Below are 51707 nucleotides of genomic sequence, written 5' to 3'. Positions count from 1 at the left end.
ATAAGAAGTGTGATAACCATTTTTGTACTTTTTGAACGAATGTTTTCTCGCCTTATCAAAATCTTTTGAAGCCTGTTTAGGAACTTGTGCGTTGATGTCATTTAACCACTCATATCTCTTTCGCTTCTTGATCTTTGTAAATCGTTTCTGTAAAGCTAACTGTGAAACAGATTTTCCAAATAGCTTATAATATCTATCACTCATTCTTTTACAATAGTTATAAGCGAATCTTGCAGCACCGGCATGGTTTCTAAGCACTTGTTCTTGTTCAGGCGTTGGAATCAGTCTGACTTTCTTCGCTAATATCATCAGAATTTAACTCCTTTACTGTGCAATTATTCTGGCACTCACCCTTCAGATAATGAAAGGTTTGTTCTTCTGAATCGTAGCGTGTTCCACCAGCATTCTCTTAAGACTACTAGGATACAAACCTGTTAATTCCGATACTTGACTAACTCGTGAAAATTTCATTATTATTCCTACCTTATTGAATCCACCATAGCACATACGTTCGATAGATTCAATGAGGTTTGATAGATTTAATTAACTTTAGTTATAATTGATTAAATAAATCGTAACAGTTAGTTACCCTTCCCCCAGGTAAAGACCAATTGAGATTAGCAACTTTTTGCTTTACTAGCAATACTTTTTCATCTTCAATTAAAATTCCCGTAACACGAACTTGCATTACATTTTCCATATGTAATCCCCTCTTCCCATTATATTTACAAATTAATCCTTCCACAAAAAGAACATATGTTTTATAATTAAAGAAAATTATGGAAGAAAGAAGTTGTTACATCTATGCGTCCACCCTTAACAAAATCTATATCACTTGAAGATTTCCAAAACTATTATTGGTTAAAAGCAGAACTCCAAACATTTTGTCGTGAGCATGGTTTGCCAGCTAGTGGCTCTAAGATTGAAATAACCGAGCGTATCTCACATTATTTACATACTGGTAAAATATTAAAAAACAGCTCTCGTCAAAAGGCGAGTAAAGCTTCCCTCTCTTATAAAGACCTTTCTCTTCAAACGATTATTACTAACAATCACCGCTGCAGCGAAGATGTTCGTGCTTTTTTCAAAGAAAAAATCGGAGCAAACTTTCGCTTTACAGTAGCACTTCAAAAGTTTTTTAAAGAGAATGTCGGAAAAACATATGAAGACGCGATAACGTTTTGGTATGAAGAAAACGAACAAAAAAAAGACCCTACTTATAAAACAACTATTAGCGCGCAGTTTGAATACAATCGTTTTACTCGCGATTTTTTCGAAGATCCAAATAATAAAGGAAAATCAAAAGCTGATGCTATCGCTGCTTGGAATGAAATCAAAGCAAAGCCTGGTAGTAATGCTTATGTTCCTCAAAAAGTAGAAAACTAGTTCCTTGCTAGTCTTCTACTTTCTCAAATATTAGCGCAAGCCCTATTCCACCACCAATTCCTAACGTCGCAATTCCATATTTCATATGCTCTCTTTGTGCTTGATAAAACAAACGTGTCACAAGCATAGCTCCAGATGCACCGTACGGATGACCGAGCGCAATTGCACCACCATTTACATTTAATTTTTCGAAAGGAATTTGTAACTCCTTTGCACAAGCAACAACCTTTGAAGCAAATGCTTCATTTATTTCAAAATAATCGATGTCCTCTACTTTCATATTCATTTCGTTTAATAATTTATTCACCGCAAATATCGGACCCGTCCCGGGAAGATTTGGATCCACTCCAACTACAGCACTACGAACGAAACGAAGAACAGGCTTGTATCCTAATTTTCGGGCTTGCCCCTCTTCCATTACAAGAACAGCACATGCTCCGTCATTTACACCGCACGAATTACCTGCCGTTACTGTACCATTTTGTAAAAATGCGGGCTTAGTTCTTTTAATCATTCTTTCATATTTCATTTCTCGTTTTATAGCCTCATCTAAAGATCCATTAAAAGAAAGTATTTCATCTTGTAAATATCCATTTTCTAATGCTTGCAGTGTCCGTTTATAACTAAGGCAAGCATACTCGTCTTGCATTTCTCGCGTTATATTATAACGCTCTGCAACATATTCAGCCGCCACTCCCATATTAGGATCACCAATTGTTTCTGGTGAAAATCGCGCTCTATTTTGAAAAGGTGATGTACTTGCACTCTCTACTCCTCCTGCAATATAACAATTACCTGCGCCGCCTTGAATGAAATGACATGCGGTGCGAATCGCTTCCAATCCGGCACCACATTGCCGATCAATCGTTACACCAGGAATATGATAACCAAGTCCTGCCGCTAAAGCAGATAATCTTGCAACATTCCCTCCTGGCCCCACAATATTCCCTAATATGACATCGTCTATTTCTCTCTCAATTCCTTTACTTAAAAACGTAAGAAGCGGCGTTACTAATCGCTGAACTTCATAATCTTTCAACATCCCATTTTTCTTACCAATAGGTGTCCTTTTTGCTTCTACAATAACCGCTCTATTCATATATCTTCTCCTGGTTTTCAATCATATTTTTTGCTGCAATACGAGCGATTTTTCCGCTATCTGTATACGGTATTTCATCTACAAAATGCCATTCTTTCGGTATTTTAAACGAGGACAATCGTTGTAAGCAAAAACTTTTTAATTGTTGCCTCGTAGCACTTCCTTTTACGATGGCGACAGGTTTTTCACCCCAGTAACTATCTTTCACACCAATTACAACTATTTCATCAACAGCTGGGTGTTCATGTAATACACTTTCTATTTCTTCTGGAAAAATATTAATTCCTCCAAATAAAATCATGTTCTTCTCTCTACCCACTATGTATATAAAGCCTTCTTCATCTTCATAACCTACATCTCGCACTGTCATCCAGCCATCCGTAGTCAACTCTGGAACTAAAACCTTATCCAATATGTAGCCCATAAAAAACTGATCACTTTTCACATAAACAGTTCCTATCTCGCCTTTCTGTACTCCTTCTCCTGCTTCGTTACATATTCGAACTTGAACATTGTGACAAGGTTTTCCTACTGAATTTGGCCTTCTATCGCTCTCTTCATCAACAAGTGCTGTTACAAAACTTAGTTCCGATGCACCGTAAAATTCATATTTTTGCGCATAAGGAAATACACTCTTTATTTTTTCTTTCGCTTCAGCTTCCCATTTCGCTCCTGACGAAATAATTTTCATTTTATTTTCTATCACTCTATTTTCTTTATATAAAGATTCTAGCATTGTCGGAACTGTATACATGACCGAAATATGTTCCGTTTCTAACTTATCCAGTACTTGATCTGGAATAAACTTTTTCATTATATGCACCGTTTGCCCTACATATAATGCACTTATTGCACCGTATAAAAAAAGAGAATGAACGAGCGTCCCAGCTATTAAAATAGAATCTTCTTTTTTCATATGAAAGTCGTGTATATTGCAATCAAAACTATGAACCCACGATTGTTGTGCACGTAAAAATGCTTTTGCCTTCCCAGTCGATCCTGATGTAAATCCCATATAAAACGGAGCATGTTGTACATCTTTTACAGGGGCATATGCAGGCAGAGAGTTCTCTATTATTCTTTTCCACTCATCAATTTCAATTACGCTTCCTTCTTCATCCGGTAGATCCTTTACCTTATATCGCTCTGTCACAATCATAGCCGGGTTACTGATCGCAATTCTTTCTTTGAGCTCATCCTGTTTCCACTTTATATCTAACGGCACACAAACCCATCCGGCCATAGCAGCACCAGCAAATAGTTGTAAAAACTCCATACTATTTTCTAATACAATTGCTATTGTTTTATTCTGCGATTCTTTTTCATTCAACCAGTTTGCTACTTTACATACTGACTCAAACCATTCTTTAAATGTTAATACTCGATCATTTTCCTTTATTGCTATTTTATTTGTTTGTAAAGAGGCATACTTTTTATATTCTTTTGTAATCCCCATTTGAGACGTCCTTTCTTTACAAAATAATAAAAAGAAACACGCAATGAACGTGTTTCTTCTCTTTCTTATCCCGCATTTGTATATTTCCCACTCTTGAGAGCAGGCGTAATAATATGTTTCAATGAACGATGTAATTTCGTTACAAGAATTGCCGCTATAATCGCTTTTATGCAATCACCTGGTAAAAATACGGCACTTACTTTCATCGTCTGCCATATAGAAACATCCATAAAGAAAGCTTGTACAATAATACCAAATACATAAACTACGAAAATACCACCAATTATATTAATACATAATACCTTTATTATAGAAACTTCACGTAAACGCTCAATTAAATAACCAATGACAAACGCTCCAACGATATAACCAAGTAAATATCCTGCACTTGGCCCAACAAATACGCCTGGACCACCGCGTCCACCAGCAAGTAATGGTGCTCCAACTCCAACTATAAGTAAGAAAATAAGCTGACTTAACGCACCAAGACGTGATCCTAACAATCCACCAGCAAGCATAACACCGAGTGATTGTAATGTAATTGGAACTGGTGTAATAGCAAGAGCAATTGGAGGTATTAACCCTAACACTCCCATAATAGAACTAAATAAAGCGACGAAAACTAAGTTTTTTGTATTCATATTTGCTTCTCCTATTTGTAAACTTAAAATGATTTTTAGATAACATATTATAGGAGTTATATTATCTTTCTATTTAGTCTTTGTCAACTTATTTTAAATGTAGGTTTACAAATATTTTTTCAATTATTTCTCTTTATGCAAATGCTCAAGTTCTTTCCGAAGCGCCTGTTTTAAAAACTTCCCAACAGATGTTTTCGGTATTTCTTCCATAAATATAATATCGTCTGGTAACCACCACTTCGCAAACTGTGGTTTTAAAAACTCATATATTTCTTCTTTTGTTACTGTACTATTTTTCTTTTGAACGACGCAGGCAATTGGTCGCTCTTGCCACTGCGGATGAGGAACGGCAACGACAGCTGCTTCAAATATAGCATCATGTGCCATTAATGCATTTTCAAGGTCAACTGAAGAAATCCACTCACCTCCGCTTTTAATAACATCTTTCGTACGGTCAACAATTTTCACGCAGCCTTCCTCGTCAACCGTAACGACATCTCCTGTATATAACCAACCGTCTCGGAATCCTTCGACAGTACGGTCATCGTTATAATAGCTTTCAGCGATCCAAGGTGCTCGTAAACATAACTCTCCCATCTCAGTACCATCCCACTTCACTTCACCGTTTGTACCGACTACTTTCATCTCTACACCAGGGACAAGATATCCTTGTTTTGAGCGGATTTCTAATTGCTCTTCATATGATAATTCTGTTTCATAACTTTTTAAACGTGCAAGTGTTACGAGTGGGCTTGTTTCAGTCATACCATATGCATGTACGAAAGGAACATTATATTTTTGCTCAAATGCTTTAATAACGCTTTTCGGTGCAGCAGCACCACCGCATAATATTCTCGTTATACTAGATAAATCGTAACTATTATTTTCTAATTCTTGTAATACACCGAGCCAAATTGTCGGCACACCTGCTGCTATCGTTACTTTTTCAGCTTGAATCATCTCTAATAAAATTTTTGGAGTAAACATTGGTCCTGGCAGAACTTGTTTAGTTCCAAACCAAGTAGCTGCAAAAGGAAGCCCCCAAGCGTTCACATGGAACATTGGTACAATTGCCATCGCCGCATCACTTTCCGATAAAGCAGCTGTATCCGCTAAACCGAGTGCCATACAATGCAATACAGTACTACGATGCGTATATACAACACCTTTTGGGTTTCCTGTAGTCGCTGACGTATAACACATACCAGCAGGTGTATTTTCATCAATATCTTTTACAAATTGGAAAGTTGGATCGCCTTCTTCTAATAGCTTTTCATAATGATATACAGGTTCTAGCGTAGTATTGGGAAGTTCATCTTTATCAGTCATAATAATGTAGGCTTGTACAGTTGATAATTGCGATTGAATATTTTCAACGAGTGGTACGAGATCTTCATCTATAAGTAGAATGCGATCTTCTGCGTGCTGAATAATGTATGAAATATGTTGAGGAGATAAACGAATATTAATTGTGTGCAAAACAGAAGCAATACCAGGAATAGCAAAATATGCTTCCACATGTCGATGATGATTCCACGCTAACGTTCCTATACGCTCGCCTTCTTTAATTCCTAATTTTTTTAACGCACTAGAAAGCCTTCTCGTCCTTTCACCTAACTGCTTATACGTTAACGTCGTAACTGTGTCATGTGTCCGTGAAACAATTTCTTTCTTTGAAAACAGTTTTTCTGCTCTTTCCATCATAGAACTAATTGTTAGCGGTACATTCATCATCATATTGGTTATATCCCCCTTTAAAGCGTTTTCATTTTTTGTTTATTATAACAGACTTCTACAAATAATCACGACATTTTTCTGTATTTTCTGAATTATTTCTTTGGAAATAATTCAGAAAATACTAAGAGAAGATATACTAAAATTCTTTCTTACGATATATAAATAACGAAATAAAAAAAGAAAAGATATATATGGTAACGCCAAATATCGTATATAGAATGGAAACGTATAAAGATGAATTTAAATTTGATATTGGAAATTGTTCTATTAGATAGCCAATTACACTTTGTAATCCAAAATAAGTAACAAGTCCCCCGCATGCGCCTCCAATTGTAATGGCATCAGATTTTTCTGCTCCAAAAACATAGAGGAGTGGATATGCTATTGCTCCGGCATTAAGAATGATGAAAGTCCCTAAAGAAACACTCTTAAATATACTACCATCAATTGGTGTATCTGAAACTAAACCATGTACATAAAATATGCCATATGATAATAAAGTACCTATAATTACAACTAAAAAATAGAAAAGATAGTGACTTTGTACAATATTATTTCTAGTAACCGGTAAAGTAAGTACATACTTTTCATAACCTGATTTACTCTCATATTTAATAACTTCAAGTGCAGGAATCGCAGCAAATAAGATAATGAACGTAGCAATTAAACGGTACATTGAAGCATTACCAAAATAAAAAACAAATCCCGCTCCTAATATCGCTATTCCCATGAACATAAAGAAAGTTCGATACACTAGATAATAGTTTGTCAATAATAAACCTTTCATTTATTTTTCACTCCTCGTTAATAAAACACTTATTTCTTCTATTGAAATGGTTCTATGAGCAATCCCATTTGGTAGTTTATGCACATCTGATACAAGTACATTGAAATAAGAACCATTATTCCTTTTCACCACAACTATATCTTTGTTGATTAAAGTTAGTTGTTCCTCATTAACATCTACAATGGCATAATTGTCCAAAACCTTATCCTTTTCTTCATTCAATAATATTTCTCCATCTTTTATAACGATAAGGTGGCTAGCGATTTTTTCTACATCACTCATAATATGAGAAGAAAGTAATATACCACCATTACTTTTACTCACAAAACTTTTTAATTCCTCTAACACCTCCTCCCTAGATGAAGGATCAAGACCTCCTGTCGCTTCATCTAGAATTAATAATTTTGCATTATGCGACAATGCAACAGCTATAGATAGTTTCATCGACATTCCACGGGAAAATCTACCTACTTTTTCATTAGTAGGTAAAGAGAAAGAATGAACTAATCGGTAAAAATTTTCTCTATCCCAAGATTCAAACATCTTTTCAAAAACCTTATTTAGTTGTTTTATTGTAAGATGAGCCGGTAGATTCATAGCATCAAATACGACTCCAATCTTCCTCTTATTCTTGGCATTTTTATTTATATTTTCTTCACCAAATATTTTTACTGTACCGCTATCTTTAGAAATTAATTCTAGTACTGTTTTAAATGTTGTTGATTTACCTGCCCCATTGTTACCAATGAATCCCACAATTGACCCTGATGGCACATTGAATGTAATATTTTTTAAAACAACTTTGTTTCCAAATGATTTACTTAAATTTCTAATTTCTAGAACGTTTGACATCATTTCACTCCTATCTTAGCTTTTAATAAAAATAGGTTTTCTACTATTTAAAAATTATCCACTTTGTCTCTCACTTTCTTTTTTAGTTTAAAAATAATACCATTGCTATATTCTTTATTCTCTACTAAAATTCGATATATCTCCCACACTCCTACAACACGAACAAAAAGATAGACTCCAATCGCAATAAGTACAACACAGTACGGATAGTACTGCACTAATTCTCCTGAAGTGATATGCTTTTTCTCAAACAAAAACGGGATTGCGCCTGCTGCTATAAAACAAAATCCAACAATCATCACTGCAGCATACTTCTTCTTAATAATCGCATATCTTTTTGTCAATTTTTTTAGAAAGTTTTGATCAAATAGTAGTTCTTCCTTTTTCAATACATTGTATCGACTCTCTTCTATCGTTACAGGTACCATCATTGCTCCAATTCCAAGGACAGCAATGATAATGACAAGGAATGTCGACATTGTTGCATTTTCTTTAAATAATAAATACGGTATTGTCGATAAAATGAGCAAACTAAATCCTAACGCAATATATTTAGAAATTTTTTGCCCATACACTATATACCCTTCTGCCATTTCCTGACTTACATAATAGCCCTCCATATTTTCATTACTTTGCTCAGCAGTTTCTTTTAATAAATAGTCGAGTGATACTTCAAATACATTTCCAATCATTATTAACTTTTCAGTTTCAGGAAATCCTTGACCGTTTTCCCATTTACTAACTGCTTGCCTTGTTGTGTTTAATTTTTCAGCTAACGCTTCTTGAGAAAGACCCTTTTCCTTTCTTAATTTAAAAAGCTTTTCACCAAATCCCATATGTGTGTCCCCCTTTGTTTTCTTACCTAAATTGTATGTAAACATTGCCCTTATCTCTATCTTCCTGTGGTTGCACTTTGTCAACTTACAGTTGCGATTGTGTTATATAGCGGTTTTCTATACGATTTAGCTAGTTTTCTTCTATGATTATGGCGTTAATAAAATACCCTCTCCCAATAACCAATTATAACAATTAAAGGTAATTACTGTTACAAAAAAACAAAAACTCCCTTATTCATTTAAAGGAGTTTTCGATATGAAGTATTCCAATAAGGGTTAATTTGTCTTCCCCATATTGATTCACAATTTCTTCTATACATTTTTGTATGTCGTGCAACGATTAATAAGCATCCCACACAGTATATGTTGCCATCTCTTTATATAAGGACATACCCATATATATATATGTAAAATATTACTCCTCTAACTTCCCTAATAAAAACACTTTTCCATAATCATAACGGCTTCTGCTTAAACTTTTCATAATGTCGTACTTTTAATAAAAGGACATTCCCGCAATCTGTACAAATATAAGCATCTACTGGTGAAGATGTAAACATCGTCTCCTTTTTCCGTATTTGTGCATATCCGACAAACTCACCTTCTCCTATATTTTGAGAACCACAATTAGAGCATGTCTGCACGTCTTTCTGTTTCATGAGAGCACCACCTTTAATCTGTTTCCACTCCCTTCGACAGTTCACTTCCATTTCCCTTCCAAAAAACCTCTTATTCTCTTACATTTCAACAGGAATCTCATAACATACATCGTATATATACTATGAAATATATTTATTAACGGAGGAATTTTATGAGTACTATTATGACGCTCAATACAGCACAAGAAATTGAAAGCGCAGAAATACATATGCTTTCTTCTAGATTAAAGGCACTACAAGCAATAAACGGAAATCCAATGCAAGTACAAATGAAAAAGTTCGGGAGTGCCACTGCCTTTTCATCAAAAATAATTGTTGGTCCTGCTTTTAACACAGTAAAAGGCGTTACCTTTACAAATACAGATGAGATAGATGAAATTATCTCTTATTATCAATCGCTACAAATCCCTTGTCGTTTTGAAATTACACCCGTTCAAGGTACAGCTGAATTATTTCAATACTTGTCTGAAAAAGGATTTTACCAATCCAGCTTCCATACCGCTTTATATAGTATACCGAGAGAAGATCCATCCCTACTTCCTTCTAACATTTCAGTACGCCAACTAAAAGAAAATGAATTTCATATTTTTGCAGACATATATGTACGTGGATTTAACATGCCGTCCTTTACAAAAGATGGCGTGCGCCAAAATAACGAAATTCTCTACAATAAACCTGGCTGGCATTTTTTCATAGCCGAAGTTCAAAATACTCCTGCAGGCATTGGTGTCCTGTATATAAATAATGGGATTGCTTCATTAGCTGCTTCTGCTACTTTGCCAGAGTTTCAGCGTAAAGGCTGTCATACTGCATTAATTCAAAAACGAATAGAAAAAGCTATAGCGACAAACTGTCATTTAATAGTTGGACAAGCTCGCTTTGGTAGTGGCAGTCAAAATAATATGGAACGTGCCCATATGAAAATTGCTTATACAAAATCAATATGGACTGCAAAAGACATGTAATTTACATGCTTTCTCTTCTCATTACAATTTTATACATTTCATGACAATTCCTTTTTTATCCTATTAATCATTTGAATATTCAAACTAGATTTGTTACGCTATTACTAGATACATCGTTCAACTTGCAATATGAAAAGAGAATTCTAATCAAACTACAAGGAGGAGAAATGTATGACTAAACATGATCATGGTTTAAAAGAAAAAGTAGAAGGTGCTATTGATAAGGTAAAGGGTGAAGTAAAAGAAGTTGTCGGGAAAGTAACTGACAATAAGAAATTACAAGCTGAAGGAAAATGGGATAAGGTAAAAGGCACTGCTAAAGATACGGTTGGTAATGTGAAAGAAAAAGTACATGAATATAAAGAGCATAAAGAGAATAAATAAAAAAGAACTAGGATGTATGGTTGTGCCAGTAGTAAGTTACTAGATTTGAGAAAAGAGAATTTGTATTTTATATTTACCTATAAAATCATTTTAAAACGACAAAAGATGCCTCAAGGCATCTTTTTGTCTATAAACAACTATTTTACATCCTACTTTGTGAAATTTAGTTTTAGGTCACCTGTATACGGTTCATGCTCAACAAAGATTTTTATATCTTTTCCATTCTCATCCCCCTTAAAAACACCCATTTCTGTTAAAGATAAAATTTCCTTTATATAGCTTGTTGAATCTTCACTTACGTCACCGTATGGGTTTTGATAATTTTTGTTTTCTTCCATATTAAAATAACGATACATTAAAGCTGCAACTTGTTCGCGTGTTACGTTATCTCCAAAACCAAACCTTCCATCATCATAGCCAAAAATGATTTTCTCACCTGTTAATTGCTGAATCGCCTCATATGCCCAGTGCCCCTTTGGAACATCTTTGAATACACCAGTATGATTCGTTTTTGGTGTAACCTCTTCTGCTTTCACCTCTCCATTCGTTTCACTTAATAGACTTCCACCTAAAACTGCTGATATGATACATGTTTTTAAAATTGTTTTATTCATAGCTTCCCAATCCCTTCCTTCATTTAACAAAGAATTACACCACTTATCTTCCAAAAGAAGATTCTATGTGAGCAATTCATGTTTTAAATTTTGATTACAGCTAATTGGATACAAATTTTCAATTCCCCAACTTTGATATACAGTGTTACACCCCCAAAGTTCTTTTTCGTAGTATCCATATCTGCTATATATATGAACTATAAATTGCCCATAAATAAATTATTAAAAAAAAGATAAAATTAAGATAATATATTTTTGATCTCAATCTTTTTATAAAAAAAAGTTATTCTAGCATTCCTTTTGGCAAAAAGATGGTTTGAAATTATATGTTCATTCCATTTTTTTGTTTATGTTATTATGATAAAAGAAAGAATATTTCGAAATAAAAAACCGGAATTTGGGCAGAAATGAGGAAAAGAAATTGAATATTGAGCAACAATTATATGATGTGGTGAAACATTTAATTGAACAAAGATATCCAAATGATTGGGGTGGAGCCGCAGCGATTCGTGTAGAAGATGGAACAATTTATACAAGTGTTGCTCCGGGCGTAATAAATGCTTCAACAGAACTTTGTATGGAAACAGGTGCAATTTTAGAAGCTCATAAATTTCAAAAGAAAGTTACACACTCTATTTGTCTTGCTAGAGAAAATGAGCATTCTGAATTAAAGGTACTCTCGCCTTGCGGTGTATGCCAAGAACGTTTATTTTATTGGGGACCAGAAGTACAGTGTGCGATTACAAATGCTAAACAAGATATTATTTTTAAACCTTTAAAAGAGTTGCAACCATATCATTGGACAGAAGCATATCATGATGAAATGGCAAAAGAATGGAGTACGAGATAGGGGGCTAAGTTTAATTATTTGCCTGCTGAAAACGAAACAACTTCACGGCCTTTTCCAAACAGAACATCGGAAAAAGCCGTGACATAATACTTATTTTATAATTGACGGAATACGGCCAAAATGGCTCTTTTTACTTCCCTTCACTCTTCTCTAACACATACAAATCTTCTTCAATATTAGATAGTTTCTCTGTTACAAGCTTTCTAGCATCTCCAATTGCTTGATTGTATGCAAATGGTCCTACTAATTTAATCATTTCTTCTATTAATCGCTCTGCTTGGAAACGTCCAATTTCATCTAAATCTTCTTCAACGAAAAATTGCTGAATTTGTGCTACAAGCTCTTCTTTTTTATCATTTGGTATTTTTATATTCATCATCATTTGTTACTCCTCTATATTTAAGTTAGTCCGTTTCTTAACTCTACCATAGAAAAACGCTTTCCAGGACAACTTTTTGTAACGCCTTCTAGCTCCCTATGACCGAGTATATTTTCTTTCTTTATAGCAAACTGCTTCATAAACATTTTACATAAAGAATACAATGCATTCATTTGTGCAGAAGTTGGATCATATTTATCAAAATTACCCGTCATACATATTCCAATTGTATCTCTATTATTATCTTTCGCATGTGCTCCAATATGTAAACCTCGCCCTTCGACTACAGTTCCATCTTCTTCAATAAAATAATTGTAACCGATCCCGCTCCACCCTCTTACTTTTTGATGAAATTCATGTGTTTTATACACATCCCATCCATCTTCGGATGTATGGTGGATAATCAGTTTATTAACTTTCTCTAAAGGAACTAATTCATCTTGAAATGTTAATTTAATACATTTAATTTCCATTCGAACGTCCTCCCCTTACAAATCAATGATCATAATTGTTTTATCATCTGGTCTTATTCTCTTTTCCCCTTCTAGCTCTTCAATAATTGCTACATATTCACTTATACTATTCTTTCTTATATATGCAACAGTTTGTTCAAGTGGCCAATCTGGGTGGAATACTCCGTCTGAACAAATAAAAATCCCGCTCACTTCATCTATATGTAGTTCACCATGTTGTAAATAATGTATCGCTTCTTTCATTCCATTTGCAACGGAATATCCGCCCTGCATATTTGCAAGATAACGATTGTATTTTAACTGTTCTTGCACATCTTGAAAAACATGTTCTTCTGGTACAGATAACCCTTTTTTACGATCTTCTTCTCTCTTCTTTTTTGCTCGTTTACTAATTCCTTCAACCGTGTCTTGCGTTAATACTTGCATCGTTCCATTTTGAAGTATTGCAACAATCATACAGTCTCCTAACTGTGCGTATTCAATTTTCTCACCATTTATTTGAACTGCCGCAATACATGTACACCACAAATGCTCTTTCTTTCTCGTGTCTACTTCATATTCTAACATTTTGCTTTGCAATGCTTCATTTGCTTCTGCAACGGCAACTTTTAAACTATGAGTTTCTCGTAATGAGGTAAAATAACTTGCAAATAAATGCGAAGCGATGTATGCTCCATTATGTCCCTTTTCATCACGAAACGGGACGAGCGGTGTTGCACCATCACATACACCATACATCTTTTTTTCTTCATTACAAAAATAAGAATCCTCACATTCTTGCTTCAACGGGCTTTTCTGTTGATACGTTTTTATCCTCATATCTGTATCCCCTTTCAAATGAAAAAATACTCGAATTCTTTTGATTAATCTAATTTTCCGAAATAAACTGTTTTTACCCAAAACTTTCAATATCATATATAATCTTGAAATAATATGAATTTTTTAGTGAAGGACGGGAAAGAGATGGTCAGATTTCTTGGTGTTATTATCGGTTCTATTATTATTGCGATTGCATTTAATCTTTTCCTTATCCCCCACAAAATTTTAAGTAGTGGAATTGGCGGAATTGCTATTATTTTAGGGATTGTAACTCCTGTAAACACAGGTATTATTAACTTTGTATTAAACTTACCTATCCTTATTTTAGGATACATAGGTCTTGGAAAAAAAGTGATTTTTAACACTGTTATCTCTGTTATTGTATTATCTGTTGCATTATACTACGTTCCAGTAAAAGTCGTAGCAACAGACCCACTTTTATCATCTATCTTTGGTGGTGTCATTGCCGGATCTGGTATCGGCCTTGTTTTTAACTGTAATGGATCAACTGGTGGATTTGATATTATCGGTATGCTATTGTCTCGAAAAAGAGACATTAAACTTGGTGGATTCCTTATTATTTTAAATGCAGTCGTTGTAATAATTGCAGGATTCTTCTTCACTTGGGATGTTGCTCTTACAAGCTTACTTTCAATTTATGTAACTGGTAAAGTGATCGATGCTATTCATACGAAACATCGAAAGGTTACACTTATGATTGTAACAAATGAAGCAGAAAAAATGAAAAAACAACTCCTTTCAACTGTTGTACGTGGAATTACATTACTTGATGGCGAAGGTGCTTATTCCAGCGAAAAAAAACGTGTACTTATGACCGTCGTTTCTCGTGAAGAATTAGCAAGTATGAAATTAACAATTTCAGAAATTGACCCTCATGCATTCGTTAACATTACCGAAACTGTGGAAGTATTAGGTTTGTTTAGAAAAGGTTAAAAAACTAGGTGGATTTCCACCTAGTTTTTATTTTCCATAAATTCAATTCGATTTCCGAACGGATCTGACACATAAAATCTAATTACATCTGGCCGTGCATGATCATCTATTACTTCAATACCTTGTTTTATTAATTCTTGTTTAAATTCATCAATTTTTAAAACATAAAAAGCTGGATGCGCCTTTTTAGCTGGGTTGAAGTTTTGCTCAACTCCGATATGAATCTCTTGATTTCCACACTTAAACCAGCACCCACCACGCTTCTTTAATTCCTCTGGCTTCGGTATTTCCTCCATACCAATTTTATTACCGTAAAACTCTCGTGCTTCTTCTTCACACCCTACAGGCGCAGCTACTTGTATATGATCGATCCCTTGAATATAATTTTTCATTTTCTCTCCCCCTCCTCTATCCTAATATTATAAGAAAAACCTACTCCTGTAACTTACAAAAGATTTATAAAGCAATATAAGATCCCCTTATTAACACCTTACACTCACTTTTCCAAAATAAAGAAAACAAAATTTATTATATAACTTCCATTTTTTATAGAAATACACATTACATCTATATTATAGTTATGGATAGACAAATCTTTTTAGATGCTATTTGTACGGAGGAACTATTATGAGTCGTAAAAAATATTCATCAACTCAAAGAAAACGTCATCCGAACATTTCTAGACGTTTGCGAAACCATATACAAGATCGTTCATTAACAGAAATGTACGCATCTCTGTTCAAACACAATCCTGATAGTATTATTTCATTAAATTTAGAGGGAGTTATTCTACATATAAATCCTTCTGCCGAAAAAATATTAGGTTACAATTCTTTAGAATTAGAACAGAAAAATATTACCTCTATTTTAGAAGCTCATATTTCTGAGCAAGTATTACAAAATATAAAGAATACTGGAGCGGATAATCAACAAGAGTATATCTTATCAATTTATCATAAAAATGGATTCTTATTAGACGTCGTGACAAAACTAGTTCCTATTTTTGTCCAAAATCGTCTAACTGGCGTATATGCCATTATGAAGCCTCTTGAAAAATCAGAAAGAATTGAGAATGTGCTAAAAGAAAGTGAGAAGAGGTTACGTACATTAGTGAACTCCATGCCTGCGTTTGTTATATTTAAGGATCATGAAGGACGCTGGCTTGAAGCAAATGACTACGCACTTTCTTGTTTCAATTTCCACCATGTACCTTATCATGGAAAAAAAGATAGTGAACTCATTCAATATAACGAAGCGTACCGAGAAGCTTTTTTACATTGTGAAGAAGTCGACGAACTAGCATGGCAACAAAGACAAATTCTTCATGGCGAGGAATTTATTATTCATAGAGATGATTTCGATCTAATCTTAAGTATATCGAAAGTTCCACTTTATCATTCTGACGGCTCCCGTAAAGGTCTTATCGTAATGGGAAGAGATGTTACCGAGCTAAAAGAAACGGAAAAGTTATTACGAAAATCAGAAAAACTCGCAGTAGTCGGACAACTGACAGCTGGAATTGCCCATGAAATTCGAAATCCACTCACTTCTCTAAAAGGTTTTCTAACATTGCTACTCCCTGAAATAAATGAGGAGCAGAAATGGTATATCGATGTTATGTTAAGTGAGATTTCACAGATGGAATCTATCACAAGTCAATTTATGGCGATGTCTAAACCACAAGTACTATCTATCCAAACTTGTAACATACACACTTTAATTGAAGAAGTAGTTACATTTATTTTACCAACTGCTATTATGCATAGTGTTCATATCATTATGGATCATTTTGATTACAAACATGATATTCAATGTGATGGTAACCAATTAAAACAAGTTTTTATAAATATATTAAAAAATGCGATAGAAGCGATGCCAAATGGCGGAAATATTTACATCCAAACAAAACCATTAGATGATACCTTCATTTTAATACGGATTATCGATGAAGGTTGCGGTATCCCAGAAGATCGTATCTCTCGTCTAGGTGAACCATTTTATAGTTTAAAAGAAAAGGGAACAGGACTAGGATTAATGATGTGTTACAAAATAATTGAAGAACATCATGGTAAATTACACATTTCAAGCGAATTAAATAAAGGTACGATCGTTGATATTCAGCTACCACTTTCTTCGTCTCATCTTGCAATTCAGTCGTAAATAATAAAAGAAGCATCTGCTAATTGTTAGCAGATGCTTCTTTTTTTACTTTTATAATACTGTATTGACATACCATTCTTTTGCTTTTTCTACTTCACCCATCGTTAATTGATGTCCTCTATTTTCCCAATGCATTGTAACAGTAGCGTTTGCATTCTCTAATAGTACCTTCAATTCCTCTGACTCCGCTGATGAACAAATCGGGTCATTTGTCCCAGCAGCGATAAATACTAATTTCCCTGCTAAATTAGGCAATTGTGTTTCTCTTCTAGGTACCATTGGGTGATGAAGGACAGCACCTTTTAATGCATTTTCATAATGGAATAATAAGCTTGCAGCAATGTTTGCTCCATTTGAATAACCGATAGCTACAATGTTATTTCTATCAAATTCATATGTTTTTGCAGCTTCATCTAAAAATTCATTTAATTCCTTCGTACGGAAAATTAAATCCTCTTCATCAAAAATGCCTTCTGCCAATCTACGGAAGAAACGTGGCATGCCATTTTCTAATACATTTCCCCTAACACTTAATACAGATGCTTCCGGATCAATTATTTCTGCAAGTGGTAATAAATCTAATTCATTACCACCTGTACCATGAAGTAATAACAACACTGGTTTTGACGTATCTTTTCCTTTTTGAAAAATATGTTTCATCATAATCCTTTTCCCCTTTCAATCACTTTTCGTCTAAATTTCTCACTTCAAATGGTAAAAGTCTTTGTTCAATTTGTTTTCTATGTGGTTCATATTGCTCCGGTAACTTTAATTCCTCACCCATCGTCTCTAACGATTCGTCATGAGCGAAACCAGGAGGGTCTGTTGCAATTTCAAATAAAATTTCCCCGTGTTCTCTAAAATAAATTGCGTTAAAATAATTTCGATCTTGTACAGGAGTTACGTGATATCCAAAACGAGACACATGCTCTTTCCAGTCTAGTTGATCATCATCGTTAGTCGCTCTCCAAGCAATATGGTGGACTGTACCAACACCCATTTGGCCACGCCCGATTGTCGATAGCCTCAAGTCGATAATATTCCCAATATCAGCAGAAGAACGGAATCGAACGAATTCACCTTCTTCTCCAATTTTCTCAAGACCCATAACATGCTCTAACAATTCAGCTGTTTTTTGAGGTTGTGAAGATAAAAGAACAGCACCGCCAAATCCTTTAATTGCTACTTTTGGCGTAACTTCTCCAAAAGTCCAATTATTTAATTCGCCTTCTTCTCTTTCTACTAATTCTATATGCAAACCATGCGGATCATCAAATTCTAAATACTGCTCTCCAAATCGAGTCATTTTTGTATACGAAATATCGAATTTTTCTAATCTATTTTCCCAAAACTCCATTGCACCCTTTGGTACGACATAAGACGTAATGCCTACTTGGCCGTCACCAATAATTCCTTGACGAGCACCTGCCCATGGGAAAAACGTAATAATTGTTCCAGGCTTTCCTCCTTCATTACCAAAATAAAGGTGGTACGTGCCTGGATCATCAAAATTCACTGTTTGTTTCACTAAACGTAAACCTAACACACCAGCATAAAAATCTACATTTTCTTGTGGGTGTCCTACGATTGCTGTAATATGATGAATTCCCATCGTTTTCTTTTTCATTTTCTCCGCCCCTTTTTATTTCATTTTAAAAACTTTTATACATTAAAATTCATTATTCATTTTGTCCATACTGCAAAGTAAAATCCATCGTTATGATTTTATCTTTACTTCGAGATATAAGCTGTAAAATTACGCATTATCTTCTATATCACTAAATTCATCTCGAATTCGAGATAATTTCCAAAAAAATATTTACTCCATCTGAAATCTTTATTCGGCACATAAATTATCTCGAACTCAATATTTATTATAAGTTACTTACTTTTAGTTGTCAACAAGTACTTATTTTCAATTTAAATCAAAAGAGAGTAAATGCTAGTTAGCATTTACTCTCTTCGCTAATTATTTCATTTCCTCTTCCAGCACTGCTTCCATCTCATTAAATTCACGATGAATTGCTTTAACTGGTTCTTTCGTTAATAAACTTACAACAATGACAGCTAATAAGCTACAGAAGAATCCAGGTACCATTTCATACATTGTCGCTTTTAGACTTGGAATTTGTACCCAAGTAATTACTACTACTGCACCTACAATCATCCCAGCAAGAACGCCCCATTTGTTCGTTCTCTTCCAATATAAACTTAATAAAATAGCGGGTCCGAATGCTGAACCAAATCCTGCCCAAGCGTAACCGACAAGTGTTAAAATTGTATCACTGGGATGATATGCTAAAACAACTGCAATCATAGCTACTACTAATACTGACAGTCTACCGATAAATACAAGTTCTTTATCACTTGCGTCCCGACGGAAAAATGTTTTGTAGAAATCTTCCGTTACTGCACTTGAAATAACAAGTAATTGCGAGGAAATACTACTCATAATCGAAGCCAAAATAGCTGATAATAAAAACCCAGTAATGTATGGGTGGAATAAAATATTTGAGAATGTTACAAAGACCATTTCCGGGTCTTGCAATGTCGCATTATTTTTAGCGTAATAAGCAATACCAATTAGACCAGTAAGCATTGCACCTATAATTGAAATCGTCATCCAACCGATACCGATTCTACGAGAAGTTTTTAAATCTTTAATAGAGGTAATTGCCATAAAGCGGACAATAATATGTGGTTGACCAAAATACCCAAGACCCCATGCTAAAAATGAAATAATCCCAAGAATTGTAGTCCCTTTAAACATATCTAAATGCGATGCATCAACTTGCTTAATCGTATTAAATGTTTCTGTTACACCGCCTACATCTGTAAAAGCAATAATTGGCACTAATACAAGGGCAATAAACATAATACAACCTTGCACAAAGTCGGTCCAACTTACTGCTAAAAAGCCACCGAATAGTGTATAAGCAACAACGACACCGACAGTTACAAACAAACCAATTTTATAATCAAGGTTGAAAGAATTTTCAAACAAACGTCCACCTGAAACTAAACCAGCTGACGCATAAAATGTGAAAAATACTAAAATGACGATAGCGGAGACAAAACGAAGTATTTTCGTACGATCTTTAAACCGATTTTCTAAAAAATCTGGAATCGTAATTGAATCATTTGCCACTTCTGTATACGTTCGCAAACGCGGAGCAAGAATTAAATAGTTTGCATAAGCGCCTATTAATAACCCTATCGCAATCCATACACTAGATAATCCTGTTGCATACATCGCACCAGGTAATCCCATTAGCATCCAACCACTCATGTCAGAAGCACCAGCTGATAAAGCTGTAACTGCTGGACCGAGTCCCCTTCCGCCTAACATATAATCTGATAAATCGGATGTCTTCTTATAAGACCAATAACCGATATACAACATGCCTGCCATATAAATAGCAAGCGAAACCATAATCTCAATCTTCACCAAATCTCTCCCTTAGTTACATAAGCCATTCAAAATTTCGAAAAATGACTTTTTCTATTTTCTTGTTTTCGCTTATGGTTCCCTACCTTAACAAACATTTTTTGTTCTTTCAAGTGAACAAGCCCTTTTCACTACATGTGAAAACCTTTATAAACGCCTTTATCCCAGTGGATTACCCCGGTTTTAAAATAAATTAAAGTAAAAATATTCAAAAAAAATAAAATACCGTTTTTTCACACCTTATTTTCATTCACTTATTAGACAAATTTCAAAAGAAAAAAGCCATACGAATGTATGACTTTTAACTTATTGGCACTGCAATTTTCTCTTTCTCTACATATACTTTACGAAATTTCATATAGCAACCAATGCGCCAAGGTACTATATAACAAACTGCAAGAGTGTAAAAAAGAATGCCGATTGACTTTGGATCTAAACCTTGCAAATGTCTTCTAAAATAAGCACGTAAAAGAACGATAACTAAAAATGTAGCAATAAAAGCGATACTTTTTTTTGCATAAATATGACCATCTTCTCTGATTTCATATCCACTTAAAATAATAAGTGGAATTGATAATAACAGTCCAATCCCAGCAGCTATACCAATTTGCCAAACAGCAAGTTGTATCGGTGTAGCATATAAAGAAAAACCTGGTAATAAAAAGAATAATGGCAATAGTAGTCGTCTTCCTTTATTTTTAATTGGTCGATTCATAGAACGCATGCGCCTAAATATAACGAGCCCTATGAGGAGTAAAAAAATTGTAATACTGTACGAACCTTGCTGCAAGTGAATCTCTCCCTAAAAATAGTCATTTTTAAAAATACTCCCCTATTATACTCCTAATTTTTCCAAACGATATGATTATTCCTCTGAAAAATCTTACATATTAAATATACTTTTAGGTTTGATTTACTATAGGAAACAATTCCGAAAGAGGAACTACCCGCCCCACCTCATCTTTAAACACAATATGCTCTCGCGTTAAATGGCGCGGACTCTTTACTCCCGCTGCTGCCGCAAGTGAGAACAAACTATATCTCATGCTAACAACGTAATTCATTATGCGCCATTTCTTCTCATACGGATCTAACGCTTTTTGATAATGAGGATTCGTCGTCGCCACACCAGACGGACATTGCCCCGAATTACATTGAAGTGCCATTATACAGCCACTTGCCATCATAAATCCGCGTGCTGAATTTACAGCATCCGCCCCAATCGCTAAAGCAATTGCCACTTTATCTGGTGTGATTAATTTACCCGATGCAAATACTTTAAACTTGTTACGGACACCATAATGATTTGCTGTATCGATAAATGTAAGTAATGCTGGAATAAGCGGTATTCCCATACTATCTGCCATTGATTTATACGTAGCACCTGATCCACCTTCTGAACCATCAATTGTAATGAAATCTGGATAGATGTTTAACTCTTTCATCGTTTTGAATAAATCTTCCAACGGTTCCTGCTGTCCAATTACAATTTTCATACCGACTGGTTTACCGCCGTTTTCTTGCAAACGTTGAATAAAATAAAGTGTATCTGCTGCATTCTTTAAAAATGGAAATCGATTCGGTGAATTAATCGTTTCTCCTTCTCGCACATTGCGAACAGAAGCAATTTTCTCATTTACTTTTTGTCCTTCTAGATGGCCACCACGTATTTTCGCACCTTGCCCAAATTTCAATTCGAATGCTTTAATATTGCCTTCTTTTGCTTTCTCCATAAATTTCTCCATTGAAAAATTACCATCCTCATCACGGTACCCAAATAAACCCGGACCAATTTGCGCAACGATATTCGCACCTGTATGTAAATGTTCTGGAATAACGCCACCTTCGCCAGTATTAATCCACGATCCACCAGCCATCTTCGCACCAAACCCGCTCGCTAAAATATAATTTTCGCCAATCGCACCGTAAGAAGTTGCAGATGCCCCAAACATGCCATGTAGTTTCCACGGATATTTGCGGTTTTCACCGACTATAATTGCATCGTCTTCTTCATATAACCAAAGATTCGTTGTATCCGCTGTCAATTTTTCTCTTCGTGAAAATAACCCTTCTTTATGAATCACATACTTTTTCCCTTCACGTTCTTGCGTTACATTCACACTTAATTCATCTGTTAATATCGGAAATAATGTATTAGCAATATAATATCCAGATGCATCAAAATCTCGTTTTGATCCAAAACCGAGTATTTCTGAACGGTATTTCGCTAGAAACATTACACTTTGAAAATCATAACGTGAAAAGGGCTTTCCATCCGTATCATGATCAAACCAATATTGCCTAAATTCCGGTCCTATCTTTTCAAGTAAATAACGCATCCTTCCTAAGTATGGATGTAACTTTAATATAGAATGATGCGTCCGTTTTTTAATAAAAAATGTAATAATAAAAAAAATGATTAATAGTAACATCAATAAGAGCAATATACTAATAATAACGAGTAGCGTTTCACTCATCCCGCTTCCTCCTATGAAAATCCATAATAAAAGGAGAACACCTGATGTGTTCTCCTTTTATCTTTATTCAAATTAACGTAGCAAGATGCTCTTTCGCATCATATTCAACTAAACTTTCAGCATTTTTAATTCGATGAACAAAATCCGGATTAGCAATTAAAGGTCTTCCGAATGCCACTACATCAATTGTTCCTTCTTGCAACGCTTCTTCAGCCTCTTTCGGATTTAAATTCCCTACTCCTACAATCGTACCCTCCCAATATTTTCTTACTAATTGATGAAAATTCTTTCCGTCAGCAATAACTGCCGTATAATTCATCGTTGAAGGGTGAATCATCGTTAATCCAACTTCGTTGAACATATTTACAAACATTTCAATTGCAAGCTCAGGGTTTTCCCACATATAAGTTGGATTATCACCTTTGAAAGCAGAAAAGCGAAGAAGTGTTTTATCAGCCCCAACAGCTTCTATTACAGCCTCCGTTACTTCTTTCATAAACGTTAGCCTTTGCTTTAAATCTCCGCCGTATTTATCAGTACGCTTATTTGCGAACTCATAAGTAAATTGATCGATTAAATATCCGTGTGCACCGTGTATTTCTACTCCATCAAATCCAGCTTCGATCGCGTTTTTCGCAGCTTGTGCGTATTGACCAATCACCTCTTGTATTTCTTCTAACGTCATTGCTTCTGGCGTGTCGAACGGTTTACGAAAACGCGGAACATTTCCCTCTGCAGCGATAGCAGACGGTGCTTGCGGCATTTGCCCACCAATTATCTCGTGATGACTCATACGGCCAACATGCCATATTTGAGCAATAATCGTTCCACCTTCTTTATGTACTGCCTCTGTAACAGGCTTCCACGAATCGATTTGTTCTTGTGTATAAATCCCCGGTACTCCTGGATTTCCTTTTGCTCTTGGGCTAATGACGATTCCCTCTGTAATAATTAAGCCAACTCCATCAGCTGCACGTTTTCTATAGTACTCGACTACATCAGTACCAACGATTCCTGTTTCATGATTCGCGAAACATCTCGTCATCGGTGCCATTGCTATGCGATTACGAAGAGACCAAGATCCAATTTGAATCGAGTCAAATAACTTCGTTTCTTCAATCTTTTCAAAAGAACCCCAATCATTTAGATTTGTTCCTTCATAAATACTTGCTGCTTTATTATTTGAACTTGTCATTTTTCTTCCCCCTAAAAAATTCTTACTATAATCGCATCATACTTACTTTTAGATAGTAACGTCAATTTATACGCTCTTATGTAGAAATATTCGCATAATAAAACTAACTGTTTTTTAACTTTAAGGGTTCTGGTATTCAAGACTCTACTGTCTATTTTTATGTTCAGTAAGTGGATGAGGAAAATACTTGTTAAGTGGATGTTTTCATTTCTTCTAGTTTTATTAATATAGAATATATTGGTAATTATTTTTCGAACTATTTACTAAAAAAACGATTTCCACTGTACTATATTCAAACTTACAGTAACGAGGCTTCAATCATTCATTTCGATTAAGCCGATTATCGTAATGGAGTAACATTTGTTTGCTTTCTCTTCATAACTAACATAAAAAAAGCCGTGCAAAAGCACGTTTTTTTTCCATATACGCACATCCGTCTCACCATTTATATCCTTTCGTGATCGATTTCTTAGTCCACATCGCCTAGTCTCCATCTCTGTCATTGCTCTAAAGAAGATAGGGAACAAATTCGTTTCCAATATGCAAACAACAAGCATTACGATAATAATTGCATATCTAACACGTTGTTTTTTCTATTTATCCGTTCCTAATCCCCATGAAAAAAGGAGCTGTCACATAGTCGCATTATCGACTATATGACACTCCTTTTTAGTTGACCGTATATGGCTAAAAATTCATTTATCTCTTTAATATAAAGAATTTAAACAATTATTATCTCTTCACATATAAAAAATTCCTTAGCAGTAGAAGTGAGAGTGGTTCAGTATTCTTCTAAAAATAATAACTTATAAACCTAAAACAATGAAAGCCCTACCTCTCTTTCATCCTTACGGCTCCTCGTCCGTGCCAGTGTGAATCAGGATTGCAAAAATCAAGTAACTATTCTATCGAAGTGTTTAATTAAACTTCGAATATTCGTAAAGAATTTAAAAAATAAAAATGGATTTGATTGTAGTAATAACAAAAGAGGTTAATGCTCTAAAAGTGGTTTGAAAGAATTGAATGTCTTTGAAATGATTAATTCTCTATAATTATGTTCCCAAAAAATTCAAAACCTTTTTTGGGATCTAATACATTATTTGTAATGAATCTTAACAAAAGCTTTTTATTTGACTTTCTGTGATACCTTCAATTAATCCCAGTTCACTAATCAAAAATTCGTGTGCGTTATCTAACATTTTCTTTTCGCTTGCATTAAGTGCTTTTTCTTTCTGCATACGTAATAAATCACGTACAACTTCAGCACCTTCTTGTATTTTACCCGTCTTTATTTTATCAGTGTTCAATTTATACCTTTGTTTCCACGTAAGTAATCTATCAGATTCTCCATGTTGAAAAATATCCAATATGTGTGCTATTGCCGTTATATCCGTGACTGGTCGTATATTTGAGCTCAATATTCTCCCTGCCGGAATCATTACTTCCATATTACTACCCGACATTTTTATAACATAATATTGTTGTTTTTCTCCTGTGATTTCCTTCTCTTCTATGGCTTTAATTATACCTGCTCCCTGCATTGGATAAACTATGTTATCGCCAATTTGAAACAAATAATCCACCTCCATATATGGTAACCTTCTCAATCTTAACACACAATCAATTTTTTAGCAAAATTTTTATTTTATCATAAAATTATTTTTAATGTCAATCCTTTCGAACTAAGAAAATAATTTCGTAAAATATCATTAAAAACCCGCAATCTTATTAACTTTTCCACACATATATATTCTAATTTCACCTTCTCTTTTTACATAAAAACACATTACTACATATAAGTAGTAATGTGTTTTTTATACGGAATCGTTAAACATTCCCTATTAATTTCACGCCTATATACTAACCTGCTTACGGACTGTCTCTCTCGCTAAAAGAAAACTCATAATCACTTGCGCAGCTACTCGACTCGTCATATCTCTGAAATCAAGGGTTGGATCAATTTCTACTATATCCATCGCTTGAACGAGCGGTTCTTTACCAAGAAATTCAATCGCATCAAGTAAAGTCGTACTATCCATACCGCCAGGACCAATTGCTGGACAACCTGGTGCAAATGCTTGATCTAGTACATCCATATCAAGAGAAATGTAAATAGAAGTCACGCCTTGCTTTCTTAATACTTCAATACTTTCCGTGATAATATCTTTGATTTGTCGCTCTCGTACATCTTTCATTGTATACACTGTCACACCATGTTCTTTTGCATATTCATGGTACGCTCGTGCATTTGAAAAATTACGAATTCCGATTTGAACGAGTTGTTTTCCTGTAATGACATCATTTTCTAGTAAACTACGGAACGGTGTACCATTTGATGGGCCACCATCATCTAAATTACGTAAATCATGGTGGGCATCAAATTGAATAACACCGACCTTCCCTTTACTATTTGCAAACCCTGTTATACTCGGAAAACTAATCGAATGGTCACCACCAAGAACGATTGGTATCATGTTCGGATTTACTTTCGTTACATGACCAACTGTTTTCGCAATGCGCTTATGACTTTCTTTTATATCCGTCACATGTATCGTAATATCGCCACAATCATATAAGACACTTTCTTTCATATCATGTTCTTCTGTAATTGCGTACGTGCTATACGCATCTAACATTGTACGAATTGTTTTTGGCGCAAAACTTGCTCCTGAATGACTAATAGATGGTTTAGAAAGGGGTGCTCCAATTAAGGCAGCACCGAATATTTCCAAGCCTTCCTCCCAATCTTTAATCATCTCACTCCATTTCGTCACTTCACGATCGATAAACTTTGCATTTTTCTTTAAATAGTGGCCGTGCTCCACGATTGTTCACCTCTTGTATATGCGATATTACCATTCTTCCATACTGTATTTACATGACTTACGCCGTAATGGTACGGCACGTAAGCATAATTGTAAGCATCCCATAAAACTAAATCTGCCTTGCGACCAACTCTAATTTTCCCAGCTACATCGCCTCGATTAATGGCATAAGATGAGTTAACCGTTACGGCATTCCAAACTTCTTCTGGTGTCATTTTCAGTTTCAGCATCGCAATACTCATAATAAGCTGAATATTTTCAGTTGGACAGCTACCTGGATTAAAGTCTGTAGCTAAAGCAACCGCAACACCTTCATCAATCATTTTTCGGCCGCGTGCAAAACTTTCTTTATTTAAATAGAAAGTTGTTCCTGGTAGTAAAGTCGCTACTGTATTAGAATTTGCAAGCATTTCAATTCCTTTATCAGAAGCACCAACTAAATGGTCCGCTGATGCTGCACCAATTTCAGCCGCTGCTTCCGCACCACCAAGAGGGTCGATTTCATCTGCATGAATTTTCACATCAAAGCCAAGCTCTTTCGCTTTTAATAAAAACTCTTTCGATTCTTCGACGGAGAAAACACCTGTTTCGCAGAAAATATCAACGAACTCAGCTAATTGCTTCTCTTTCATTTCTGGTAATAGATCTAACATCCATTGTAAAAATTCTTTTGATCTTCCTTTATACTCTTCCGGAACTGCATGAGCACCTAAAAATGTTGAAACTAAATCAATCGAGTGCTCTTTTTGTAATTGTGCAGTTGCCTCTAATTGTTTCCATTCCGTCTCATCATCTAATCCGTAACCACTCTTCGCTTCTACAGTTGTAACTCCAAAAGATAGCATACGGTCTAAATGGAATTTCGCTTTTTGAACAAGTTCTTCTTTCGACGCCTGTTTCGTTGCATTTACAGTTGAAAGAATACCTCCGCCTTGTTCTAAAATTTCTAAGTACGGAACTCCTTGTAATTTTAGTGCAATTTCATTTTCACGAGATCCACCAAATACAAGGTGAGTATGCGGATCGACAAGACCAGGAGAAACCATTTTCCCGCCGCAATCAATAACTTCTTTCGCTTGTAATCCTTTAGCTTCTTCCACTGTTCCAACGAAAGTAATTACGCCGTTTTCAATTCCAACCACACCGTTTTCGATAACAGGAAGCGTGTTCATCGCTTCCCGTCTTAACAAGCCATCTTCTTGATCCATTGTTAGTAATTGACCGATATTTATTAGTAAAGTGTCCAGCATGTTTTCTCCTCCTTATTTCATCATTGGAATGTTAACGCCTTTTTCTTTCGCAGTTTCCACAGCTAAGTCATATCCTGCATCCACGTGACGAACAACACCCATACCAGGATCAGAAGTTAATACGCGCTCAATACGTTTTGCTGCTGCTTCTGTTCCATCTGCAACGATAACCATTCCAGCATGAAGTGAATAACCCATACCAACGCCACCACCGTGGTGAACAGATACCCAGCTCGCACCGTTTACACTATTAATTAATGCATTTAAAATTGGCCAGTCAGCTACTGCATCACTACCGTCTTTCATCGATTCAGTTTCACGGTTTGGAGATGCTACTGATCCGCAATCTAAATGGTCACGACCGATAACGATCGGTGCTGATAATTCACCATTTGCAACCATTTCATTAATGATGCGACCAAATTTCGCGCGCTCACCGTAACCTAACCAACAAATACGTGATGGAAGACCTTGGAATTCAACTTGCTGACGAGCCATACGAATCCAGTTACATAAATGCTCATTATCAGCAAACTCACGTAAAATTACTTCATCAGTTTTATAAATATCTTCTGGATCACCCGAAAGTGCTACCCAACGGAATGGCCCTTTTCCTTCGCAGAATAATGGACGGATAAATGCAGGTACGAATCCTGGGAAGTCGAATGCATTTTTCAAACCTTCATCGAAAGCAACTTGGCGAATGTTATTTCCATAATCAAATGTAATGGCGCCTTTTTCTTGCATAGCAAGCATTGCTTCTACATGCTTTTTCATACTTTCTTTCGATAATTGTACGTAACGTTCTGGATCTTCTTCACGAAGTTTCGCTGCTTCTTCTAATGTGTAACCTACTGGAATGTAACCGTTTAGTGGATCATGAGCAGATGTTTGATCTGTAACTAAATCTGGCGTAATATTACGCTTCACTAGCTCCGGTAAAATCTCCGCTGCATTTCCTAGCAATCCGATTGAAATCGGTTCTTTCTTCTCTTTATATTCGTTCGCAATCGTTAGCGCTTCTTCTAACGATTCTGTATATAAGTCACAATATCTCTTTTCAATACGACGATCGATACTACGCTTATCTACATCAATAGCGATTACAACACCGCCGTTCATCGTTACAGCAAGAGGTTGTGCACCACCCATACCACCTAAGCCAGCAGTAAGTGTTAATGTACCTTTTAATGAACCATCGAAATGTTGACGTGCTGCTTCGCCAAACGTTTCATATGTTCCTTGTAAAATACCTTGTGTTCCAATGTAAATCCAGCTACCTGCTGTCATTTGTCCGTACATCATAAGACCTTTTTTCTCTAGTTCACGGAAGTGATCCCAGTTCGCCCACTTTGGTACTAAGTTTGAGTTCGCTAAAAGAACGCGAGGTGCATCTTCATGCGATTTAAAAATTGCAACTGGTTTTCCTGACTGAACAAGTAATGTTTCATCGCTTTCTAACGTTTTTAATGAATCTACAATTGCATTGTAGCTTTCCCAGTTACGAGCTGCACGGCCAATTCCACCATATACAACTAATTCTTCTGGTTTTTCGGCAACTTCAGGATCTAAATTGTTCATTAACATACGAAGTGCAGCTTCTTGAACCCACCCTTTCGTTTGTAACTCAGTACCTCTTGGCGCGCGAATTGTTTGTTTTACTTTTTCCATTTCACTCTCTCCCTTTTCTCATTTTATAGTGCTGCGTTTACATCTAATCTTTCTTTTATCGAATAATTCGTTTTTAACCAGTGCGTAATATTTTCAATATCCGTTGAGAATATGCGATCATTTGTAATAGAAGGTACTTGCTGACGACCTTGATGGTAGAAGCTCTTCGTCACTGTACTCATGTTTTCAATTCCGCGATATTCTGCTGCTTGCATCGCACAAATCATCTCAATCGAAAGAACACGTCTTACATTTTGAATAATTTGATGTGCATGGCGTGAAGCGATTGTTCCCATACTTACGTGATCTTCTTGGTTAGCTGATGACGGGATTGAATCAACACTCGCCGGATGTGCTAACGTTTTATTTTCAGAAACAAGTGACGCAGCTGCGTATTGCATAATCATTGCACCAGACTGCAGTCCTGGTTCTGGACTTAAAAATGGAGGTAAATCATTTAATTGCGGATTTACTAAACGCTCGATACGACGCTCTGAAATATTTGCAAGTTCCGCCATTCCTACTTTTAAGAAGTCCATCGCAAACGCAATCGGTTGACCATGGAAATTACCACCCGAAATTACTTTTTCTCCACCATCAAAGATAAGTGGATTATCTGTTGCTGCATTCATTTCAATTTCTAATTTTTCTTTTACATAATTTAAAACTTGCCAAGAAGCACCATGTACTTGCGGGATACAACGAAGTGAATATGCATCCTGTACACGTAGTTCTCCTTGCTTTGTTGTTAACTTACTATCATGAAGAATGTCACGAATTCTGCTTGCTACTTCCACTTGCTCTTTATAACCACGTGCTTTATGAACATTTTCATCAAATGCATCAATAATGCCTTGTAATCCTTCAATTGTCATCGAAGCAATGAATTCAGCTTGATACGCCATTGCTTCTGCTTCTATATAAGAAAGAACTCCTTGCGCTGTCATCGCCTGCGTACCATTAATTAATGCAAGCCCTTCTTTCGCTTCAAGTTCAATCGGCTCAAGACCTTCTTCTGTAAGAGCAACCATCGCATGAACGCGTTTCCCCTTATAGAACACTTCACCTTCACCTAATAATACAAGCGCAAGATGAGATAAAGGTGCTAAATCGCCACTCGCACCAAGTGAACCTTGTTGCGGAACGACTGGGTGAATTTTACGATTTACAAACTCAAGAAGCATATTTACAACAAGCGGTCTAACACCAGATACTCCTTTAAGCATCGTGTTCGCTCGTAAAATTAACATACCGCGTGATACTTCTTCAGGGAATGGATCACCTATACCACATGCATGTGACTGAATTAAATTGTGTTGAAGTGCCTTTACATCATCTTTTTGAATAAGCACATCACTGAACTTTCCAAATCCAGTTGTAATACCGTAAACGACTTTTCCGTCCTCTACAATTTTCTCAACAACTTCGCGGCACTCCGCCACCTTTTGCATACTATTTGGACAAGCTGTTACACCTTCCCCTTCAAGTAACAACCTCTTCATTTCTTCAATTGTCAATGTATGTCCTGTTAACGTAATCATTCTTTTTTCCTCCTTAAAAAGGCAAAAGGGGACCTTATCTTTTTAAGACAGACTTCTGTCCTAAAAAAGTAAGGCCCCCTTCTAACTAATAGACTATGGGCAAATCATATGTGATTAATTCCTAAACCAATCGCCTCATGCTCAGATCCTTTTACAGGTGCACCAATCGTTCCATATAGTGCAACAGCAACCCATTCGCCTTCTTTTTTCCCGTCGTATGGTCTACCGCGCACAATCGCAAAGCGAAGTCCTACTGTACGAAGAACGTCTGCTAACTGAATTTGACCTCTCGTCACTCCGTACAAAGCTTCCATAATTGCATGATAAAGTGCATGTGTTTCTCTGTAAACATCTGTTTCAATAACTTGGGTGCTCTTAGCCGCTGTTTCCATTGCTGCTACAACTTTTTGCGAATTCATCGAACCCACTTTCCCCGTACAATACTTCCAACCTTTTGGAATAGATAATACAGGGCTTTCATTCTCATCCGCAAGTGCCAACAACATGGCCATACGACCAATTCGATGTGTTCCTTGAAGAAGCATGTGACTCTCTCATTTCTTTTAATTATTTGAATATTTCTTAATTTAAGAATATATGAAAACGGTTAAATCGTCAATAGTTTAAACTCACATTCGAACAATTTTTTCATCTCCTCCATTTGTGTACACAAATTATTTACACAAATTTTCCAGGCGTGCTATAGTCTCACTAACAGATGCAAAGGGGCGATATTTCAATGACGAAGCGAAAAGATATTCATTTTCGAATTGAAGAAAAATTACTTGAAAGGTTTGAATCTGCACTCCATTACGAAGGTTTAAAGAAAACCGACGTATTAACACATGCGATTCAGCAATTTTGCACAAAAGTGGAATGCGAAAAAATGAATGATGTAAAACGCCAATACAACGTAAGCAACCATTTACAAACACGTATCAATACGCATAAACGTTACGAAGAAAAACAAGTGAATTTAGATGCATTCGTCATGGAACATTTACAACTTCAAGGAGACGAAAAAATATTAGAGGTTGGGTGCGCTAACGGGAATTTTCTTTCCCTTTTACAAACTAACGGTCATAAAGGACAACTAACCGGTTTTGATCAATCAAAAACGATGCTTTCTGAAGCTGCAATAAAAAATAATATAATTGAATGGAGACTAGGGGATGCTGGTAAACTTCCTTTTGAAGCTAATTGCTACGACTGGATCGTCGCAAGACATATGTTATATCACATGAAAGATGTCGAAAAAACAATCCAAGGATTCCATAAAGAAATTCGTCCTGGTGGCTCACTTTTAGCTACAACAAATTCTAACGTTACATTACCTCGTATAGTTGAAATGTGTAACCGCATGTTAGACGCATTTGATTTGCCAAAAACAACATCATCAGTCACTCCATTTTGTTTAGAAAATGGTAAAGAGATATTACAGTCTGTCTTTCCAACTGTTGAAGTAACAGTTATTCATAATGCTCTCGTTTTTCATCATGCTACCCCGATTGTAAATTATATTTCTAGCATGTTTCCGTCGCTAAATATACCTGATAATGCACTTCTTCACGAGGAAATGAAGGAATGGCTAATAGAAGAAGTAGAAAATGAATTGTCACTTCATAACGGTATATGGCGCGATCCGAAAACGTTAGCCATTTATCGATGTCAAAAAGAAAAAAGCTAGCATTAGCTAGCTTTTATACATTCTCAGGCAAAAGCTTCTCCATCATCACATTCCCTTTACCACCGTAAAAATTTATATTATGTTCGTTTGCTACTCCAAAATAAGAAGCAACTGCTATTCCGAATGGTACGAAAGCATGTCCTTGTGCAGTAATAATATTTGAGTGTTGTATAACTTCTTTATATACAAAATTTTCTACTGGAAAACAATCTAACTTTTGATAATCTATAGTCGCTGTATAAGAAATCCCTTTAAATAAACCTGCTCTTGCTAACGCATACGGTCCAGCACAAATCGCAGCTACTAATTTTTCTTTTTCGGAAAATTGACAAATGACTGAAAAGAGGATATCTGCGTCTTTCATATGTACTGCGTCTCCCCCTGGAATGATAATCCCCTCATATTCATCTACACGCACTTCACTTAATTCTATATGCGGTTGTACTTGCAAGCCTGTTTCACTAATAATCAACTCTTTTGTTAAGCCCGCAGTAATGATTTCATATTTCTTTTTCAGCAATGCTGTTGCTACTGTAATTTCAAACTCCGCAAATGTTGGGTATACGAATAATAATATTTTTTTCATAGTCCTTTCTCCTTTAACCAGCCCATAAAATATGCTTCTAATTCGTTCAATGTTAATCTATTTGTATCCGCATAAGTTACAGGAAATTGTTTATACCATTCTTTTTCAGTTTCTACTAATTTAAATTGCTCCTCAAATGTACTTCTGTTTCTTGTTCTATCGTTATTTTTTCTATCATATACATTCTTTTTTGTCACATCTAAATAAAAAATCGCATCTGAACGACATTCTCTTAATCGATATAATTCATCTTTTAATTCAGTTTCTATATCCCACTCTTTTCCTATAATCGTTGGATAAAAGAGTGTATAAAATTCAATATCTTCTGGTCCGCGATCAAAAATCATGACTGAATCTTTCGCATTTTGAAACTCTTTTATTTTAGCTTCTATAAACATTTTTTGATTTATTATAAATCCTTCTTTTGAATTCATATCCAAATTTAATTGTTTTCGCTTTTCTACAATTGGATATGGATTTTCATATATAACTGAAAGCCCACATCTCTCTAACCTTTTAGCCAATGTTGTCTTTCCACTTGCCATCAATCCTTGGAGTGAAATTACATATGCCATTCCTCTCATTCCCTTGCATTTTAGTATATCTATAATATACAGAATTTTAAAAACTATCAACAGAATATATATCATCTTGTTTCTTATTCTTATCTAACTTATAATAAAAATAGAGATTATGACGGACGCATCAATAATGTAAGCTTGGAAATCCAAGCTTACATTATTTTTTGCTTTCCCTTTTCTAATAAAAAGAGTATACTAGTTTAGAACATATGTTCTTAATGATTACATACAGTAAGGAGATAGAACAATGGTATACGATACAAAAGCAATTTCTTGGAATGAGTCTTTAAAACAACTTCAACGCCGCTATATAAACAAACAAGTTGATCGAAAAGAATTTGAAGATATTGAACTGATGGAATTCTTCCGCGATAACGACTACATTTCTTTACCTACACATATAAGCGGCCTATCAACAGTACGTTTTACTTCTTACTCTATTTTCACAACTGAAGATAAAGATCGTAAAGTTGGCACATTAATCATTGAATATGTAGAAGATAATAATAATAATTTATGTGTTGAACAACTATACTTTGTTTAAATGATAACGCTTGGTCAAAATGACCAAGCGTTCTTGCTTTCTATGAATCTCACTGTTTATAATATGAATAAAAGAAAACCGCAATCATTAAGGGGGGATAAGCTTGCTCGAAGGATGGTTCAGTTGGTTCATAGTGCTATGGACTGTTATTTTATTAGGATTTATGTCTATCGGTGGATACTTTATGTTCAGAAAATTCCTAAAACGATTACCTAAAGAAGATGGTATGTCCATTTTAGATTGGGAAGAGCACTATATTAATAAAACTAGACATTTATGGGATGAAGAACAAAAACAATTGTTAGAAGAGCTCGTAAGTCCTGTTCCAGAACTATTTCGCGATGTCGCTAAATCAAAAATTGCTGGCAAAATTGGAGAACTGGCATTACAAGAAAAAGCCTCTCAAATTACACAAGATTTAATTATTAAAGGATATATTATTGCTACACCAAAACGCGACCATAAATTTTTAGTTAAAAAACTACAAGAAAAAGAGATTGATTATTCTCATTATGAATCTTTACTGACAAAATCCTCCTCATAAAAAAAGATTGCTAGATTATAGCAATCTTTTTTTAACTTACAGTTACTGATTTTGTAGCAGTTAAACGTGCCTCCGCTAAATCTATTTGTAAACCGACAGCGCCAGCGTAAATATAATCGAATGTATTTGGGATATTAACCGTAGTAGAAGTAGATCCAGCTGTTAACACGCCATTTGCAGGTACATTTGTCACATCAAATTCCGCACGACGGTTAGTCGCCGAAGTACCAATTGGCATATTTCTATCCCCAAAACTTCCGACTGTATTTAAATTTCCTAAATAATTATTTACCTGTGAAGCAAAAAAGTTGTTTATTACATTATTTGGCCCTGAAAGCCCCGTACCATTTAAATTAAAATTGTCACCCGTTGCATCTGTATCACCATTTAATGCCATCGTAAATACACGAGCATTAACTGGTGCTACAGATGGAGTGATGAAATTTGAAATTGTCGCTGTCTCACCCAATGTAGAAATGAGTAAACCAGTATATAAACTAACATTCCTAACAGGGTATGAATTATCACGATACACAATAACTAATGCCCATCCTACTCCTGTTCCTTGCGCTGGTGGATTTGCCGTTGGTATTCTTTCTACAAAATAATCTCCTGTCGCTCGGTTCGAAAGTCCCTGCAAAATATTTGTTACATCTGCAGCACGTGTATAAATGGTACCTTGAAACGTTCCGCTCGACCTAGTCTCTCCCCATGATGGAACACTCGTAATTGTATGGATGACTCCATCTGGTGTTTGAAGAGTAGGTATGTTGTTATTTACGACTGTTTCTGTCACAGTTGCACTCAATGTTCCTTGCCAAACTAACATCGCAAAGTCTACAGTTGCTGTTACTGGTACATCTGTTAACGAAGGATTGAGTCTTGCCCAAGAACCATTTAATGTCCAATCATTTGTCGTTCCTGCAAAAGTTAAGGGGGCTGTTGAAGAAGGAACACCTGCAAAGCTTAAACTTGTATCTCTTGTTATTAATGCATTGTACTGATAAGCCGTCGCTGTTGTAATACCACGCATGCCAACTGTATTCCCTGTGTGTACCATAAATAAAGAGTCCGTTTTCGTATATGTTTGTACAAAAGCCAACACTTCCACTTCCCTTCCATATAAAAAAATATTTATTCGCTATTTCATTTAATGCGAACAAATCAAAAAAGTTCCATTTGTATACGCACAGCACAGCATAATTTGGGTAAAAAAAAAGCCTTTGCCTATTCCTATTCATATAAATTTGAATAGGATGCAATGACGAGTTCATTTTATACTAATATTTATACAATTATTGTTTCTAGACTATTAAATAATGCTGTTTGTAAATACTCCATGCCTTGACCGGATTTAAATTTATACAGAAAGGACGAATCTAATGGCAATAGCAACGATAGGAAGTCGTTTAACTTATACAATCGTTGTCCAAAATACTGGAACACTTCCTGCCCAAAACGTTACATTCACAGACCCAATACCCGCTGGCACCACTTTCGTTCCAAACAGCGTTACAGTTGATGGTGTTACAACAGCAGGAAACCCTGCTACTGGTATTCCCATTAGTAACATTCCTGCTGGCGGCTCTGTTACAATTACCTTCCAAGTAGATGTAACAAGTACCCCTACCCCACCTGTCGCCAGTAACGTAGCAGCATTTGGATACACATTTCAGCCAGCTCCTAATGCCCCCACTATTAATCGAACAGCAACAAGCAATATAGTTAATACAGATATTTTCATAGCTAATGTTACATTAGTGAAAACCGTTGACAAAACAATTGCTACCATCGGTGATACGATTACGTATACCATTACTGCAACTAACCAAGCACCATTAGCTGCAAATAATGTTATCATTACAGACATTCCTCCTGCCGGCACTACTTTTGTACCAGGTAGTGTTACAGTGAATGGTACATCCACTACAGACAATCCCGCTACTGGTATAAACATTGGAACGATTGCAGCTAATGGAAATGCAACCATTACTTTTAAAGTTCAAGTTAATAGTTTACCTGCGCAAAATCCAATTCGAAATAGTGCTTTATCAAGCTTTGAATATACCCCACCTGGCCAACCTCCTATTAATAGAACGTCAACTAGTAATATTGTAGAAACATTAATTAATGCTACTATCATTAATCCGACTAAAAGTGCAAACCAACAAATTGTGAATATTGGTGACATCATTACGTATACGATTACTGTCCCAAATAACGGTAATATTTCAGCAACAAATGTTTCTATCACCGATCCTATCCCTACTGGTACTACTTTTATTCCAAACAGTGTTACAGTTAATGGAGCGACACAATCTGGCGTAACACCAACAAATATTCCGCTAGGTACGATTCCTGCTGGTCAAACTACAACTGTCACATTTCAAGTTCAAGTCACTTCTCTTCCGGCTAATGGAACGATTACTAATGAAGCAAATATAACATTTACATCGCAACCGAATCCTACTGAACCTCCAACGACAACTACGACAACACCACCTCCAACAACTACTTCTGTACGAACTGCAATTGTAAATCCAACAAAATCTGCTAGTCCACAAGTTACTGATATTGGCGATATTATTACGTATACAATTACTGTACCGAACACAGGAAACATTGACGCGACGAACGTTATTGTAACTGATCCAATTCCAAGTGGCACTACATTTATTCCGAATAGCGTCACAATTAACGGCACTTCACAATCAGGTGTAAATCCTGCTGGCGGTATACAAATCGGAACAATTGTTGCTGGTGCAAATGCTATAGTTACATTCCAAGTTCAAGTTACATCTCTCCCAGAGAATGGCTTAATCCGAAATATCGGAACCACAACATTTACGTATGAACCAGATCCAACAAAACCACCTATTACAACAACAAACCCTACACCACCTACTACTACTCCTGTTAATACCGCTATTACAAATCCTGTTAAAACGGTGGATAAAACTGCTGTTGATATCGGTGATGTTATTACGTATACGATTACATTTACTAATGATGGTACAATCCCTGCTACGAATGTAGTTTTTAATGATACAATTCCTGCTGGAACAACATTCATTCCGAATAGCGTGGTCTTAAATAATGCCCCTGTCCCAAATTCAAATCCAGCACTAGGAATTCCAGTAGGAACAATTAATCCTGGTGAAACGAAAACACTCTCATTCCAAGTTCTTGTTACACAAGTACCTGCTGGCGGTGTTATTACAAACGAAGCTTCAACGACATATACGTATCAGCCAGATCCAACAAGGCCTCCTGTTACAACAACTGAACCGACAGCACCTACTACAGTCGCTGTTAATACCGCTACGGTTAATCCTACAAAATCTGCTAATCGTACTTTCGTTGACATTGGTGATATTATTACGTATACAATTAGTTTACAAAATAACGGCACTGTTCCCTCTACGAATATTGTACTAACAGATCCAATTCCAAACGGTACAACATTCATTCCAAATAGCGTTACGATTGATGGTGTCTCACAACCTAACAGTAATCCTGAAAACGGTATATCAATTGGTACTTTAAATTCAAATCAAGCAAAAACAATTACATTCCAGGTTCAAGTTACAAGTGTGCCACCAAATGGCCTTATAGAAAATCAGGGTATTGTATCATTTAATCATATTGTTAATCCAAATGAACCTCCTGTTACAAAAACGACCCCAACTCCTAAAACAGAAACTCAAGTTGGGACTGTTGTTACTGCGCCTACAAAATCTGCAGACAAACAAGTTGCTGATTTAGGAGATACAATTACCTATACGGTCACATTTACCAATAACGGGACAGTTCCAGCTACAAATGTAGTCGTTACAGACCCTACACCTAACGGTACTATTTTCGTTCCAAATAGTGTTACGATTGATGGTGTTTCGAATCCTGGTTCCGATCCAGCACTTGGAATACAACTTGGTACTATTTCTGTCGGAGAAACAAAGACAATCACGTATCAAGTTGTCGTTACAAACTTACCACCTGATGGGGTAATTAGAAACCAAGCATCCTTCACTTATCAATATCAACCGAATCCAAGTGAGCCTCCCGTTACAACAACTACTACAACTCCAAGTGTGAACATCCCAATTAACAATCCAAATCCGACGACTACAAAATCTGCAGATCGACAAATTGCTGATTTAGGAGATACGATTACTTTTACCGTAACATTCCAAAATAGAGGCACCGTACCCGCTACAAATGTTATTGTAAAAGATACACTTCCATCTGGTGTTTCATTCGTTCCAGGTAGCGTTGTTGTGAATGGAATATCACAAATTGGAGAAAACCCCGAAATTGGTATACCGGTCGGCACTGTAAATCCTGGGCAAAGTATTACAGTTACGTTCCAAGGTGTAGTAAATAGTATCCCTCCCGGGGGAGTTATTAGAAATCAAGCAACTATAACATTCACATATGAACCAAATCCGAATGAACCTCCTGTTACGACAACTATTACAACTCCTGAAACAGAAACAGCAGTTAATACTGCAACACTCAATCCACAAAAAACAGCAGATCGTTCCTTCGTTGCATTAAATGATATCATTACCTATACACTCTCATTCCAAAACACCGGTACTGTCCCTGCTACGGATGTAACAGTAATAGACTCTATCCCTCCTGGTACTGTATTTGTTCCAAATAGTGTTACGATTAATGGTATTCCTCAACCAGGAACCAATCCATCATCAGGAATTTCACTTGGAACTTTAGCACCATCCGAACGAGCAACGATTACTTTCCAAGTACGAGTAGTAAACATCCCTGCTAGCGGCGAAATACGCAATCAAGGAAGTGCAACATTTAATTATCAACCGGATCCAAACTTACCTCCAGTCACAAAAACAGAAACGACCCCTGAAACAACGACCCCTATCCAAACTGTAGTCATAAGTCCCACAAAAACGGCAAACCTTATGTTTGCGGAAATTGGCGATATTGTAACTTATACTGTCACATTTACAAACCAAGGAACTATACCTGCTACAGATGTAACAATTACAGACTCTTTGCCACCTGGTACAACTTTTGTTACGAATAGTGTTACAGTAAATAATATCCCTCAACCTGGCGTAAGCCCCATTACAGGCATTTCCGTTGGTACAGTTAACCCTGGGCAAACTGTTACTGTTACATTCCAAGTACAAATAACTGCTATTCCACCTAACGGAAAAATAGAAAATACAGCGAGCGTGACCTATATTTCGCAACCTAATCCTAGCGAACCACCTATTACAACGACAGTAACAACCCCTACTGTCACATTACCTGTTCGTACCGCTAACCCTAATCCGCAAAAAACAGTAGATCGTGCGTTTGCAAGTATTGGCGATACGCTCACTTATACAATCACTCTTCAAAACACTGGTAATATACCTGCAACAGATGTCATTATTACTGATTCTATCCCTACTGGAACTACATTTATCCCTGGAAGCATCACGATTAATGGCGTTTCACAACCTAATTTAACACCAACAACCGGAATCCCAGTTGGCACATTAAACCCTAGACAAATAGTGACTGTTACCTTAGAAGTACAAGTAACTGCTCTACCACCAAATGGCATTATCTCAAATGAAGCAAATGTCACTTACACATCTCAACCAGACCCTACTCTTCCGCCCATTACAATAACAACACCTACTCCAATTGCAGAAACAATTGTACAAAATGCAGAGTTAGTGTCAACAAAAACAGTAGATTTGCAAATCGCTAACATTGGAGATGCACTCACGTATACAATCACTCTTGAAAACATCGGAAATATTCCTATGACAAATGTATCTGTCATTGATCAGCCACCAGTAGGCACACAATTCATTGTAGATTCTGTTACAGTAAATGGTGGTTCACAACTAGGTATTGATCCAAGTATCGGGATACCTATCGGTACAATACAACCAAATCAAATCGTAACCATCACGTTCCAAGTAACGATTACAAATATACCTCCTAACGGGGTTGTTACAAATGTTGGTTCAGTCAACTTTACATCTCAGCCTAATCCAAATGAACCTCCTATTACAGAAACAGAAGAAACACCACCAGTTAATACTGAAATCATTAATAGTATTATTAATCCATCGAAAACAGCTGATCGAAACAACGTTGATATAGGTGATATTATTACGTACACCGTTACCTTCCAAAACTTACAAACTGTACAACTGACAGACATCGTTTTTACAGACCCCATCCCAACAGGAACTACTTTCATTCCAAATAGCGTTACAATTAACGGCACTCCAACTAGTAATATTGATCCAGCCCTTGGCATACCTCTTGGCACATTAAACCCTAGCGAATCGGTCGTTGTAACTTTCCAAGTTCGCGTTGTTTCAATACCACCTAACGGAATTATTGTAAATGAAGCTACTATCACCTACACATTCCAACCTAATCCTGGAGAACCACCAGTAACAGTAACTACTCCAACGCCCCCTACTACTACAAATGTCAACACTGCAACAACGAATCCTACAAAATCTGCAGATAAAGTATTTGCTTTATTAGGTGACACAATCACTTATACAATCTCCTTACAAAACACAGGAACTGTCCCTGCAACAAATGTACTTGTAACCGATCCTATTCCAGCTGGTACCACTTTCATACCGAATAGCGTTACGATAAATGGTGTTACACAACCAGGCATCATTCCTAGTTCCGGAATTCTTATCGGTACATTAGCACCTAACACTTCAGTCGTTGTAACTTTCCAAGTTCAAGTAACATCAATACCACCAACAGGCTTTATTGAAAATCAAGGGACAGTTTCATTTCAATACCAGCCAGATCCTACTAGACCACCTATATCTATTACTACGCCTACACCTACTACAAAGACGCAAGTAAGTGAAGTTACTACTAACCCTAACAAACAAGCATCCCCTCAAGTTATTAATCTTGGTGATACTGTCACTTATACAGTTACGTTCCAAAATGTCGGAAATATAAATGCGACAGATGTGATTATTACAGACCCTACTCCAAGTGGTACTACTTTTATTCCCAATAGCGTTACGATAAATGGCGTTTCTTCACCTGGAGCAAATCCAAATAGTGGTGTAAATGTCGGAACTGTAACTCCAGGGCAAATTGTTACGCTAACTTATCAAGTTACTGTAAGTGCACTTCCGCCAGATGGTATAATTAAAAACACTGCAACTGTCACTTACACATTCCAGCCAAACCCTAGTGAACCTCCTATTACCATTACAGATCCTACTCCAACAGTTGAAGTATCCGTTATTACGCCTACACCTAATCCAAATAAACTAGCCGATAAACAAGTTGTAGATTTGAATGAACTCATCACTTATACAGTAACGTTCCAAAATCGTGGATCGGTCCCTGCAACATCCGTTATCATTACTGATCCGTTAGCAAATGGGTTAACATTTGTTCCAGGTACCGTTGTGATAAATGGTACTCCGGATCTTGGAGCAAATCCTGTAGTGGGTATACCTGTAGGAACAGTCAATCCGAACGGTATAATAACTGTTCAATTTCAAGCGAGAGTAACAAGCGTACCACCTGGTGGTATCATTCGAAATCAAGCAACTGTTACTTTCACATATGAACCAGTTCCCGGTGAACCTCCAGTTACCATTACAGACCCTACTCCAATTAACACAACAAATGTAAATACAGCTATATTAAATCCACAAAAAACAGCTACGCCGGAAATAGTTACATTAGGTGATATTATTACGTATACGATCTCTCTCCAAAATACAGGTACCATTCCTGCTAATAATATAGTTGTAACTGATACAATTCCTGTCGGTACTTCGTTCATTCAAAATAGTGTTACAATTAACAACGTGCCGCAACCAACCGCAAATCCATCCACAGGCATCCCTATTTCAACACTTGCTCCTTCTGAATCTGCAACAATTTCTTTCCGTGTCCTAGTTACTTCGATTCCACCAAACGGAGAAATTCAAAACCAAGGTAACGTTTCATTCCAATACCAACCTGATCCTACTAAGCCACCTGTATCCGTTACTACGCCTACGCCTACGACAATAACCCCTGTAAACGTCGGAACTATTAATCCAATAAAAACCGCTGATAAATCCATCGTTTCAATAGGTGATACAATTACGTTTACTATCACATTCCAAAACGAAGGTACAATTCCTGTCACTGATATTTCTGTTACTGATTCAATTCCTGCCGGTACATCATTCATTCCAAACAGTGTCACAATTAATAACATTCCAGTTCCAAACGCAAATCCAGCCACAGGAATTCCTGTTGGAAACCTTGATCCGGCAGAATCAGTAACTATTTCATTCCAAGTACGTGTTATTACACTTCCAGCTAATAGAATGATTACAAATATCGCATCTATTACGTATACTTCTCAACCTGATCCTACTAGACCACCTGTCACAACAACGACAACAACACCACCAATTACGATAGAAGTAAACCCTAATGAACCAAACACATTTATTAAGACCGCAAATGTAAATAGTGTGGAACTTGGTGACTTCATCGCATATACACTTACCTTTACTAACAATGGCGCTATCCCTGCAAATAATGTACTCATTACCGATCCACTACCTCCCGAAGTTACTTTCTATCCAAATTCAGTAACAGTAAACGGCGTTTCACGTCCTGGAAGTAATCCAACTATTGGTATTCTTATTGAAACTGTTAATCCAGGTGAATCGGTTATCGTTCGCTTCATCGTACAAGTAACAAGTACGCCACAAAACGGGCTTATCCGAAATGCGGCGCGAGTTAGATATACAGTGAGACCAGATCCTACTAAACCACCGATTCCTGTTGATGAGACTTCGGAACCAAATATTATTCCGTTTATCGGTCCATTCGTCTCGCCAAATTTAAATTGTTTCTTTAATGGGGAACGTTTTATACGCCGCGGCTGGGACAGAAGATGTTAACAATATAAATAAAAAGACAGCGTCAAAAAACGCTGTCTTTTTATTTTATACATATACAGTTTTTAAGTTAGTTTCATATCTTTTTCATTATAAAAACCATCTTCTTTTTCCATTTCCTTCTGTAATTTCGTAAAGGAACGGTACATAGCAATTCTCCATGACACAATCATCGCGAACGCCAGTAAGAAGAACATGCCACTAAGTTGTCCTAAATCAAGAGATTGACTTAAGTATGTTTTAAATACAATCCGCACGACAAGTAATCCAATTAATATAAAAACAAATGCTTTTGAACGCTTCAAATAAATCTCTTGTCCTCTAATTTCAAATTTAGATGTTTTAATAAGAAAAATAGAGAAAAACAAACCGACGCCAATTGCTTCTAACATTTCTGCTGGAGTTAATCGAAATTCTGGAAAAACAAACATCAATGCTCCCGTACTCATAAAAAATGGTGGAAGTATAATTTTTTTCAATGTTGCCGGTTTCTTAGCTGCTTTTAAACGAATAAACATCGCACCAACAGCCATACAAACAGCAACGATACTGGATAAAACAACTATGTTCATATTTTCTCATCCTTTTTTGTGGCTATATGCAAAATATACTTTCATTATATGCTTTTCCGTTAGTATTTCCAACATTTTCACAGAATAATACTAAAAACCGGTAAAACCACCAAATAAACTTGAGAAATATACGATAATTTTCGTCATCCAGTTGAAATATAGGAAGATACCCATGACAATCATAACGTATCCTCCAATCTTCATGAATTTCATACTATTTCTTTTAATCCAAGACATTTTCGTAATAAAGAATGATAGTACGAAAAATGGGATAGCAAACCCAAGTATGTATGCTATCATATAAATCATTGCTGATTCTGGATTTGTTGCTGCTAATCCAATGACAGACACTAAAATAGGTCCAGTACAAGGCGTCCACCCTGCAGCAAAGGCCAACCCAATTAGAACGGATCCCAAATAGCCACTCGGACGATTTTTAAACGTAAATTTACGGTCTTGCATTAAAAACTTTGGCTTAAACACACCCACAATAATAAGACCGAACACGATGATAAATATACCACCTAACTGTCTAATTAAATCTTTATAATTTGTAAAGATGCCTCCAATAAAACTTGTACCAAATCCAATTGCAATAAATATAATTGAAAATCCAAGTAAGAAAAACGCTGTATGTATCATACTTCTTTTGCGAAGCATTGCATTTTCTTCTTTCAACTCAGAAACCGACATACCTGTTATGTACGATAAAAATGCCGGATAAAGCGGTAAGCAACATGGGGAAATAAATGATAAAAATCCAGCGCCAAACGCTAAAAAAATACTAATATCTTGCATGATTCCACTCCTCTCCTTACATATTGTAGCAAAAACACATAAAAATACTATGAACAATTCGTGAACTCACTTTAACAACGTGATAATAAGAAAAACTACCCTTACAAACAGCTTCTAATAAAACGTTTTCATTCCCTTCTATTATATAGAACAATCTCAATTGGACTATGAAACTTCTCTAATTGTTATTAACATAACAAAGGTAACATAGTTTCTCAAATGATTAGCACACTATAATGGACTACCCTTCTATCTCCCTAAAAAATATTTTTTTCAAATGCTGTCTTTATACAATACGAAGCTGATTTTACAATACTTTTATTATTACTAATTTCAAGATTATGCATAAATATCATACTTTTATTATTATTCTATAAAATGTCACACTTTTCTTTTATTTGACCCTTTATTTTTAATTTTGTATACTTCCCTCTAGTTATATATGTCCGTTAGGAACAATTTCATATAGATGGGAGGAATTTTCATGCTTCGTTATTCTCTTTTAGTTTTATTAGGAGCGTGTAGTTATGGGATTTTAGCTATTTTCGTTAAACTTGCCTATGCAGAAGGATTTTCACTTGGAGAGGTAATTGGCAGCCAATATTTGTTCGGTTGGATTATTTTGCTTGCTATTACTCTTCTATTTTCTAGACATCGTGTTCCATTAAAACAAGCGTTAATTTTATTCGTTGCAGGTACATCTGCAAGTTTTACTGGAATTTTTTATTATGCTTCATTAAAAACTGTACCAGCATCTATTGCAATTATACTTTTATTCCAATTCGTTTGGGTCGGAATTATTATTGAAGCAGTCGCAACAAAAACATTACCTTCAAGAGAAAAGGTTATTTCCGTTATTTTCTTACTTGCAGGTACATTTTTATCAAGTGGTTTACTAGAGAAATCAGCAGGTGATTTCGATATGACTGGAATCATACTAGGTTTATTATCTGCTGTTACATTCGCAACATACATTTTCGTGAGCGGAAAAGTTGCTGTTGAAGTGCCTTCATTACCGCGCGGTGTTCTCTTAATGACTGGCGCTTTAACTTTAGTAATGATCGTATTCCCGCCAACATTTATTTTTAGCGGTGCAATTTCTGAAGGACTTTGGAAATACGGTTTAGGATTAGGAACATTTAGTATCGTTATTCCTTCTATCGCCTTTACAATCGGTATTCCAAAGATCGGTTCTGGCTTAGCGACTATTCTTGGTGCAGCAGAACTACCAGTTACAACAATTATGTCTGTATTCGTTTTAAAAGAAGCGGTGCTATCTTCACAATGGATCGGTGTATCACTTATTTTAATCGGTATTGCAATCCCTCAAATTGCCTATGCAATGCGTGGACGTTATCGTAAACATCATACACACAAAAAATTGGCAGCATAAGAAAAGAGAGGATTTTCATTTGAGAATCCTCTCTTTTCTTATTGTATAATTAATGTAAATACATTAATTAAGAAAGAAAGAAGGCATTATACGTGGCAGCAAATTTAGAGCAATTAACTGAGATGCTAATTTCTATTCGTCGAAATTTACATGAGCATCCAGAATTATCATATGAAGAATTTGAAACGACGAAGACTATAAAAAATTGGTTAGAAAAGAAAAACATTACGATTATAAATTCTAGTTTAGAAACAGACGTTATTGCTGAAATTTCAGGGAATAATAGCGGACCAATTATAGCACTCCGTGCTGATATTGATGCCCTTCCTATTCAAGAAGAAACAAATTTACCGTATGCTTCAAAAATTCCCGGTAAAATGCATGCTTGTGGGCATGATTTTCATACAGCTGCTATTATAGGTGCCGCTTATTTATTAAAAGAAAAAGAATCTTCTCTTGGTGGAACTGTACGCTTTATATTCCAGCCAGCTGAAGAAAGTAGCAATGGTGCTTGCAAAGTAATTGAAGCCGGGCATTTACATGGCGTGCAAGCTATTTTCGGTATGCATAATAAACCCGATTTACCAGTAGGTACAATCGGTATTAAAGATGGTCCACTGATGGCCGGGGTCGATCGATTTGAAATTGAAATTCACGGAGTTGGTACACATGCAGCTGTACCAGATGCTGGGGTAGACCCTATTGTCGCGTCCTCTCAAATCGTGATGGCGCTCCAAACAATTGTAAGCCGAAATATAAGCTCTTCACATAATACCGTCGTCAGTGTCACAAACATCCATTCAGGAAATACGTGGAACGTAATTCCTGAAAAAGCAACGCTGGAAGGAACTGTACGTACATTCCAAACTGAAACACGTGAAAAGATTCCCGCACTAATGAAACGTATTATTCAAGGGGTTTCTGATGCATTAGGTGTAAAAACAGAATTTCGTTTTTATGCAGGTCCTCCTGCTGTTCATAACGATACATCTTTAACAAACTTATCCTCTCAAGTTGCTGAAAAAATGAATTTAAATATCATCTCTCCTACCCCGTCAATGGCCGGAGAAGATTTTTCTTTTTATCAACAAGAAATACCTGGTTCATTCGTTTTTATGGGAACGAGTGGTACACATGAATGGCATCATCCAGCTTTTACAGTAGATGAGCAAGCATTACCTATAAGTGCAGAATACTTCGCTTTGTTAGCTGAAAAAGCACTTAAACAATTTGCATAAAAAAAGGAGCCGTTAAGAAATACTTAACGGCTCCTTTTTTTAAGTTAAATCACGTTTTAAAAATACTATATAGGAAATGCTTAAAAATACAAATAAATATAGTAATAACATACATGAAGCAAACGGGAATGTTACTCCATCAATAAAACTTCCATTCTTTGAAATACTGTATAAATCTGTGTTTGCTGGCAATAAATATTTCGCCCAATCATATCTAGTTGCTGCTAGTAATGCAATATTTCCTGATAAAGCAAGAAATAGTGAAATACCAATCGCGCCTCCACTAGATCTTGTTAATACAGAAATCATAAATGCAAACGCTGCGTACACAATCGTCGGCAACCACGATAAAATATAATACTTACTAGCTTCCACAAAAATATTTTGTTTTATAATATTTCCATCTTGGAAAATAAGCTCGCTCCATGCAGGCTGTTGGAATTTATAAATAACAAGTCCACATAAAGTGGAGAAAATCATATTAAATATAAACAATAACGCTGCAAATATCACAATTGCTAAAAATTTAGCTGTCAAAATTTTAAATCGACTCGCTGGTCGTATCGTTAAAAATTTATATGTTCCCCAGCTATATTCATTCGCAAAAATTGTACTTGCATACACGAGGATAAATGGGAGCAATATTGGAAATACGATAAAACCTGTATCTCTCATGAAAGAAAGCGGAGAACTGCTTGCCGGTGCTGTATCTGTATCTAAATGCTTCATCTTAAGCTGATATTCCTTTACAAGCTCGTCCCCAGATCGTTCTGCTAATATAGATTCTTTTTTCATACCTAGCTTTTTCTCTATTTCTACAGTTCGTTCTGTATAATCGGCTTTCCATCCTTTTGTTTCCGGTTCTAAATACTTTACCGTGACCCATCCTAATCCAATTATTAATACTGCAATAACTGCAAAGGGAATAATCGTTCGCTTTCGCTTAAATATTTTATACAGTTCGTTATACACTAAATTAAACAATATCTTTTCCCCCTGTTAATTCTAAAAATTGCTCTTCTAACGTTTTTCTTTCTTCATATACACGATACACTTGAATATTTTTCTCAAGCAATATACGAATAACATTTGGGATTTCTTCATCTTTTACATGAATAAGTAGATCATTACCTTTTATTAAAACATCTTGGTCTAACATTTCTGCTGCTTTATTCGCATCATCTACACGTATACGGATTGTCTCCATCTCTTCTCTTTGATTATGCTGAATATTTTGCGTCGCCACATATTCTCCATGCTGAATAATGATAACTCTATCACACATTAATTCAACTTCTGAAAGTAAGTGACTAGATACAAGTACCGCTTTTCCTTGTTCATGTGCAATTTTCTTTATGTACATTCTCATTTCATGTATTCCACTAGGATCTAATCCATTCGTTGGTTCATCTAATATTAATACATCTGGATCGTGAATAAGCGCTTGAGCAATTCCTAAACGTTGTCTCATGCCGAGTGAATATGCTTTTACTTTTCGGTCAATTACTTGTCCCATCCCTAACAATTTCACTACTTCATCTATACGTTCTTCCGTTACGTTACCATTCATTCGTCCGAAATATGTTAAATTTTCATAGCCGCTCAAAAAAGGATAAAATTCCGGTGTCTCAATTACTGCTCCAATTTTCGCAGCAGTACTTTCAAATTGCTGTTTTACAGATTGACCGTCAATCCAAACTTCACCCTCTGTCATACGAATCATGCCGACCATCATTCTCATTAAAGTCGTTTTTCCAGCACCATTTGGTCCGAGCAAGCCAACTACTTCACCCTTTTTAACTTCGAAACTAATATTTTCTACAAGTGTCTTTGAACCGATTCGCTTCGTTAACCGCTCAACCTTTACAATTGATTGTTCATTTGTCATACTATACAACCTTTCCTTCCCATGCTTTGTCAGGTCTTTACACTGTAACATGATTATTTTTATGTGTAAAATAAGAAAAGGCATGATTTCTCATGCCTTTTCCTTGAATTAAAACGAATTTTCATCTTGTAAACTTTGAACAAATCGAAAACATTGCATCATCGATAATAGGACGATCCCAATCATAATTATACTAACAACTACTATTGCATATATTGTAATCGGTGCACTATTTATCCCTTGTATTCCTGCTATTTTCATAAAGATAATCGTAAATAATTTCAAAAATAACATCCCATTCACTAATCCAAAAACAAACGCTGCTCCATAAATAAATAATTGCTCCTGACATAATAAACATAGTACGTCATTTCTCTTCCTACTCTCTGCTACATAAGATTTAATTTCCTCTTTCCTCACTTGCAGAAGAGAAAACGTTATTTTATATGTAGTAAAAATACAAATAAAAATGAATACAATAAACAGCATGTAAAAGCTCATTTGAAATAAAAGTGTAGTCTCTAATTTCCCAATAGCTCCTTCATTAAATTCGAGCGATATCATAAAAAATAAAATCATAGTACTCATAGCAACCCACATGAATTGCTTCATCCTTTTGGCAGCAAATGTTCTTATATTTTTTCTCACTAACTGACATAAAGACATATGTTCTTCCCCTACCTCACTTCATACCATACTCATTCTATACTACTAGTGTATAAAAATATGACATTTTAAACATCGCACTACAATCTGAATTTTTTCTAAGTCTTTAGTCCTAGAAAATAAAATGGTAAATAATTTACATTAAGAATATAATTGTAAAAAAAGAGGGGTTTCATGCGCATAAAATTGCTATTAATCTTTTCTTTATTATTTCTCAAAAGTTGTAGCCCACTTAAAAACAATGCAGATGCCATTGTTGAGCCATACAAATTAACAGAAGAGCAATCTTCTATTTTACAAATGACTCCTTTTCAAGAAGGATTCAGCATGTTTTATAGCGTTACCCTAAAAAATGAAAAAGATAAAATACATGCTATAATTGATTATTATCAAAATGGTAAAAAAACAAACGTAATTGCGAATATAGCTACCTCCCATTTTCAAGAAAAGAAAGTAAAGCTTTCTTTTTTACCACCTCAATCCCAACTCGATAAAGATGTACAAGTGCAAAAACATTGGTATGTTAATATTGAAGGTAGTTCCCTGCTCGCTCCTGAAGAAGCACCTCCAATCATAAATAGCTCTACCTCTACTACTCTTCAATCTGCTATAAACTTAACATACAATCAAAAGACGACTTTAGCGGCTATAATAAAAACGAATAAAGAAACCGTAAGAATTCCAATGCTTGAGGAAAAAACTGCTATTGACCAACTATTACAAGAAAACGAACATGTTTATCTCTTTAGTATAGAACTAAAAAAGAACACTAAAGCGGAAATGCAATTATATTGCATTTCCGCTTTAGTG

General features: G+C 35.8%; 47 protein-coding genes and 2 pseudogenes. 13 read left to right on the top strand and 36 right to left on the bottom strand.

The window, feature by feature from the left end:
* Both DN394_RS20975 and DN394_RS20970 read right to left on the bottom strand, forming a co-directional pair.
* On the bottom strand, window positions 1–309 hold a 309-nt coding region (locus tag DN394_RS20975; protein ID WP_149294194.1), incomplete at its 3' end, for a helix-turn-helix domain-containing protein.
* Between the two features lie 271 nt (window positions 310–580).
* Window positions 581–700 (bottom strand): annotated as a pseudogene (locus DN394_RS20970) (NUDIX hydrolase); the annotation flags it as partial.
* Between the two features lie 104 nt (window positions 701–804).
* Here DN394_RS20970 and DN394_RS20965 point away from each other — a divergent pair.
* Window positions 805–1386 carry a DUF6434 domain-containing protein gene (locus DN394_RS20965; RefSeq protein WP_046957732.1) on the top strand — a complete coding sequence of 194 codons (582 nt, stop codon included), beginning with the start codon at window positions 805–807 and terminating at the stop codon, window positions 1384–1386.
* A 7-nt stretch (window positions 1387–1393) separates the two neighbouring features.
* Here the strand turns inward: DN394_RS20965 and DN394_RS20960 are convergent, their stop codons facing one another.
* The 8 genes from DN394_RS20960 to DN394_RS20920 all read right to left on the bottom strand — a co-directional run bounded on the left by DN394_RS20960 (window position 1394) and on the right by DN394_RS20920 (window position 9453).
* Window positions 1394–2485 carry an acetyl-CoA C-acyltransferase gene (locus DN394_RS20960; RefSeq protein WP_098110341.1) on the bottom strand — a complete coding sequence of 364 codons (1092 nt, stop codon included), beginning with the start codon at window positions 2483–2485 and terminating at the stop codon, window positions 1394–1396.
* On the bottom strand, window positions 2478–3941 hold the full coding sequence (locus DN394_RS20955; protein ID WP_149294193.1) for an acyl-CoA synthetase: 1464 nt from the start codon (window positions 3939–3941) through the stop codon (window positions 2478–2480). Before DN394_RS20955 ends, DN394_RS20960 begins: the two co-directional genes overlap by 8 nt.
* 65 nt (window positions 3942–4006) lie before the next feature.
* On the bottom strand, window positions 4007–4582 hold the full coding sequence (locus tag DN394_RS20950) for a biotin transporter BioY (protein ID WP_001093321.1): 576 nt from the start codon (window positions 4580–4582) through the stop codon (window positions 4007–4009).
* A 123-nt stretch (window positions 4583–4705) separates the two neighbouring features.
* Window positions 4706–6319, bottom strand: a complete 1614-nt coding sequence (locus tag DN394_RS20945) for a long-chain fatty acid--CoA ligase (protein WP_098110343.1) — start codon at window positions 6317–6319, stop codon at window positions 4706–4708.
* A 136-nt stretch (window positions 6320–6455) separates the two neighbouring features.
* A complete protein-coding gene (locus DN394_RS20940; protein ID WP_098150336.1) occupies window positions 6456–7106 on the bottom strand; it encodes an ABC-2 transporter permease in 651 nt (216 codons plus the stop codon).
* Window positions 7107–7958, bottom strand: coding sequence for an ABC transporter ATP-binding protein (locus DN394_RS20935; RefSeq protein WP_098150335.1), 852 nt, complete (start codon window positions 7956–7958; stop codon window positions 7107–7109). It abuts the gene before it with no gap.
* 47 nt (window positions 7959–8005) lie between these two features.
* On the bottom strand, window positions 8006–8794 hold the full coding sequence (locus DN394_RS20930; RefSeq protein ID WP_098704931.1) for a helix-turn-helix domain-containing protein: 789 nt from the start codon (window positions 8792–8794) through the stop codon (window positions 8006–8008).
* 455 nt (window positions 8795–9249) lie between these two features.
* Window positions 9250–9453: a hypothetical protein gene (locus DN394_RS20920; protein WP_000810212.1), complete on the bottom strand. Its 204-nt coding sequence runs from the start codon at window positions 9451–9453 to the stop codon at window positions 9250–9252.
* Window positions 9454–9605: 152 nt separating this feature from the next.
* Between DN394_RS20920 and DN394_RS20915 the strand changes: the two genes are divergently transcribed.
* Window positions 9606–10418, top strand: coding sequence for a GNAT family N-acetyltransferase (locus tag DN394_RS20915; RefSeq protein WP_098704932.1), 813 nt, complete (start codon window positions 9606–9608; stop codon window positions 10416–10418).
* 171 nt (window positions 10419–10589) lie between these two features.
* Window positions 10590–10802, top strand: coding sequence for a CsbD family protein (locus tag DN394_RS20910; RefSeq protein WP_000160409.1), 213 nt, complete (start codon window positions 10590–10592; stop codon window positions 10800–10802).
* A 218-nt stretch (window positions 10803–11020) separates the two neighbouring features.
* On the opposite strand, the pseudogene DN394_RS20905 reads toward DN394_RS20910, so the two are convergent.
* Window positions 11021–11416 (bottom strand): annotated as a pseudogene (locus tag DN394_RS20905) (S-layer homology domain-containing protein); the annotation flags it as partial.
* A 421-nt stretch (window positions 11417–11837) separates the two neighbouring features.
* Here DN394_RS20905 and DN394_RS20900 point away from each other — a divergent pair.
* Window positions 11838–12266 carry a cytidine deaminase gene (locus DN394_RS20900; RefSeq protein ID WP_001019669.1) on the top strand — a complete coding sequence of 143 codons (429 nt, stop codon included), beginning with the start codon at window positions 11838–11840 and terminating at the stop codon, window positions 12264–12266.
* 130 nt (window positions 12267–12396) lie between these two features.
* Here the strand turns inward: DN394_RS20900 and DN394_RS20895 are convergent, their stop codons facing one another.
* Genes DN394_RS20895 through DN394_RS20885 form a run of 3 tightly spaced genes read right to left on the bottom strand, consistent with a single transcriptional unit; the run spans window position 12397 to window position 13937 of the window.
* On the bottom strand, window positions 12397–12648 hold the full coding sequence (locus DN394_RS20895) for a DUF2164 domain-containing protein (protein WP_001983516.1): 252 nt from the start codon (window positions 12646–12648) through the stop codon (window positions 12397–12399).
* Window positions 12649–12665: 17 nt separating this feature from the next.
* Window positions 12666–13118: a peptidoglycan recognition protein family protein gene (locus DN394_RS20890; protein ID WP_097917382.1), complete on the bottom strand. Its 453-nt coding sequence runs from the start codon at window positions 13116–13118 to the stop codon at window positions 12666–12668.
* Window positions 13119–13133: 15 nt separating this feature from the next.
* On the bottom strand, window positions 13134–13937 hold the full coding sequence (locus DN394_RS20885) for a protein phosphatase 2C domain-containing protein (protein WP_179953658.1): 804 nt from the start codon (window positions 13935–13937) through the stop codon (window positions 13134–13136).
* 144 nt (window positions 13938–14081) lie between these two features.
* Here DN394_RS20885 and DN394_RS20880 point away from each other — a divergent pair, with 144 nt between their 5' ends.
* Entirely contained in the window at window positions 14082–14891 is an 810-nt protein-coding gene (locus tag DN394_RS20880; RefSeq protein WP_149294191.1) for a YitT family protein, read from the top strand.
* Window positions 14892–14911: 20 nt separating this feature from the next.
* Here DN394_RS20880 and DN394_RS20875 read toward each other — a convergent pair whose 3' ends face one another.
* Window positions 14912–15283: a VOC family protein gene (locus DN394_RS20875; RefSeq protein ID WP_000800762.1), complete on the bottom strand. Its 372-nt coding sequence runs from the start codon at window positions 15281–15283 to the stop codon at window positions 14912–14914.
* Window positions 15284–15518: 235 nt separating this feature from the next.
* On the opposite strand from DN394_RS20875, the gene DN394_RS20870 reads away from it, so the two are divergent.
* Window positions 15519–17051, top strand: a complete 1533-nt coding sequence (locus DN394_RS20870; protein WP_098704935.1) for a BA3702 family sensor histidine kinase — start codon at window positions 15519–15521, stop codon at window positions 17049–17051.
* A 51-nt stretch (window positions 17052–17102) separates the two neighbouring features.
* On the opposite strand, the gene DN394_RS20865 is transcribed toward DN394_RS20870, so the two are convergent.
* The 12 genes from DN394_RS20865 to hutP form a co-directional block, all read right to left on the bottom strand.
* On the bottom strand, window positions 17103–17714 hold the full coding sequence (locus DN394_RS20865) for an alpha/beta hydrolase (protein WP_000975438.1): 612 nt from the start codon (window positions 17712–17714) through the stop codon (window positions 17103–17105).
* 19 nt (window positions 17715–17733) lie between these two features.
* Window positions 17734–18678: a ring-cleaving dioxygenase gene (locus tag DN394_RS20860; protein ID WP_046954551.1), complete on the bottom strand. Its 945-nt coding sequence runs from the start codon at window positions 18676–18678 to the stop codon at window positions 17734–17736.
* Window positions 18679–19020: 342 nt separating this feature from the next.
* Window positions 19021–20499, bottom strand: coding sequence for a sodium/proline symporter PutP (gene putP, locus DN394_RS20855; protein WP_116892269.1), 1479 nt, complete (start codon window positions 20497–20499; stop codon window positions 19021–19023).
* A 301-nt stretch (window positions 20500–20800) separates the two neighbouring features.
* Window positions 20801–21289 (bottom strand): CcdC protein domain-containing protein, encoded by a 489-nt coding sequence (locus tag DN394_RS20850; RefSeq protein ID WP_149294190.1) that lies wholly within the window; start codon window positions 21287–21289, stop codon window positions 20801–20803.
* A 112-nt stretch (window positions 21290–21401) separates the two neighbouring features.
* Complete coding sequence (locus DN394_RS20845) at window positions 21402–22976, bottom strand: FMN-binding glutamate synthase family protein (protein WP_098208972.1); 1575 nt, start codon at window positions 22974–22976, stop codon at window positions 21402–21404.
* Between the two features lie 67 nt (window positions 22977–23043).
* Window positions 23044–24171: an alkene reductase gene (locus DN394_RS20840; RefSeq protein ID WP_098208973.1), complete on the bottom strand. Its 1128-nt coding sequence runs from the start codon at window positions 24169–24171 to the stop codon at window positions 23044–23046.
* Window positions 24172–25283: 1112 nt separating this feature from the next.
* Entirely contained in the window at window positions 25284–25745 is a 462-nt protein-coding gene (locus DN394_RS20835) for a CarD family transcriptional regulator (protein ID WP_170771247.1), read from the bottom strand.
* Between the two features lie 279 nt (window positions 25746–26024).
* On the bottom strand, window positions 26025–26996 hold the full coding sequence (gene hutG, locus DN394_RS20830) for a formimidoylglutamase (protein WP_149294189.1): 972 nt from the start codon (window positions 26994–26996) through the stop codon (window positions 26025–26027).
* A complete protein-coding gene (gene hutI, locus DN394_RS20825) occupies window positions 26975–28246 on the bottom strand; it encodes an imidazolonepropionase (protein ID WP_046954545.1) in 1272 nt (423 codons plus the stop codon). The genes hutG and hutI overlap by 22 nt, the downstream gene beginning before the upstream one ends.
* Before the next feature lie 12 nt (window positions 28247–28258).
* Complete coding sequence (hutU, locus tag DN394_RS20820; protein ID WP_149294188.1) at window positions 28259–29917, bottom strand: urocanate hydratase; 1659 nt, start codon at window positions 29915–29917, stop codon at window positions 28259–28261.
* 23 nt (window positions 29918–29940) lie between these two features.
* The gene (gene hutH, locus DN394_RS20815) at window positions 29941–31458 is read right to left on the bottom strand and encodes a histidine ammonia-lyase (RefSeq protein WP_000631835.1); all 1518 of its coding nucleotides are present in this window, start codon (window positions 31456–31458) and stop codon (window positions 29941–29943) included.
* Between the two features lie 104 nt (window positions 31459–31562).
* Window positions 31563–32003, bottom strand: a complete 441-nt coding sequence (gene hutP, locus DN394_RS20810) for a hut operon transcriptional regulator HutP (protein WP_000926520.1) — start codon at window positions 32001–32003, stop codon at window positions 31563–31565.
* A 194-nt stretch (window positions 32004–32197) separates the two neighbouring features.
* Here hutP and DN394_RS20805 point away from each other — a divergent pair, with 194 nt between their 5' ends.
* A complete protein-coding gene (locus DN394_RS20805) occupies window positions 32198–33145 on the top strand; it encodes a class I SAM-dependent methyltransferase (protein WP_149294187.1) in 948 nt (315 codons plus the stop codon).
* A gap of 13 nt (window positions 33146–33158) precedes the next feature.
* On the opposite strand, the gene DN394_RS20800 is transcribed toward DN394_RS20805, so the two are convergent.
* Both DN394_RS20800 and DN394_RS20795 read right to left on the bottom strand, forming a co-directional pair.
* On the bottom strand, window positions 33159–33731 hold the full coding sequence (locus tag DN394_RS20800) for a DJ-1/PfpI family protein (RefSeq protein ID WP_149294186.1): 573 nt from the start codon (window positions 33729–33731) through the stop codon (window positions 33159–33161).
* Window positions 33728–34315, bottom strand: coding sequence for an AAA family ATPase (locus DN394_RS20795; RefSeq protein ID WP_097917393.1), 588 nt, complete (start codon window positions 34313–34315; stop codon window positions 33728–33730). The genes DN394_RS20800 and DN394_RS20795 overlap by 4 nt, the downstream gene beginning before the upstream one ends.
* Window positions 34316–34559: 244 nt before the next feature.
* Between DN394_RS20795 and DN394_RS20785 the strand changes: the two genes are divergently transcribed.
* Together DN394_RS20785 and DN394_RS20780 are read left to right on the top strand one after the other, a co-directional pair.
* Window positions 34560–34856, top strand: coding sequence for a hypothetical protein (locus DN394_RS20785; protein WP_097917394.1), 297 nt, complete (start codon window positions 34560–34562; stop codon window positions 34854–34856).
* Window positions 34857–34959: 103 nt separating this feature from the next.
* The gene (locus DN394_RS20780) at window positions 34960–35400 is read left to right on the top strand and encodes a DUF2621 domain-containing protein (protein WP_097917395.1); all 441 of its coding nucleotides are present in this window, start codon (window positions 34960–34962) and stop codon (window positions 35398–35400) included.
* A 31-nt stretch (window positions 35401–35431) separates the two neighbouring features.
* Here the strand turns inward: DN394_RS20780 and DN394_RS20775 are convergent, their stop codons facing one another.
* Window positions 35432–36502 carry a hypothetical protein gene (locus DN394_RS20775; RefSeq protein ID WP_179953656.1) on the bottom strand — a complete coding sequence of 357 codons (1071 nt, stop codon included), beginning with the start codon at window positions 36500–36502 and terminating at the stop codon, window positions 35432–35434.
* Window positions 36503–36782: 280 nt separating this feature from the next.
* On the opposite strand from DN394_RS20775, the gene DN394_RS20770 reads away from it, so the two are divergent.
* Complete coding sequence (locus tag DN394_RS20770; RefSeq protein ID WP_149294184.1) at window positions 36783–44345, top strand: DUF7507 domain-containing protein; 7563 nt, start codon at window positions 36783–36785, stop codon at window positions 44343–44345.
* A gap of 62 nt (window positions 44346–44407) precedes the next feature.
* Here DN394_RS20770 and DN394_RS20765 read toward each other — a convergent pair whose 3' ends face one another.
* The 3 genes from DN394_RS20765 to DN394_RS29840 all read right to left on the bottom strand — a co-directional run bounded on the left by DN394_RS20765 (window position 44408) and on the right by DN394_RS29840 (window position 45872).
* On the bottom strand, window positions 44408–44914 hold the full coding sequence (locus DN394_RS20765) for a CcdC family protein (RefSeq protein WP_001028637.1): 507 nt from the start codon (window positions 44912–44914) through the stop codon (window positions 44408–44410).
* Window positions 44915–45004: 90 nt separating this feature from the next.
* A complete protein-coding gene (gene ccdA / locus DN394_RS20760; RefSeq protein ID WP_001152685.1) occupies window positions 45005–45712 on the bottom strand; it encodes a cytochrome c-type biogenesis protein CcdA in 708 nt (235 codons plus the stop codon).
* Window positions 45713–45728: 16 nt separating this feature from the next.
* Window positions 45729–45872: a peptidase T gene (locus DN394_RS29840; RefSeq protein ID WP_087942745.1), complete on the bottom strand. Its 144-nt coding sequence runs from the start codon at window positions 45870–45872 to the stop codon at window positions 45729–45731.
* Window positions 45873–46196: 324 nt separating this feature from the next.
* Here DN394_RS29840 and DN394_RS20750 point away from each other — a divergent pair, with 324 nt between their 5' ends.
* Together DN394_RS20750 and DN394_RS20745 are read left to right on the top strand one after the other, a co-directional pair.
* The gene (locus DN394_RS20750) at window positions 46197–47105 is read left to right on the top strand and encodes an EamA family transporter (protein WP_046954537.1); all 909 of its coding nucleotides are present in this window, start codon (window positions 46197–46199) and stop codon (window positions 47103–47105) included.
* Between the two features lie 92 nt (window positions 47106–47197).
* Window positions 47198–48343, top strand: a complete 1146-nt coding sequence (locus DN394_RS20745) for a M20 peptidase aminoacylase family protein (protein WP_149294183.1) — start codon at window positions 47198–47200, stop codon at window positions 48341–48343.
* Window positions 48344–48382: 39 nt separating this feature from the next.
* Here DN394_RS20745 and DN394_RS20740 read toward each other — a convergent pair whose 3' ends face one another.
* The 3 genes from DN394_RS20740 to DN394_RS20730 form a co-directional block, all read right to left on the bottom strand.
* Window positions 48383–49327 carry an ABC transporter permease gene (locus tag DN394_RS20740; RefSeq protein WP_000482785.1) on the bottom strand — a complete coding sequence of 315 codons (945 nt, stop codon included), beginning with the start codon at window positions 49325–49327 and terminating at the stop codon, window positions 48383–48385.
* Window positions 49320–50231, bottom strand: coding sequence for an ABC transporter ATP-binding protein (locus tag DN394_RS20735; RefSeq protein WP_000180637.1), 912 nt, complete (start codon window positions 50229–50231; stop codon window positions 49320–49322). The genes DN394_RS20740 and DN394_RS20735 overlap by 8 nt, the downstream gene beginning before the upstream one ends.
* Window positions 50232–50339: 108 nt before the next feature.
* Window positions 50340–50897 carry an ABC transporter permease gene (locus tag DN394_RS20730; RefSeq protein WP_149294182.1) on the bottom strand — a complete coding sequence of 186 codons (558 nt, stop codon included), beginning with the start codon at window positions 50895–50897 and terminating at the stop codon, window positions 50340–50342.
* A 174-nt stretch (window positions 50898–51071) separates the two neighbouring features.
* Here DN394_RS20730 and DN394_RS20725 point away from each other — a divergent pair.
* On the top strand, window positions 51072–51707 hold a 636-nt coding region (locus DN394_RS20725; protein ID WP_149294181.1), incomplete at its 3' end, for a histidine kinase.

It is taken from the genome of Bacillus sp. BB081 (assembly GCF_008368895.1).
Lineage (GTDB): Bacteria > Bacillota > Bacilli > Bacillales > Bacillaceae_G > Bacillus_A > Bacillus_A wiedmannii.
This window is presented reverse-complemented; position numbering and strand designations above follow the sequence as displayed.

Bases quoted from the DNA above. Each gene is read 5' to 3' on its own strand.
- DN394_RS20955 (WP_149294193.1), bottom strand. From the start codon at position 3,941: ATGGGGATTACAAAAGAATATAAAAAGTATGCCTCTTTACAAACAAAT.
- DN394_RS20950 (WP_001093321.1), bottom strand. From the start codon at position 4,582: ATGAATACAAAAAACTTAGTTTTCGTCGCTTTATTTAGTTCTATTATG.
- DN394_RS20840 (WP_098208973.1), bottom strand. From the start codon at position 24,171: ATGACAAGTTCAAATAATAAAGCAGCAAGTATTTATGAAGGAACAAAT.
- DN394_RS20940 (WP_098150336.1), bottom strand. From the start codon at position 7,106: ATGAAAGGTTTATTATTGACAAACTATTATCTAGTGTATCGAACTTTC.
- DN394_RS20965 (WP_046957732.1), top strand. From the start codon at position 805: ATGCGTCCACCCTTAACAAAATCTATATCACTTGAAGATTTCCAAAAC.
- hutP (WP_000926520.1), bottom strand. From the start codon at position 32,003: ATGCTTCTTCAAGGAACACATCGAATTGGTCGTATGGCCATGTTGTTG.
- DN394_RS20770 (WP_149294184.1), top strand. From the start codon at position 36,783: ATGGCAATAGCAACGATAGGAAGTCGTTTAACTTATACAATCGTTGTC.
- DN394_RS20960 (WP_098110341.1), bottom strand. From the start codon at position 2,485: ATGAATAGAGCGGTTATTGTAGAAGCAAAAAGGACACCTATTGGTAAG.
- DN394_RS20800 (WP_149294186.1), bottom strand. From the start codon at position 33,731: ATGAAAAAAATATTATTATTCGTATACCCAACATTTGCGGAGTTTGAA.
- hutU (WP_149294188.1), bottom strand. From the start codon at position 29,917: ATGGAAAAAGTAAAACAAACAATTCGCGCGCCAAGAGGTACTGAGTTA.
- DN394_RS20935 (WP_098150335.1), bottom strand. From the start codon at position 7,958: ATGTCAAACGTTCTAGAAATTAGAAATTTAAGTAAATCATTTGGAAAC.
- ccdA (WP_001152685.1), bottom strand. From the start codon at position 45,712: ATGCAAGATATTAGTATTTTTTTAGCGTTTGGCGCTGGATTTTTATCA.
- DN394_RS20890 (WP_097917382.1), bottom strand. From the start codon at position 13,118: ATGGAAATTAAATGTATTAAATTAACATTTCAAGATGAATTAGTTCCT.
- DN394_RS20910 (WP_000160409.1), top strand. From the start codon at position 10,590: ATGACTAAACATGATCATGGTTTAAAAGAAAAAGTAGAAGGTGCTATT.
- DN394_RS20805 (WP_149294187.1), top strand. From the start codon at position 32,198: ATGACGAAGCGAAAAGATATTCATTTTCGAATTGAAGAAAAATTACTT.
- DN394_RS20880 (WP_149294191.1), top strand. From the start codon at position 14,082: ATGGTCAGATTTCTTGGTGTTATTATCGGTTCTATTATTATTGCGATT.
- DN394_RS20845 (WP_098208972.1), bottom strand. From the start codon at position 22,976: ATGAGTGAAACGCTACTCGTTATTATTAGTATATTGCTCTTATTGATG.
- DN394_RS20730 (WP_149294182.1), bottom strand. From the start codon at position 50,897: ATGTCTTTATGTCAGTTAGTGAGAAAAAATATAAGAACATTTGCTGCC.
- hutH (WP_000631835.1), bottom strand. From the start codon at position 31,458: ATGATTACGTTAACAGGACATACATTGACAATTGAAGAAATGAAGAGG.
- DN394_RS20870 (WP_098704935.1), top strand. From the start codon at position 15,519: ATGAGTCGTAAAAAATATTCATCAACTCAAAGAAAACGTCATCCGAAC.
- DN394_RS20885 (WP_179953658.1), bottom strand. From the start codon at position 13,937: ATGAGGATAAAAACGTATCAACAGAAAAGCCCGTTGAAGCAAGAATGT.
- DN394_RS20945 (WP_098110343.1), bottom strand. From the start codon at position 6,319: ATGATGATGAATGTACCGCTAACAATTAGTTCTATGATGGAAAGAGCA.
- DN394_RS20875 (WP_000800762.1), bottom strand. From the start codon at position 15,283: ATGAAAAATTATATTCAAGGGATCGATCATATACAAGTAGCTGCGCCT.
- DN394_RS20795 (WP_097917393.1), bottom strand. From the start codon at position 34,315: ATGAGAGGAATGGCATATGTAATTTCACTCCAAGGATTGATGGCAAGT.
- DN394_RS20785 (WP_097917394.1), top strand. From the start codon at position 34,560: ATGGTATACGATACAAAAGCAATTTCTTGGAATGAGTCTTTAAAACAA.
- DN394_RS20930 (WP_098704931.1), bottom strand. From the start codon at position 8,794: ATGGGATTTGGTGAAAAGCTTTTTAAATTAAGAAAGGAAAAGGGTCTT.
- hutI (WP_046954545.1), bottom strand. From the start codon at position 28,246: ATGCTGGACACTTTACTAATAAATATCGGTCAATTACTAACAATGGAT.
- DN394_RS20860 (WP_046954551.1), bottom strand. From the start codon at position 18,678: ATGAAAAAGAAAACGATGGGAATTCATCATATTACAGCAATCGTAGGA.
- DN394_RS20750 (WP_046954537.1), top strand. From the start codon at position 46,197: ATGCTTCGTTATTCTCTTTTAGTTTTATTAGGAGCGTGTAGTTATGGG.
- DN394_RS20765 (WP_001028637.1), bottom strand. From the start codon at position 44,914: ATGAACATAGTTGTTTTATCCAGTATCGTTGCTGTTTGTATGGCTGTT.
- DN394_RS20915 (WP_098704932.1), top strand. From the start codon at position 9,606: ATGAGTACTATTATGACGCTCAATACAGCACAAGAAATTGAAAGCGCA.
- DN394_RS20920 (WP_000810212.1), bottom strand. From the start codon at position 9,453: ATGAAACAGAAAGACGTGCAGACATGCTCTAATTGTGGTTCTCAAAAT.
- DN394_RS20865 (WP_000975438.1), bottom strand. From the start codon at position 17,714: ATGATGAAACATATTTTTCAAAAAGGAAAAGATACGTCAAAACCAGTG.
- DN394_RS20895 (WP_001983516.1), bottom strand. From the start codon at position 12,648: ATGATGATGAATATAAAAATACCAAATGATAAAAAAGAAGAGCTTGTA.
- DN394_RS20735 (WP_000180637.1), bottom strand. From the start codon at position 50,231: ATGACAAATGAACAATCAATTGTAAAGGTTGAGCGGTTAACGAAGCGA.